We start from the raw sequence: 56897 nt of genomic DNA, 5'->3' as shown, positions 1-56897 counted from the left end.
TTCCAGATCGAAAGCCAGATCGAGACCGCCTTCCAGCGCGTGGTCGACCTGCCGTCCGGCGGTTCGATCGTGATCGACCCGACCGAAGCCCTGGTGTCCATCGACATCAACTCGGCGCGCGCCACCAAAGGCAGCGACATCGAAGAAACCGCCCTGCAGACCAACCTGGAAGCGGCCGAGGAAATCGCCCGCCAGCTGCGCCTGCGTGACATCGGCGGCCTGATCGTCATCGACTTCATCGACATGACCCCGGCGAAAAACCAGCGCGCCGTCGAAGAACGTGTTCGCGAGTGCCTGGAAGCCGACCGCGCCCGCGTTCAGGTCGGCCGCATCTCGCGCTTCGGCCTGCTGGAAATGTCCCGTCAGCGCCTGCGCCCTTCGCTGGGCGAAAGCAGCGGCATCGTCTGCCCACGCTGCTCCGGCACCGGCATCATCCGTGACGTCGAATCGCTGTCGCTGGCCATCCTGCGCCTGATCGAAGAAGAGGCCCTGAAGGACCGCACCGCCGAAGTTCGCGCCCAGGTGCCGATCCCGGTGGCTGCCTTCCTGCTCAACGAGAAACGCAACTCGATCACCAAGATCGAACTGCGTACCCGTGCGCGCATCATCATCCTGCCGAACGATCACCTGGAAACCCCGCACTTCGAAGTCCAGCGCCTGCGCGACGACAACCCGGAAGTGCTGAGCAACCAGTCCAGCTACGAGATCGCCGCCGCCGAAGCCGAAGAAGCGCCGCAGCCGACCGCCACTCGCACCCTGGTTCGCCAGGAAGCCGCGGTCAAGACCGCCCCGGCCCGCGCCAACGCGCCGGTACCGGCCACTGTGGAAGAGCCGCAGCCTGCCGCACCGGTCGCCCCAGCCCCGGTCGCCCCAGAGCCAAGCCTGTTCAAGGGCCTGGTGAAATCGCTGGTAAGCCTGTTCGCCGGCAAGGAAGAGCCTGCCGCAGCGCCGGTTGTCACTGCCGCCGAGAAGCCGGCAGCCGAGCGCAGCCCACGCAACGAAGAACGCCGCAACGGCCGCCAGCAGAGCCGCAACCGCAACGGCCGCCGCGACGAAGAGCGCAAGCCGCGTGAAGAGCGTGCCGAGCGTGCACCTCGTGAAGAACGTGCCCCGCGCGAAGAGCGTGCTCCACGTGAAGAACGCGCCCCACGCGAAGAGCGTGCACCGCGTGAAGAACGTGCTCCACGCGAAGAGCGTGCTCCACGCCAGCCGCGCGAAGACCGCCGCGGCAACCGTGGCGAAGAGCGCGTGCGCGAACTGCGTGAGCCACTGGACGCCACCCCTGCCGAGCGTGAGGAACGTCAGCCGCGCGAGGAACGTGTAGCCCGTGAAGAACGTGCCCCACGCGAAGAACGTGCCCCGCGTGAAGAGCGTGCACCTCGCGAGGAACGCGCCCCACGTGAGGAGCGTGCTCCACGTGAAGAACGCGCACCGCGTGAAGAACGCGCACCGCGTGAGGAGCGTGCTCCGCGTGAGGAGCGTGCTCCGCGTGAGGAGCGTGCTCCGCGTGAAGAACGTGCTCCGCGTGAAGAGCGCGCACCTCGTGAAGAACGTGCTCCACGCGAAGAACGTGCCCCTCGCCCACCACGCGAAGAGCGTCAGCCACGCGTAGCCGAAGAAGCCGCCGAGCAGGCTGCCGAGCTGGCCGAAGAGCAACTGCCGAACGAAGAGCTGCTGCAGGACGAACAGGAAGGCACCGATGGCGAGCGCCCGCGCCGCCGTTCCCGTGGCCAGCGTCGTCGCAGCAACCGTCGTGAGCGTCAGCGCAACGCCAACGGCGAGCTGATCGATGGCAGCGAGGAAGAAGGCAGCGAAGAGCAGCCACAACCGCACCAGGCCACCGAGCTGGGTGCCGAGCTGGCTGCCGGCCTGGCCGTGACTGCCGCTGTCGCCAGCAGCAACATCAGTGCCGACGCCGAAGCCCAGGCCAACCAGCAGGCCGAGCTTGCCACCACCGAAGTCGCCGCCGTAGCGGAAACCGACAACAGCGAAGTCGCCCAGCCGGTCGAGCAGGCCGAGAAGGTCGAAGCTGCTGCCGAGGCTGAAGAAGTGGCTGTGGCCCCGGTGGTCGACCAGCCGGTCAGCGAGCCTGTGGCCGTGGTCGAGGCAACTGCCGAGCCAGTGGTCGAAGTCGCTCCGCAGCCAGTGGTCGACGAAGCACCTGCTGCAGAACCGGTAGTGGTTGCCGAAGCACCGGTAGAAGCGCCTGCCGTCGAGGCCGGTGAAATCGAGCAGGCCCCGGCCGTGGTCGAAGCCGCTCCGGTTGTCGAAGCCCAGCCAGAAGTGGTGGCCGAGCCTGCCCCAGTGGCCGTCGAGCCTGCACCGGTCGAAGCCCCTGCGGCGGTGGAACCTGCCACTGTCATGCTGGCCAACGGCCGTGCGCCGAACGACCCGCGTGAAGTGCGTCGCCGCAAGCGTGAGGCCGAGGCTGCCGCCAAAGCCGCACAGGAAGCTGCTGCAGCCACCGAGGAGCCAGCCCTGGAAACCAGCGATGAGCAAAAGCCTCATCACGGTTGATAGCCAAGGCTGAATGAAAAAGCCCCGCCAGTGCGAACTGGCGGGGCTTTTTCATGGCTCGGAAAGCCTCCTTGATGCCCCGATACCTAGTAATTCTGCCAGTATGAGCCGTTCTCCGCCCGGTGATAGCGTTAAAGCGCACACTTCATCAAGCATTCACCGGAGACGTAAATGAAAAGTCAATCAGGCATCATGGCGTGCTTTTTCCGCTGCTGGCGCGACATCTCAGACGACCCGCTCAAAAACAAGGTATCCATGAGCGACTTACCGGAGGAAGTAGACATCGCATTACTCCGTACCAATGGCTCAGAGTCGGGTTTCTGGCCGGCACTCGAAGGAAAGATCATTCCCGCACTGCACAAGAAACAGATCAAGGTCGTCCGCTCACTGCCTATCAGTGAACTACTCAAACCTGATGCGACAGCAGAAGGTATCTTCGAAAAATTCTTCAGCTGGACCAAAGGCCTCGATGGCCTTTGTATTACTACCTTCAACCCCTTGCCAGAGCACGAACGCCAGCAGGCCGAAGCAATTTCAGCAAAGCTGAGAAACCTGCTTGGTAAAGACCGACTGTTCATCTACGACGCCAACGAGGAAGGCGATGTCGCCTTGATTCGCTCACAGGCGAAGAACATGGACTATCTGCTATTACATGCATACGGTCATCGTCCAGAGCGCACACAAGCAATATTCGACCGGGCGTTCGACGGATTTCTCCCTCCATCGAAATTTGTGCCTGGTTTCACGTTCTATGAGGAACACAGCGGCATGCCCAAGGGCGATGTGACGGAGCCGTTCGAAGGAAGTTTGGCCTACCAGAAGGCCAAGTGGCAACTAAACCAGGGAACCAAGGGAGGCATCTTTTCCTTTGCCGTTGACCGCGACGGCGTGAAGGAACGTGATGATAGGCTGCTACCAACCACCTTCGAGTGGACCAAGAAACTGAAAAGACTGCTCTAGGTAGCGCGCTGAGAATTGGCCGAAATGGCAACCATCCCCCCACAGGTACCGCGCGAACAACAAACCTGTGCGGTACCTGTGAGAGGGGCCTTAGCCGCGAAAGAACCCGCCCAGAGAATGATTCAGTAGAGATTAGGTTCCATCTCCAGTTCAACGCCGAACCGCTCGAGGATATCGGCCTGGATCCGCCGCGCCAGCGCATGCATCTGCGCCCCGCTCGCCTGGCCATGGTTGACCAACACCAACGACTGCAAACGATGCACCCCGGCATCCCCCTCGCGATGCCCCTTCCAGCCTGCCTGCTCGATCAGCCAGCCAGCCGCCAGCTTCATCTGGCCATCGGCCTGGGGATAAGCCACCACCCCTGGGTACTGCGCACGCATACCCTCGACCTGTTCCGCCGAGACAACCGGGTTCTTGAAGAAACTCCCGGCATTACCCAGCACGGCAGGGTCTGGCAGCTTCTCGCGGCGAATGCTGCAGATCGCCTCGCTGATCGCCTGCGCGGTCGGCTCGGTCACGCCCTGCTCTGCCAACCGCTGGCGCACCGGGCCGTAATCCAGGTGAGCCTGCAGCGTTCGGCTCAAGGCAAAGCGCACACGCAGGATCAACCAACGGCCGGGGTTGCGCTTGAACAGGCTGTCGCGATAACCGAAGGCACATTCCGCCAGGCCGAAGTCACGCAACTCCCCGGTCTCGCGATCCAGGGCGGTCAGACCGACGAACACATCCTTGATCTCCACGCCATAGGCACCGACGTTCTGCATCGGTGCGGCGCCCACGGTACCGGGGATCAGGCTGAGGTTCTCCAGCCCGCAATAGCCCTGCGCCAGTGCCCACTGCACGAACGGGTGCCACGGCTCCCCGGCTTCGGCCTCGACCACGATACGTTCGCCATCGTCGCTGAGCACGCGCCGGCCACGGCTGGCCATATGCAGCACCAGCGCATCGATATCGCGGGTCAGCAGCAGGTTGCTGCCACCGCCAATCACCAGCACCGGCACGCGGCCTCGCTGCGCCTGGGCCAGCGCCTGGCGCACCTCCTGGTCGTCATGTGCCTGGGTGAAATACCGCGCCTTCACGTCGATGCCAAAGGTGTTGTACGGCTTGAGCGATACCTGCTCCTGCCACTGCACTGTCATAGCCGCCCCTTGATTTCCAGGACCAGCGCCTGGCACGCCGCTTCAACCAGGTCGAGCACCTGCTCGAAGCCATCGGCGCCGCCGTAGTACGGGTCTGGCACTTCATCCAGTGCTGCGCCATAGCGGCGCAGGAACAGGTCGAGCTCCCCCACTGCCGTGTGCGGGCGCATCGCACGCAAATGGCCGAGGTTGCTCTCGTCCATGGCCAGGATCAGGTCATATTCGGCAAAGTGCGCCGCCTTGACCTGCTGGGCGCGTTGCTGCGAAAGGTCATAGCCACGCGCCAGCGCTGCCTTGCAGGTGCGGCTGTCAGGCGCCTTGCCGACGTGCCAGTCGCCGGTGCCGGCCGAGGCCACATGCACCCGGTCGGCAAGCCCGGCAGCCTGCAATTGATGGCGCAGCACGCCTTCGGCGGTGGGCGAGCGACAGATATTGCCGAGGCAGACGAACAGGACGCGCATCAGGCCTCCAGCAAGCGCCGTACGCGCTCCAGGTCTTCAGGGGTATCCACGCCCACGGCAGGCGCCTCGATGGCGTCTTCGACGTGGATGCGTACGCCATGCCACAGGGCACGCAGCTGCTCCAGCGCTTCGGTCTGCTCGAGCCAGCACGGGCCCCAGCTGACGAAGTCCTGCAGGAAGCCGACGCGGTAGGCGTACATGCCGATGTGGCGGCGATACGGCACGCCTTCCGGCAACAGGTTGCGGTCCTTGGCAAAAGTATCGCGGGCCCAGGGCAGCGGCGCACGGCTGAAGGTCAGGGCCAGGCCGTTCTTGTCGCTGATTACCTTGACCGCGTTGGGGTTGAACACGGTTTCCGGCTCATGGATCGGTTCGGCCAGGGTGGCGATGCCGGCTTCCGGATGCGCTGCCAGGTTGGCTGCCACCTGGTCGATGATCACCGGCGGGATCAGCGGCTCGTCGCCCTGCACGTTGACCACGATGGCATCGGCAGACAGGCCCAGGTGTACGGCCACTTCGGCCAGGCGGTCGGTGCCGGACTCATGGTCGGCACGGGTCAGCAGCACTTCGGCGCCGAAGGCCTGGCAGGCCTCTACGATGCTGGCGTCGTCGGTGGCGATGACCACGCGGCTGGCGCCGCTCTTGCGGGCCTGTTCCCACACATGCTGCACCATCGGCTTGCCGGCGATCGGCAGCAATGGCTTGCCCGGCAGGCGCGTGGAGCGCAGCCGGGCGGGGATCACCACGGTGAAATCCAGGCTCATTTGTCCAGACGCTCTTCATCAGTCAGGGTGCGCGCCTCGCTTTCCAGCATGACCGGGATGCCGTCGCGGATCGGGTAGGCCAGGCCAGCGCCCTTGCTGATCAGCTCGGTCTTGTCGGCACTGAGCTTGAGCGGGCCCTTGGTGATCGGGCAGGCCAGGATATCGAGCAGTTTGGTGTCCATTTGAGGCTTCCTTTAGGCCAGGTGGCCGGGAATTGAAAAAGGGCTCAGGGCTTGCGCAGCAAGCGTTGCAACTGGTTGTCGAACCAGGCGCTGAAAGCCTGCGTGGGCTGCGCCTCGACGGCCAGGTACCACCAGTCGTCAGCGGCGAAGGCCCGGCATTTCACCGCATCCTTTTCGGTCATGACCAGCGGCAGCGGCGGGCTGAAGGCCAGGCTCTGGGCGCTGAACTGCGCATGGTCGGCAAAGGGATGCGGCACCGGCTGCCAGTTTAGCCCCAGCAGGGTATTGAAGAAACGTTGCGGGTTGCCGATACCGGCCACCGCGTGCAGGCGTTGGCCTGCGGGGAAATGGTCGAGCGCGCGGCGCTCGCCGCTGCGCAGGTTGACCAGGGCGGACGGCTGCAGGCAGAAGCCGAAGCCATCGGCGCGGTCTGCGCTGGCACCGTTGAACAGCACCGCGTCAGCCTCGTGCAGGCGTTCGGCCGGCTCACGCAGCGGCCCCGCCGGCAGGCAGCGGGCATTGCCCAGGCCGCGGGCGGCATCGATCAGCACCAACTCCAGGTCGCGGGCCAGGCGGTAGTGCTGCATGCCGTCGTCACACAGGATCAGGTCGAGGGGTTCGCTGGCCAGCAGGGCCTGCACGGCGCGGGAGCGGTCGGGGTCGATCATCAGCGGCACGCCGGTGCGCTGCACGATCAGCAGCGGTTCATCGCCGGCCTGCTCGGCAGCCTGGTCGGCCTGCACGCGCCAGGGTAGCTGCGGCGGTTTGGCGCCATAGCCACGGCTGACCACGCCCACCTTCAGCCCCTGCTGGCGGCAGTGCTCGATCAGCCAGAGGATCATCGGCGTCTTGCCGGTACCGCCCACGGTGATGTTACCCACCACGATGACCGGCACCGGGGCCCGGTAGCTGGCACTTTCGCCACTGAGAAAACGCGCCCGCTTGCGCGTGACCACGCGGCGATACAGTGCCTCCAGCGGGCGCAGCAGCGCCAAGGCCGGGTGCCCGGCGTACCAGGCGGCGAGCAGGCGGTCGGCGAAGGCCATCAAGGCGTGCCCTGGGCCGCCTCGACGGTGGTCATGCGCAACTGGCTGAAACCGAGCTTGCCGGCGGCATCCATCGCGGTGACCACAGCCTGGTGCGGGGTCTTGCCGTCGGCGCTGATGGCCAGCGGCAGCTTGTTGTCGCCGCCCGACTCACGCTCGATCGCTTCGCTCAGGGTGGCCAGGTCGCTCTTGGGCAGCAGGTGGTTGTTCACCGAGTACACGCCTTCGGCGCTGATGGTGATTTCCACCAGCTTGCCCTGGTCGGGCGGCGCCTGCTCGGCGCTGGCGGCTTCGGGCAGCTCGACGCGCAGCTGGGTCTCGCGGGTGAAGGTGGTGGTGACCACGAAGAACAGCAGCAGGACGAACACCACGTCGATCAGCGACGCCAGGTTGATGTCGACGCTCTCCCGCTGGCGATTGCGCCGGAACTTCACGCCTTGCCTCCGGCCACTTCCACTTCACGGTCGCCCTGGATCACTTCCACCAGCTTGATCGCTTCCTGTTCCATGCCGACTACCAGCTCGTCGATGCGGCGCAGCAGGAAACGGTGGAAGAACACCGCCGGGATACCGACCATCAGGCCGGCCGCAGTGGTGACCAGGGCCTTGGAGATACCACCGGCCAGCACTGCGGCGTTGGCGGTCATCTGCGAGCCCATGAAGGCGCTGAAGATGTCGATCATGCCCAGCACGGTGCCCAGCAGGCCCAGCAGCGGGGCCATGGCGGCGATGGTGCCGAGGGTGCTGATGTAGCGTTCCAGTTCGTGGATGACGCGCGAGGCGGCCTCCTCGATGCATTCCTTCATGATTTCGCGGCCATGGCGCGAGTTGGCCAGGCCGGCGGCAAGGATCTCGCCCAGTGGCGAATCGGCGCGCAGGGCCTTGAGCTTGTCACTGGTCAGTTGCTTGTCCTTGATCCACATCCACACCTGGCCCAGCAGGTGCGGCGGGGTGACGCGGCTGGCGCGCAGGGTCCACAGGCGCTCGACGACGATAGCCATGGCAGCGATGGAGCTCAGAATGATCGGCAGCATCATCCAACCACCGGACTTGACCAATTCCCACACAGTAAACGCCCCTTCGGAAAAAGGCCGCCACTCTACCATAGGCGCGCCGGGGGCTCATCTGCCGGAGGTCAGGGAATTGCCCTACCCGGTTTCTACCTTGAGCTGTCGGGTGGCTGAACTGGCCCTTTCGCGGGTGAACCCGCTCCCACAGGTTCAGCGTCAACTCGAAGCCAGCGCAGTACCTGTGGGAGCGGGCGCGCCCGCGAAAAAGACGACGCGGTGGATGGCACCGGCTTTGCCGGTGTTCGCGGGCATGCCCGCTCCCACAGGTACCGCGTGATCTCAAGTGCGACGCCGTCCCTGTGTGGGTTTACCCGCGAAAAGACCAACTCAGCCACCGCCCGCATCCCTCCAGAAACGCCTCTGTCGGCGCACACTCTCGACCTCCCCCTGCCTCCCCAACACCAACCGCAACGCCCCCTGCTCCGCTGTGTCATGCATCACCACCCCATGCCGCCGATAACGTTCGACCACCTGCGCGTGCGGGTGCCCGAAGCTGTTGTTGCGCCCGCGCGAAATCAGTACCCCGCGCGGCGTCGTGGCGCGGATGAAGGCCTCGCTGGACGAACTGCGGCTGCCATGGTGCGGCGACTGCAGCCAGTCGATCCGCGGCGATTTTGTGGCCGCAAGCCAGGCCCGTTCGGCACCGGCTTCCATATCTCCCGCCAGCAACAACCGCTCACCCTGCGCCTCGACCAGCAACACACAGGAGCGGTCATTGCTGCTCTGTCCATCAGCCCAGCGCCACAGCGAAAAGCGCACGCCATCCCACGTCCACTGGTCGCCACTGACACAAGGCTGCAGTTGCATGTCATCCAGCACTTCGCCGCCGATCACCCGTTCGACCGGCAGGCCACGCATGATTGCGCCAGCACCACCGGCGTGGTCGGCATGGGCGTGGCTGACCATCATCAGGTCCAGGCTGCCCACCCCCAGCTTGCGCAAGGTCGGCAACACCACCCGCTCGCCCAGGTCGCTCTCCCCCCTGGCCGGCCCGGCGTCGTACAGCAGGTCGTGATGCCGGGTGCGCAACAGCACCGCCAGCCCCTGGCCGACGTCCAGCTGCCAGACCTCGACCTGGCCGAACGGCACCGTCTCCCGGGGTACCCACAGCGCCAGCAGCATCACGCCACCCAACCCGCGCAGCGGTACGCCACGAGGCATCAAAACCAGCAACGTACCCAGGCACACCAGCAACCAGGCCCACAACGGCAGAACTGCTGGCAGCCACGCCGACTGCTGTTGCGCCACCAACTCCAGCAGCCGGAAAAGCACATCGAGCAGACCACCCGCCAGCCACAACAGCACCTGCCCTACCCCGCCCAGCGGCAGCAGCAAGGTCCCCAGCAACGCCAACGGCAGTACCGCCAGGCTGACCCACGGCACCGCAACAAGGTTGGCCAGCGGCGCACTCAGGCTCACGGGCAAGCCCGTAGCCAGCAGCACCGGTAGCAAACCGATGGCAATCACCCATTGCGCCCGCGTCCAGGCCTGCCAGGGCCGCCAGCCGCCCAGGCGTGCACTGAAGCAATAGCCAAGCGTGGCCACGGCCGCGAACGACAGCCAGAACCCGGGCAGCAGCGCGGCCAACGGCTCCACCAGCAGCACGGCAACCAGCGCCAGCAGCAACGGCAAGGTCGCACCAAGGTGGCGAAAGCGCAGGCGCCAGAGCAACATCACGGCCAGCATCAGGCAGGCACGCTGCACCGGTACACCCCCACCAGCCAACCAACCGTAGGCCAGTGCCGCAGCCATGGCCAGGCCACACGCCCAGGGCAGCCAGGGCAGACGAGCGGGCCACAGCCCCCAACGCGCCAGCCCGGCAACCAGGCCATACAGCAAGCCGGCAACCAGGCCGATGTGCTGGCCAGAGATCACCAGCAGGTGCACCGTGCCGGTGGCCTGCAACGTTTGCCAGTCCTCCCGGGCCAGGCCCGCCCCGTCGCCAAGCACCAGCGCCACCAACGCTGCCTGCCGGCCATTGGCCTCGACTGCCAGCAGGCGCTGGCGCAGCGTGTCGCGCCAGCCGCCGGCAACCGGCACCAGCAACTGCCCGGCCTTGACCGTACCGGTCGCACCGACCCGCCGCGCCAGCAATTGCGCCTCACGGTCCGGCCCATGCGGGTTGAGCAGCCCGGCCGGGCGCTGCAAGGTCACCGCCAGCCGCCACTGCTCGCCCGCGCGCAGCGGCGGGCCGTCGAACCAGCTCAGTTGCAGGCGCTGCGGCAGTTCTGCCCGCCGCGAGCGGGCCGCGTCCAGCTCGAAGCGCACACCCTGCGCAGTCCGGGTCGGCAGGCCGACCACCTGGCCCTCAAGCCACAAGGTGCGGCCATCCAGCCCTGGGGCCAGGCGGTCATCCAGCGCCTGCTGCGCAGACCAGCAAGCCCAACACAGGCCCAACAGAAAACAGCCCAGCGGCCACAGACGGGTGAACAGGCCGAGGCCACCAACTACAGCCAGCAGCACCAGCCATCCGACCGATGGCAATGCGGGGAGAAAGCCCAGGCACAGCAGCCCGAGCGCGAGCGCAAACATCCCTGTGCGCATGAAGTAGAGCTCCAGAAGCGAAATCACCCTCTGAGGCATAGCCCAATTGCCGGCAGCGCTTGCTCAACAATTGTCACAAACTCTAAACGAGACTGAGCGGGAATCAGGGCATACTGCCCGGATCAACGCTCCGGGAGCCTACATGCCGCGCCGACTTTTCAAACGCTACATGCCGGACCCGACCAGTATTCGGGAACACAAGTCCTTACGCTTTTTCGGCAAGTTGCTGCATGACCCGAACCTCTGGCACCTGAACCGCCATTCGGTGGCGAGGGCCATGGGCGTTGGCCTGTTCGCGGCGCTGATTCCGATGCCGGCGCAGATGCTGCTGGCCGCCGCGCTGGCCATTCCGCTGCGCGGCAACCTGCCGATCGCGGTCAGCCTGGTATGGCTGACCAACCCGCTGACCATGCCACCGGTGTTCTTCGTCACCTACATGACCGGCGCCTGGCTGATGCAGGTACCGCCGCGCACCCTGCCCGACGAGCTGACTTTCCAGTGGATCACCGACCAGCTGTCGACGCTGTGGCAACCCTTCCTGCTCGGCTCGGTGGTGTGCGGTGTGGTGCTGGGCATCCTTGGCTACTTCACCACCATGCTCTACTGGCGCTGGTGGGTGGGCCGGCAGTGGCGTCTGCGCCAATGCCGGTGCAAGGCTTCAGGCACGCATGCCGCGGCCGCTGACCAGCAGGCGAACGCACACCAGGTAGAGCACCGCGGTGGCGACCAGCATGAAGGTAATCGCCGTGCCAATGCTGATATCCGACACCCCTAGGATGCCGTAGCGGAACGAGTTGACCATGTGCAGCACCGGGTTGGCCAACGACACGGTCTGCCAGAACGGCGGCAGCAAGTTGATCGAGTAGAACACCCCGCCCAGGTAGGTCAGCGGCGTAAGCACGAAGGTCGGGATGATCGAGATGTCGTCGAAGTTGCGCGCGAACACCGCGTTGACGAAGCCCAGCAGCGAGAAGATGGTGGCGGTCAGCAGCACCACGACCACAGTCACGCCCAGGTGGTGCACCTGCAAGTGGGTGAAGAACAGCGACAGGAAGGTCACGATCACGCCCACCGCCAGGCCACGCAGCACGCCACCCAGCACGTAACCGACGAGGATGGTGTGAGGCGATACCGGCGACACCATCAGCTCTTCGATGGAGCGCTGGAACTTGCTGCCGAAGAAGCTCGACACCACGTTGCCGTAGGAGTTGGTGATCACCGACATCATGATCAGCCCCGGCACGATGTACTCCATGTAGGTGAAGCCACCCATGTCGCCGATCTGCCGGCCGATCAGGTTACCGAAGATGACGAAGTACAGGACCATGGTGATCGCCGGCGGCAGCAGGGTCTGCGGCCAGATACGCAGGAAGCGCCGCACTTCGCGGTAGACGATGGTGTTCAGGGCGACCCAGTTGGTGCGCAGTTCCACACTCATACGGCCACCTTCGACAGGTTTTTTTCCACCAGGGACACGAACAGCTCCTCGAGTCGGTTGGTCTTGTTGCGCAGGCTCTGCACCTCGATGTTCTGCAGCGCCAGCTGGCCGAACAGCGCAGTGATGCCAATGTCCTTGTCCACCTGCACTTCCAGGGTGTGCGGGGTCAGCAGCCGGCACGGGTAGCCCTGCAGCACCGGTGCAGTGGCCAGGTCCTGCTTGATGTCGAGGACGAAGGTTTCGACATGCAGCTTGCCCAGCAACTGGCGCATGCTGGTGTTCTCGACGATGGTGCCGTGGTCGATGATGCCGATGTTACGGCACAGCTGCTCGGCCTCTTCCAGGTAGTGGGTGGTGAGGATGATGGTGATGCCCTTCTGGTTCAGCTCGGTGAGGAAGCTCCACATCGAACGGCGCAGTTCGATGTCCACACCGGCGGTGGGCTCGTCGAGAATCAGCAGGCGCGGCTCGTGGATCAGCGCGCGGGCAATCATCAGGCGGCGCTTCATGCCCCCCGACAGCGAACGCGACTGCACGTCACGCTTGTCCCACAGGCCGAGCTGGGTCAGGTACTGCTCGGCACGCTCCTTGGCCACCTTGGGCGGGATGCCGTAGTAACCGGCCTGGGTCACGACGATGTCGAAGGTTTTCTCGAACTGGTTGAAGTTGAACTCCTGCGGCACCACGCCCAGGCAACGCTTGAGCGCCGACGGCTCGCGGTCCAGGTCGTGGCCGAACACGTTGACCGTGCCGCTGGTCTTGTTGACCAGAGTGGAGAGGATGCCGATGGTGGTGGACTTGCCCGCGCCGTTGGGGCCGAGCAAGGCGAAGAAGTCGCCTTCGGCAACATCCAGATCGATGCCCTTGAGGGCCTGGAAGCCGTTGCCGTAGGTCTTGGTCAGCTGTCGGATGGACAGGGCGGAACTCATAGCGGGTCACTTACCGAGAAAAAGGTGCAGGACACGCCAGGTAAAGGCACTGGCGCAGTGAGTGCGGCCAATGGTGCTTGGCCTGGCCGCACAAGTACAGTCATGTGTATTGATAATGACTATCGAAGTAGCCGTGGTGTTCGATCAGGTCAGCGCAGTCATTACCGCTGCCTGGTACGCAGGGCGGGCCTTGAGGCGCTCGTACCAGGCCTCCAGGTGATGCATGGCCGGGCGCTCGATGGGCATTTCGAACCAGGCATAGATGAAGCTTCCCAATGGGATGTCGCCCATGCCGATCTGGTCACCGGAAAGGTACGGTTGTTTGGCCAGGGCTTCGTCGGCAATGGCCAGCAGCTGGGCGCATTGCTTGTGCGCAGCGTTGATCGCCACCCAGTCGCGCTGGTCTTCCGGGGTGCGCAACAGGCCCCAGAACAGTGGGCGGAACGGCGTGGCGAAGGACGAGGTGGTCCAGTCCATCCACTTGTCCGCCAGGGCGCGCTGACGCGGGTCGTCCAGGTACCAGCCCTGCTCCGCACCGTATTCGGCGCACAGGTAGCGGACGATGGTGTTGGACTCCCACAGGGTCAGGTCGCCGTCCTCCAGCATCGGCACCAGGCCGTTGGGGTTGCGCGCGCGGTAGTGCGGCTCGTTGACCACGCCGAAGGCGCCGCCGGCGTCGATCGACTCGAAATCCAGGCCCAGTTCGTGGGCGATCCACAGCGCCTTGCGCACATTGCTCGAATTCTTGCGGCCCCAGATCTTCAGCATGGCAACGTCCTTATGAATGCGGAGGTAGTGCAGTCTACTCCAGACTTTCGTCGCCTGTACCGGCCTCTTCGCGGGTAAACCCGCTCCCACAGGGTTCTGCGCCAGCCCTGAGAGGGATGCAGTACCTGTGGGAGCGGGTTCACCCGCGAAGAGGCCGGTACAGACAAGCAATGCCCTGAAACTCCCGCCGCCATACCCTGTCACTGTTCTGACCCGGCCGTTCGCAGCGTTGCGTCTAAGCTGTCTGGGACGGCTTACCCCCTGGTTCCAAGGAGGACCGATTATGTTGCTGTTGTGGTTGGTAGTGCTGGTGATCGGCGCGGCGTACCTCACGCACCGGCGCCTGGCGCCCTTGCAGATTCTCGGCATCATGGCGGCGTATGTGCTGCTGATGGGCATTTTCAGCAGCGCTCCCGGCTGGCTGCTGACCCTGATCTGGATAGTGCTGGCACTGAAAGTCGCCCTGGTGGCGCTGCCGGAATGGCGCCGCAAGGTATTCACCGGCCCCGTGTTCAAGTGGTTCCAGCGCACCCTGCCGCCGATGTCGCAAACCGAACGCGAGGCGATCGACGCCGGCACCGTATGGTGGGACGGCGAACTGTTCAGCGGCCGTCCAGATTGGCGCACCCTGCTCGCCTACCCGGCGCCGAAGCTGACCGACGAAGAACAGGCCTTCCTCGATGGCCCGACGGAACAGCTCTGCGCCATGGTCAGCGACTGGCAGATCGGCCAGGACATGGACCTGCCGCCCGAAGCCTGGGCACATATCAAGCAGCATGGCTTCTTCGCCCTGATCATCCCCAAGGAATACGGCGGCAAGGGCTTTTCAGCCTACGCCCACTCCCAGGTGGCGATGAAGCTGGCCACCCGCAGCGGCGACCTGGCTTCCACCGTGATGGTGCCCAACTCGCTCGGCCCGGCCGAACTGCTGTTGCATTACGGCACTGACGAACAACGCAACCACTACCTGCCACGCCTGGCGCGTGGCGATGAAATCCCCTGCTTCGCCCTCACCGGCCCGCTGGCCGGCTCCGACGCAGGCGCCATGCCTGACACCGGGGTGGTCTGCAAGGGGCAATGGAACGGCGAAGAGGTCATCGGCCTGCGCCTGAACTGGGAAAAGCGCTATATCACCCTCGGGCCCGTCGCCACCCTGCTGGGCCTGGCGTTCAAGGCCTACGACCCGGACCACCTGTTGGGCGAGCAGGAAGAACTGGGTATCAGCCTGGCGCTGATCCCTACCGACACGCCCGGCGTCGAAATCGGCAAACGCCACCTGCCACTGGGCGCCGCGTTCATGAACGGCCCCAACAGTGGCAAGGACGTATTCGTGCCGCTGGATTTCCTCATCGGTGGCCAGGCCATGCTCGGCAAGGGCTGGATGATGCTGATGAACTGCCTGTCGGTAGGCCGCTCCATCTCCCTGCCGGCCGTGGGCACTGGCGCTGCCAAATACACCAGTCTGGTCACCGGCCAGTACGCCAACATCCGCGAACAGTTCAATGTTCCGCTGGCTGCATTCGAAGGCATCCAGGAGTCGCTGGCACGCATCGGCGGCAATGCTTGGCTGATGGACAGCGCGCGGCTGCTGACCGCCAAGGCCGTGGACCTGGGCGAGAAGCCTTCGGTGCTGTCGGCGATCCTCAAGTACCACCTCACCGAGCGCGGCCGCGAATGCATCCAGCACGCCATGGACGTGCACGGCGGCAAGGCCATCATCATGGGACCGAACAACTACCTGGGCCGTAACTGGCAGGGTGCACCGATCTTCATCACCGTCGAGGGGGCGAACATTCTTTCGCGCAACCTGATGATCTTCGGCCAGGGCGCCATCCGCTGCCACCCGTTCGTGCTCAAGGAAATGGCCCTGGCCGGGCGCGAGGACCGCGATCAGGCATTGAGGGAATTCGACGACCTGTTGATGAAACACATCATGTTCGCCGCGAGCAACGCGGCCAGCACGCTAGTGTTGAACCTCGGCCTGGGCCGCCTGGAAAGCATACCGGGCGATGCCTTGAGCCAAAGCTATTTCCGCGCACTCAACCGCCAGGCCGCGGCCTTCGCCCTGCTCGCTGACCTGTCGATGATGCTGCTGGGCGGAGCGCTGAAACGCCGTGAAAGGCTGAGCGCAAGGCTGGGGGATGTGCTGAGTTACCTTTACCTGTCCAGCGCCGCGCTCAAGCGCTATCACGACCTGGGCTCACCGGAACACATGCAGCCCCTGCTGCGCTGGGCGATGGAAGAGAGCCTGGGCCAGGCAGAAAAGGCACTGGACCGGTTGCTCGACAACTTCCCCAACCGCTTTGTCGGCTGCGCACTGCGGGTACTGGTGTTTCCCTTCGGCCGCCGCCATACCGGGCCGAGCGATGAACTGGATGCCGAGGTGGCGGCATTGATCGGCCGCGGCAGGGGTGACCCGGCACTGGAAGAGCTGCTTGCTGGTTGCTTCAGGCCACAAGCCGACGGCGACCCGGTGGCGACGCTGCAACGGGCCTACGACTTGCTGGATGAAGCGGCGCCCCTGCACAAGGCGCTGCATCAGGCAATCAAGGAAGGCAAGGTGCGGCCGGCACCTGGGCAGTCGTTGATCGATGCAGCCGTTGATGCCGGTGTATTGCAGCCTGGCGAAGAGCAACGGCTGCATGCCGCGGAGCAAGCTCGTCGGGCAGTGATCGATGTGGATGCCTTCGACAAGGCGCAGTTGCTGCCAGAGCAAGGCAAGGTGCGCTGAACCAGGGGGCCGCTTTGCGGCCTCATCAGCAACGGACGTATACTCCGCGCCCGTTTCAACCACCCCGAGGACCGCCCCATGGCCACCCCCCAACTGGAATACCACCTGCAACTGCTGAGCCACCTGCGTACCATCCTGGTGGCCCTGGGTGAAGCCGAGCAGGTACCGGAGGAAAGCCACGCCCTGTTCCTCGAACGATTCGATGAACTGCTGACCTTGCTGCCGCAGGACCCGCTGGAAAGCCAGTACCTGGGCCAGGACCTGATCTGCCAGGTGATCCTGCGATATCCGCAAATCGCCCACCTGGTGCCGCGCGACCTGCTGTGGTTCTTCGCTGGCGATTGCCTGCACTACATGCCCGACGAAGAGCTGGAGCTTTACCAGCAACTGGAAGAGCGCCGCTACGAAGCAGAACAGAACGGTGAGCCATTCGATTGGCATCAGCAGAAGCAGCTGTTGAACACGCCGAAACAGGCACCGGGCCACTAATCCCGAGCAATAGCCGCACCTGAAGTGCGGCTATCTCTGTTTCCATATCCCGATAACGAAAAGTATTACAGCCCCGCATAACTCATATCCATAGCCTGTCGTGGTCACGAAAGCTCTCGGTTCACTGCCCTTTCGCTGACCTGTGGAGAGCCTCCGCAGCCAACACTTCAACTGTATGGATATACCAATGAAAAAGCTCACACTAGCTATTGCCCTGGCACTTTCAGCTGGCACGGCAATCGCTGCCCCCGAAGAAGGACAGATCGAGTTCACCGGTTTCATCAACCCGGGTGGTACTTGCCCGATCGACCTGGTCAACCCGGGCCTGGGCGATGTGCCATGGGTTTCGTTGGGCACCCCCAATGCCAACAAGTTTGAAAAAACAGGTGATACCAGCGAGGAAGTAGCATTTGCCCTGCGGGTTACCCCTGGCGCAGGCTGCGTGCTTCCGCCCAACCCTACAGCCACGGTCAAGTTCGAGCCTCTGCACGGGATCGTTGGCCCAGGCTCCGACCTCTACGGTATTCGCCAGGGTGGCAGCGCGGCCACCGGCGTTGGTATCGCCATCAAAGATGATACCGGCACCAAAATCACGCCAAATACCGACTCCAAACCTTACGACCTGTACCAGTCCTCGCCAACCGACATGCTGTTCTACGCGAACTACGAGTCGATTGTCGACGATGTCACACACGGCCTGGCCCAGACCTTTGTGAAATTCACCGTCGCCCTGCCTTGATCAAGTTGCCAGGTGCTTTCGCACCTGGTTCCTGTCGCCCGGATCTCACTCGGTCACTCCTCATGTCACTCTTCTCCCACACCTCGGTGCGCCTGGGCTGCCTGCTGGCGCTTGTCTGCACGCTTGGCAACGCCCATGCCGCCCTGACCATCAGCAGCACCCGTATCGTCTACAACAGCGACAAGCGCAGTGCGTCAGTGGTCATTGCCAACCCAGGCAAGCAACCCTATGCGGCCCAGGCCTGGGTCAACACCGCAGCCGATGACACCATTACCGCAGTACCCTTCGCCACTGCCCCGAACCTGTTCCGCCTGAACCCCGGCAAGGAACAGACCGTTCATATCAGCGGACTGCCCAACGACCTGCCACAGGACCGCGAATCGCTGTTCTTCTTCAACCTGCAGGAAATCCCCCAGGCGGTCGGCGATCAGGGCAACGCCCTGAACGTCGCCCTGCGCACACGCATCAAGCTGTTCTACCGACCAAGCCAGGTCAGCGGTGACCCCGTCCGCCGCCTGACCGACCTGCAAATCCACAGGACCATGCTTGACGGCGTTGCGCACCTGCGCATCCACAACCCCACCCCCTACCACTACACCTTCAACCGCCTGGAGGCGGTCAACGGCAAGCAGAACCGCCCGCTGGCCAACGCCGACATGCTTGCGCCCCTGAGCGAACAGCTGTTTGTCCTGCCCACGGCCGCCAAGCAGGTACTGGTCAGCATCATCAACGACTACGGCGGCACCAGCGAGCCCTTGATCCTGCCTGTTCACGACGCGCCCTGACACCGATCGGCACGCTCCAGGAGCACCCGTATGCCCAATTTCCCCCTTTGCCGCGGCCGTCAACGCTTACGCCGCGCTTGCCTGCTGCTGGCCGCCTTACCCGCTGCAGTGGCCTTCGCCGAGCCAGAAACACCCGGCGAAATCGACTTCCAGGCCGGCTTCATGTTCCAGCACCCAGACCAACCGGCCAACAGCGCGCAACTGGCCCTGCGCCTGCTGGCGAGCACGGTCGACCTTGCACCCGGTACCTACCGGGTCGAGCTGTCGGTCAATCTCGAATACGTGGGCCAGCGCGAAATCGCGTTCGAACTCGACAGCAGCGGCGACCGCTTGCAGCCCTGCCTCTCGCCTGCCTTGCTCGGTGAACTGGGCCTGCGCCTGGATGCCCTGCCAGACCCGGCACTGCTCGAACAACCCTGCCTCGACTTGCCAGCCGTGGTCCCTGGTGCCCGCGTGGACTTTGACGGCAGCCGGCTGCGGCTGGCGGTGTCGATCCCGCAGATTGCCCTGCGCCGTGACATCCGCGGGCAAGTCGACCCCGCGCTGTGGGACAGCGGTATCACCGCCGCTTTCGTCAACTACCAGGCCTCGACCTTGCAGGGCCAGAGCCGAGGGCAGGGGCGCTTCGACAGCCACGACCTGTACCTGCACAGTGGCGTGAACCTGGGCGACTGGCGCTTGCGCAGCAGCCAGACGTGGCGCCAGGACAGCCAGGGCCACAGCGAATGGACCCGGGCCTATACCTATGCACAAACCGACCTGCCCGGCACCTGGGGTAACCTGACCATCGGCGAAACCTTCACCGACAGCGATGTCTTTCGCGGCATACCGGTCACAGGCGTGCGCCTGGCTTCGGACTTCGACATGCTGCCCGACACCCATCGCAGCTACGCCCCGACCATTCGCGGCGTGGCCCAGACACGGTCCAGACTGGAGATCTGGCAAAACGGCTACCCGCTCTATTCCACCTACGTCAGCCCGGGTCCCTATGCCATCGATGATCTGGCAGTCGGCGGCACCGGCGAACTGGAAGTGGTACTGACCGAGGCCGATGGGCAGGTCCGCCGCTTCATCCAACCCTATGCCAATATCGGCAACCTGCTGCGCCCGGGCGTGGCGCGCTACAGCACCACTGCCGGGCGCTACAACCCCACTGGCGATCTGCTGACGCCGCCGTTGTGGCAAGGCACCGCAGCGCTCGGCACGGCCTGGAATACCACCCTGTATGGTGGCCTGATGGCCAGCGAAGGCTACCAGGCAGAAGCACTGGGTATCGCACGCGACCTGGGCAGCCTCGGCGCGGTGTCATTCGATGTGACCCACTCGACCAGTGAGTTCGCCGGCCTGCAAGGCAGCGACCTCGACGGCCTGAGCTATTCGTTCAAGTACAGCAAGACCTTCACTGCCGGCACCAACCTGCGCTTCGCCGGCTATCGCTATTCCACCGAAGGTTACCGCGACTTCGACCAGTGGGTACGCCAGCGCAGCCACGACCAGCAGTTTCGCGGCGGCCAACGCCGACGCCTGGAAGCCTCGCTGTACCAGACGTTTGGCGAGCGTAGCTCGGTGAGCCTGAACCTGACGCAACAGGACTACTGGCAACGTCAGGATGTCGAGCGCCAGTTCCAGGTTAACCTCAGCACATCGCACGGCGGTATCAGCTACCACCTGTATGCCTCGCAGTCACTGCAGGACAACGGCTACGGCAAGGACCGCCAGATCGGCCTGAGCCTGTCTTTTCCGCTGGCATTCGGCCGCCGCAGCAACATGAGCATGAACACCCAGCAAACGCGCAATGGCTCCCGGCAGCAGGCCAATCTGACCGGCAGCTACGACGAGCAGTTGAGCTACCACCTCAGCGCCAGCCGCAATGAACGCCAACAGCACGACTTCACGGTCGGCGCCGGCTACCAGACGGCACACGCCACCCTGGGTGCCGGGCTGAGCAAAGGCGAGGACTACCACAGCCTGTCACTGAGTGCCAACGGCGCCTTGCTGGTGCATGCGGACGGCATCGAGACAGGCCCATACCTGGGTGAAACCATCGCCCTGGTGCAAGTACCCGACATCGCCGACGTGGGTTTGCAGAACGCCGCAGCAGTGCGCACCAACGACAAGGGTTATGCGCTGCTCCCCTACCTGCGCCCCTACAAAAGCAACTCGCTGGTGCTGAACACCGACCGCCTGGGGCCAGATGTGGAGATTGACAACGGTACGGCCCAGGTAGTCCCCCGCCGTGGCGCTGTGGTGAAAGCCACGTTCCAGGCCCGTCGGGTAAACCGCATGGTGCTGACTACCGTGCTGCCCAACGGCCAGCCCCTGCCGCTCGGCGCCCAGCTGATGGACAGCGCTGGCGAAATGCTCGCCACGGTTGGCCAGGCCGGCCAGGCCATTCTGATCACCGGTCTTGAAGCCCAGCAGGTTACCGCTCACTGGGGCGAGGACGCTGCCACCCGCTGTAGCCTGCAACTGGACCCTGCCGCAGTGCCTGTCACCCAGGGTTACCGCATGCAAACCCTGACGTGCCTTTGACCCTCCCATCTCGCAATGCGCTACGTGGCGAATACGTTCGCTGCGTGGCACCAGGATCGCACACATGAAACTTCTTCGTCATGCCGCGTGCATTGGCCTGCTGGCTTCGCTCACCTTGCACGCTGCCCCCGCGCTGGCCCTAGCGGACCCGAACAATTATTGCATCTGGCGCGGGACAGGTAGCCCACCCATGGTGTTCACGCGCAACCTGAACACCGTTCACATTGCCAGAGATGCACCAAAGGGCAGCGTTATCGGTGAGGTCAAAGGCGGCTTCACGATTGTCGACGGGAGCTCCAGTCTGGACCTGCGCTGCGTCAGCCTCGACGGAAAGCCTGCAACCCCCATGCGCTACAGGTTCGTAGCTGAAAGCGTTCTCCTCGACCCCTTGCCACCGTTCGAGGATGGCCACGTGCTCAAAACCAACGTCGAAGGCATCGGTGCCAGGGTGGAGCTTTCAGTCCCATTCAACGGCACTGCAAAAAACTACTTCGACCCGGATCAGGGCCACACCGTGGTTCCCTTCAGCTCCAGCCTGAACCGGCCGAACGGCTTGGGGGTCGAGGTGGGCGGCGTGCTGTACAACGATATAACCCTGATAAAGACCGGCGACATCGCGCCAGGCGTGCACGCTGTCGATTCCTTGTTATTCCGCAGCTTTCAGGATTTCGATGGCATTGGCGAAGTGTTCCAGTACCGGGTTGCCGCCACCGTCGTTCAGGCACAGTGCCAGATCGTCGGCGACCCGGTAAAACCCAATCCGGTAGACTTGGGGTCATGGGAGCGCAGCGACTTCACCGGCCCGCCATTCACCACCCCTACCGCAGCCTTCGAGATTGCCCTGACCAGTTGTCAGACCGACCCGGCAGGCCTCACCCAGGTGTCCATCGAACTGGACCCGACCAATGGTTCACGCCCACTCGACCCCGACAACGGTGTAATGAGCCTGAGCAACGATGACACCGGCACCGCCGGTATCGCCATACAAGTGGTCAAAGATGGTAGCCCGATGCCTCTGAAGCGCGAGGTCAAGCTGCTGCCGATCAGCGCTGGCAACATGGCCCTGAGGTTTGGCGCCCATTTCATTCAAACCGGCGCACACGTCAAGGCCGGTAAAGCCGAAGGTGCGGTGAAGTTCACCTTGCGTTACCGATGAAATGCTCCCGGCACCTGTTGCAGGTGCCGGGAAAGCCCCGGGCATCAATCGCTGAGGGTACCGCTCAAAATGTCCTTGGCATCGTATATATAGTGCTGAACTTCATCGTCACGCTGCGCCTTGATCAGCTGGTTGAGTGCGTTGTAGGTCATCTTGAGACCCTGGCCATCATCGGTCATGTTGCCATAATCGTCATACTCCAGTTCGAATGCCTGAGGTGGAGCATCTGCAGGATCATGCGTATAACCTGTAAGTTGCGCCGGATCGTCAGCATTCTCGAATTGATACTTGGTCCTGTGCAGCTTCTTGTCGGTATCCCTCGTCGTCAGTGTTGTGATGTTGTTGACTGCGTCGAACCCGAATATCTGGTTGTAAATCTTGAATGGTGAACATGTCGCTGGAAAAGACTATATGGTGGATACCGGTGATGCATCTCCCATCGAAGTGGAAATTCCTTGGTCCGACATCGAAAAAGCAGGCAATGCCGCCGCCCTGCCCGTGCATTACGCAATCAGTGACAAGGACGGCCGTAACGCCCAAAACGCGCCTGCAACCGAGGTTAAAGTCGAGGCGGTAATCGTTGTTGCACCCAAGCCTGAGTTCTTGGGCTTGAACCAAGATAATGGCCGCTTGGTCTGCAAGTCGCTGAAAGACCCAGACAATCCGACAGCTCCTTCCGCCTTCCGCCTGCAAGTGCCAGACTTGAGCAAGTTCAATCTATCGGCAGGTGCAGAGATAACACTGATTTGGCGACTTTATTGGGGGAGACTGGTGATACCCCGCTCCCCCGGAACATGTGAAAGAAGAAATAGTAAAAATTGATGCTGACCACCCTGTTACCGGCTTTGTATGGCGCATCGAGCCTTACGAAAAACATATTCTACCGATCTACGAGGACGTAGATGGCCGACGCAGGGGCCGTGGAAGGGGGTTCTATTCATTCACTTACCAATCCACGAAAGTCAGCTCTGCACCGTTTGATACCGTGGTGAATATTGGTGGGGCTGGTGGAACATGTGAAATTTGAGGCGGCTTGAAATATCGGGTGCATAAAGTCTTGCACCCGATTTTCTCTACTCAGCCAAATCATTGATCAGACTTTTCCTACATAAAACACCGGGAATTCCGACTAAGGTGCCTGCAGATTCCATCTGCATCACTTAAGTTCGAGGAAGAGACCATGATGAACGCCTGCATCCATCCTGGGCGATATACGGCTATAGCCGTGGCCATAGCCTCTGCCAGCGCCATGTTGCTGTTCAGCAACACCGCCGAGGCCGCTATTCCCATTACCAAAGATACGGTGATCGATAGCGCTGCACCCCTCGACAGCTATCACGTGCATGGCGCCAAACTTACCGCCAACGGCGCTGTCACCAATGAGATCGACGGCGAAAAGGGCTCGACCCTGGAGTTGAACGGCACCACCGTGACCGGGGCCGGTGGTGCCAGTGGCATGACACTGGACGGCACCACCGCCACCCTTCGTGACAGTACGATAAGCGGGCCCAGAAACCAGGGCATCAGTGCCCGCGGTGGCTCACAGGTCACTGCTCTGACTAGCCGGATCAGTGGCGCGCTGCGGGGTGCCACCCTGAACGCAAGCAGCTTGACACTGGAAAACAGCGAACTGCGTGGTACCAACAGCACAGCCCAGGGCGCAGTGTTGATGGGCGGCACGCTGAATGCGCGCAACAGCATCATCAGCGGTGGCCAGGAAGGCATCAGCGTTACCAATGTCCGTGGCCAAGCCTCCGGGCCGAGCAGCATCGTGCTGGACGGTACTAGTGTTATCGGTGAGCGCGGTTCTGCCATCGTGGTCGGCGCTGGGGCTGGCAACCCGGTCAACGCCAGCATCGACATCCTCAATGGCTCGACCTTGAGCGCCGGCAGCGGCCCCCTGGTGTCGATTGCCGCTGACGGCAACGCCACGCTGAGGGTCAGCGCCAGCCACCTGGTGGGCGACATCGTTGCCGAACAGGGCGGGCGCGCCGATCTCACCCTGGAAAACGGCAGCACCCTCAAGGGCAACCTGGAAAACATCGAGAAACTGACCATCAACAGCCAGGCCGAGTGGACGCTGAGCCGTGACGCCAAACTCAACGACCTGGCCATGAACGGCGGGGCCATCCGGCTCGGTGCCGCAGCAGGCGACTTCAATACCCTGTCGGTAGCCAACCTTGAAGGCAGCGGCAAGTTCATCATGGATGTCAAATTCGACACTGGCGAAGCCGACCATCTGCAGGTTACCGGGCACGCCACCGGCAACCACCAGCTGCTGGTCAGCAGCAGCGGCAGCGACCCGCAGGCCGAAAGCAGCCTGCATCTGGTGCACACCGCCAGCGGCGATGCGCAGTTTTCGCTGGAAGGGGGGCCAGTAGACCTCGGCGCCTACTCCTACAGCCTGAAACAGAGTGCAGACGGCAACGACTGGTACCTCGACACCACCACCCGCACCGTCAGCCCCGGCACGCAAACCCTGCTGGGGTTGTTCAACAGTGCCCCGACCGTGTGGTACGGCGAACTCACGACCCTGCGCAGCCGCATGGGTGAAATCCGCCGCGACACCGGCAAGACCGGTGCGTGGATGCGCAGCTATGGCAACAAGTTCAACGTGTCCTCCAGCGCTGGCACAGGCTACCAGCAAACTCAGCAAGGCCTGTCGTTCGGTGCCGACACCCCGCTGCCGCTGGGCGATGGCAACTGGCTTGCCGGGGTAACTGCCGGCTACAGCAACTCTGACCTCAACCTGCCTCGCGGTGCCTCGGGCAAGGTCGACAGCTACCATGTCGGTGCCTATGCAACCTGGCTGCAACCGCAAAGCGGTTACTACCTGGACGCGGTGGCCAAGTTCAACCGCTACCAGAACCAGGCCGATGTACGCCTGAGCGATGGCAAACAGACCAAAGGGGACTACGACAGCAATGGGTTTGGCGCTTCGGTGGAATTCGGCCGCCACCTGCGCCTGGCCAATGACTACTTCATCGAACCCTACGGGCAGCTTTCGGCAATGGCCGTGCAAGGCCAGAGCATAACCCTGGACAACGGCATGCGTGGCCATGGCGACAGTGCCCGCTCGCTGCAGGCGAAACTGGGCTCGGTAGCTGGCCGTGACTTTGATCTGGGCCGGGGCCGCAGCGTGCAACCTTACCTGAAGGCGGCGTTGGCCCACGAGTTTGCTCAGAACAACGACGTCAAGGTCAACGGCAATACGTTCAAGAACGACCTGTCCGGCTCGCGCGCAGAGTTTGGCGCTGGTGTATCCGTGGCCTGGGCCGGGCAGTGGCAGGCGCATGCCGAGTTCGACTACAGCCACGGCGAAAAGATAGAACAACCTTGGGGCGTAAGTGCCGGGCTGCGTTACAGCTGGTAATACACGAATACGGGGAGGCATTTGCCTCCCCTTTTTATTGAGGAGTTACCCCATGACAGCTTCAAGATCCCCCTCCTCCCCTCCTGAAGCCGACATTGCCAGGCACTCTGGCAACCAGGCCCCATCACTTCCGCTTCCGAGAATTCTGCAGTTGCTTCCCGATATCCCTGACGGCCAGCCCAACCTGCTGCCGATGGCAGCTACGCTGGAACCGTTACGGGTAGAGTTCGAAATGTGGATGAACTCCGAGCCAGCACCAGGGGCGCCCGAAACGCTCACTCTGTATTGGGATGGCACCGAGGTGGGAAGCAGAACATGGGACAGCGAGGTTCTGCCTGAAGAGCTGTTCATCCTGGTACCGGTCGAGCGTATGGGCAACGGCCAGCACACCCTGTACTACAGCGTAGTCCTGGGCGATGGTAACAAGGCTACCTCCCACGAGCTGACCGTTACCGTGGACACAGTGCCACCCATATTGCCGGATATGAGCTTTATCACTTTCCCGCCAGAAGTCATCTCGGCCGGCGTCACCGACAAGTACCTCAAGGCCAACGGCGATGAACTCAAAGGTACCACCACTGCCTACGAAGGGGGCAACGCTGGAGACAAGTTGAGCTGGTACTGGAACGAAATATCAGGCGAAAATAATGAGGTAGGCAGCAAGACCCTGAACAAGGCGGAGGCCGGACAGGCATTGGAGATCAGCATCCCGGGCGCGGCCATACGGCTTGCCAAGGACGGGACGCGGCTCGCCTATTTCAGCATTCAGGACCGCGCCGGGACTCCCGTTCAGAGGGGTAGCAACCGCCCCTTGCAAAGCAAGGCCACACCTGCGCCACGCACCTTGCCCCCGCCTACGATCAGGGAGGCCGACGGTGGCAGCAACGGCAGCACGCTGATACCCAACCGGGCCATCTCCGGTGCTACCTTGCTAGTCACTGAAAACGAGGAAACCATCGAGCCCGGCGAACTCATCAGAGTGTACTGGGGAACGCCCGGTTCGCGTGGCGCCTTTACCATCGATACACCGATCGAGCCTGGCAAGCGGGCCTACTTCATACCTGCCAGAAAAGTGGCCGAGCAATCGGGCTACTCCCTTTCCTTGAATTATGAAGTTTTGCAAAGTGATGGTACATGGGCCCCATCCAGTACTCATACCTTGAAAGTCGATAAAGTATCCAACATGCCGACACCATTCAGCGATGCAGTCGACGGCGGGCAGCTCAGCATCAAACGTCTGGGAGAGCGCACAGCTACGGTCAGCTCAGAAGCATGGCCGTTCGTATTCAAAGGGCAGCATGTGAAGCTGGAATTATATGGGCGTGACCGCAGCACGGGTAGCAAGCTGAAACGGCAGATCGGTACCACTGCGGTCACCAGTGACAGCGGCAAAGTGCAAATCGGTACCTTCACCAAAACAGACCTTGAGTACTTTACCTTGAATGAACACCTGGAGATCCTGGCTTACGCCACTTTCGACGACTCACTCACCTGGCAACCCTTCGATCTGCTGTCGCCGATGTTGATCGAATGAAATCAAAGAGGCGTGCCGGGTTGACCGGCACGCACGCCTGTGGCTCGCAGATCAGTTCATAGGACGTATTTGACGAAGGATTTCGCCGGTTGACGACGAGACCTCCACCGTACCGGGCAGGGCGCGATCGATCTCGGACAGAGGAAGCGGAAGAATCAAGTAACCTTCAAAATAGAAGTCGCCAAACTCTGTTGGAATAGTCGCTAGCGAATGGATCAATACAAAGCGCTGATCTGCAGTGAGGTCGACCTTGTACAAGCCATTATCTTCACCTATTTCACCGGGACCATCCAGCATAACCTTCCACTTCGCTTCAACCGATCTATTATTGACTGTCGCCTGACATTGCACGCCTAGCGTACTGGCTCCGTTCTCTCCTTCGATCTGGACCACTTCATACTGGACCACATTGGTTGGATCGCTCTTGCGATTGACAATATAAGAAGTAGCCGTATTGATACCATCGGTCACCGTGATCTCATCGACTAGAAGAATGCTATCCTCATTGAATTCTCTCGACGGCGTATACTTCACCGTGCTACCGGTGTATTTGTCCAGACTACCTGGCTTGGCTGCCTTTTTTTCCTGACCATCTAGCGGGGCGGCGAGCTTGATACTCCAACTTAACTTCTCACCCTCGATTCCTACAGACGCGGCCTTCAAGGTGCGCTCCATCCCTGATGTCGAGTCGATCAACGGATTTACGCTGATCGACTCTTTCAGCACCGTAATCAAGGCCGCCGAAGTATAGTTTGTGGACTTGTGTTTAGCCACGACGCGCACATGCTTGAACAGGCCGTCAAACAGGTCGACATCGGGAGCTGTATATAGCCCATCATCTGTTATGTCACCTAAATTGTTACTGCGCTGCGGGTCCTCCAGTGTCCATTTGATCTCACCACTTTCAGCCTCAGGAATGACACCGAACTTGTACTCGCCACCGGCTGGAAGGGTTACCATCAATGGATCGACGCTAAAAGCAGTTAGCTCTGGACGGATATCACCTTTTACATCACCATCCATGACAAGTTGAACGTCCTTGATGTCGATGATTTTTCCGAAATTGAACTTGACCAAGTCGGACAGCAACTCCAGATCTTTAACCAAGAACAACTGATCTTGCAACTTTTGCTTTACTCTATCCAAAAGGGGTTCTTTGTATTTACCTTTATCAATGTGAGAACTCCAACTTTCTTTAAGTTGCGCAGGCAATACATTATATCGATAATCATTCCAATTCGGGTACTTAAGATGTGCTGCAGATTCTTCGCCCTCGCCACCCTCCTTATGCACTTGCGGTTTCCCAAGCGTTTTTATATCAACGAGTGGAGGATGCATCATATTTTCATAGGTAACATTACAAATCATTTCAGGCGAGTAGATTGGAAATTGCTTACTTGCCCAGTCATTCAAGAACAACACTATATTATAACTAACCAAATCAATAAAATCCTTGGCCCCAGAAATCCCTCTATAATTCATAGGAACAGGATCCCCGAAATCAAAACCAAACGTCAAGGAATTCTTGATATCAAACAATAATGACTCACCTTTAAGTTCAACATCCTGCAAATCGATACCATAATATACTAAATAGGATCGATTATCCCACTCGGTAACGAACTCACCATCTATCGTCATCCCTCTTAGTGCAACGGACCAATTTTTTATTTCAGCTTTTGATACAAATCCTTTCTCATCGCGCAGCAATGAAACGGCGCTAGCATTAAATGCGCTTTTCAGGCCCTTTTCGATTAGCGGCAACAACACGCATTTCCGATTGAATAGAACCCTGGCAGAGTAATCATCATTCAACATATAGCCCATTTCATCTTTAACGGGCAAATAACCTTGTGATAAACCGTCGATCTGTACGAATACCAGTACAGCACCATCGGTACTATCTGGTTTTTTCTGGGTTCGCAGCACAGCCGCCTTGGGTTTAAACCACGGGACATCACCTAATTCAACATTACCGACCGGGTACACTCGCTGAGCAGGGTCAAGCTTCTCGAATAGAAGCTTGAAGAAATCCCCCCCTAGCTGGTTGTCTAGAGCGATGTCGGTATAGGTCAGTTCAAAATCACTACTGCGACTCAAGTCCATGGACAAGCTACCATCTTTGCCCACCTGGACAGGCGTATCCGGCAAATCAAGGTTAAATAATAGCTCTGGACCTAATGACGGACTGATGTAATGTATCGATTGAGCATGCCAACGACCGTTGATGTATTTTTGCGATATCTGGTTACCTCCCAGCACCTGCATTTTCATATTGGCCCGTGAGTCGTTCAAACCGGTTGATTCAAAGTACAACCGTGGCTCACTCAATAGAAAACTTTCGATCGCATAGCGGTATTCATTGGCAGACCCCTCAATTACGCCGCTGACAGGCGGAAGAAAACTGGATGTATTGAAGCGGCTGATGTAAACCTGACTGAGTAACTGATTGGTACTGCTTCTATCCAATGCAGCTATCATAGGCCAATCCATAAGATCTATTTCATTCTGACCATCAGTAGACATGATTTACAACCCTCGGGGTGAGTATGGATATGGCACACTCGAAAGCCAAGTGCCCCTCCGGCCATTCTTAAACCACGCACAAGAGCATGCCTACTGGCAGAATTATCAGGTGCCGTTATTCTGCCCGTCGCGTAGCATGGGCCATGGATATGCCAAAGCTGTACTGAGGGCACGGGGCATCGGAATGCCGTGATAGCGATAACCAGGCATTCGGCCGATGGGCTGTTGAGCCACAGAAATGAAAGGCAAAAAAAAGCCACTCTCGAAAGAGTGGCTTTTTTAAATTGGAGCGGGAAACGAGACTCGAACTCGCGACCCCGACCTTGGCAAGGTCGTGCTCTACCAACTGAGCTATTCCCGCATTGTGAAGCTTTACCGCTATCGGCGTGAAGCGCCTTGAAGACCTTCACCACCACTGCACCGCATAGACGCCACAGTATTTAAACTGGAGCGGGAAACGAGACTCGAACTCGCGACCCCGACCTTGGCAAGGTCGTGCTCTACCAACTGAGCTATTCCCGCAAATGGCGTCCCCTAGGGGACTCGAACCCCTGTTACCGCCGTGAAAGGGCGGTGTCCTAGGCCACTAGACGAAGGGGACACACAACACTTTTCAGTGCACCAGATTTGAACCTCACGATTCAGCCTGGATTTTCTTTTCCTGCCCCGCCCTTAGGCGCTGCCGGAGAAACTGGAGCGGGAAACGAGACTCGAACTCGCGACCCCGACCTTGGCAAGGTCGTGCTCTACCAACTGAGCTATTCCCGCAATTTGGCGTCCCCTAGGGGACTCGAACCCCTGTTACCGCCGTGAAAGGGCGGTGTCCTAGGCCACTAGACGAAGGGGACACGCTGCTGGCATTACTGCCTGCTTTCACTCCCTGCCGCGTTTCGCTGTGTGCTTTACGCTGCAAGTGGCGCGCATTCTATGGATGGTTCGGACAGGCGTCAACCCCTTTGTAGAAATTTATTTAAATCAATGACTTCCGGGTGAGTTGGGGTGCAGATGCGGGATGGGTTGCCGATATAGAGAGAAGCAATCCTGTGCCGGCCCTTTCGCGGGCTTGCCCGCTCCCACAGGGTTGTCGCCAACCCCCAGGCCTGTGTTGCACCTGTGGGAGCGGGCAAGCCCGCGAAGAGGCCGGCACAGGGATTTAGCAGCTGTTCGTCCCACACCGAACTCACTACACTCAAGCTGTAATTCTTCTTCAATGAGGCATTAACGGTGACACCACTTCTGATCACCCTGCTCATCGTGGCGGGTATCGCGTTGCTGATCGTGATCGGCTACCTAAACAATGTGGTCGAGAACGGCAAGCTCGAGCGCGCCCGGATGAAGGTCGAGCTGGCCGACCGCCTGCGCCGCTGTGGCGAAATCACCGAGACCTTCCCCGGCCAGTTCATGACCCCGGCGCTGAAGTTGCTGCTGACCCGCCTGGAGCTCAACCTCAACCAGCGTCAATTGGCGATGGACAAGCACAATGCCGAGATCAAGGCGCGCATCGCCGAACTGGAGAGGCTGATTGCCCAGGGTGCGCAGATCCCGGTGAACAACCCGCCCAACCCGATCCAGACCGAGATCAAGGCCAAGGATGTGCGCTTCCTGCTGGAGGCGTTGCACAACCAGGTGACCCGCGCCGCCCAGGAGGGCTTCCTGCCCACGCCCGAGGCCAAGCAATGGATCAAGGAAATCCGCCATATCCTGGTGCTGCTGCATATCGAGTTCTTCAACAACCTCGGCCAGCAGGCCCTGCAACAGAACCAGCCAGGCCAGGCGCGCCTGGCCTTCGAGCGCGGCGTGCAATACCTGCGCAAGCAGCCGGAACCGAAGGTATATGAAGAGCAGCTGACGTACCTGGAGAAGCTGCTGGCCCGGGCCAACGCCCAGGTGCTGGACCGCATGGCCCCGGCGGAGGACGAGCAAAATGAACTGACCCAGGGGCTCAAGACCGATGAGGAAGAGACCTGGAAGAAGAAGGTGATGTACGACTGATGCTTTAACCTGTACTGGCCTCTTCGCGGCTAAAGCCGCTCCCACAGGGACCGCACTGCCTTCAGGCTTGATGCCATCCTTGTGGGAGCGGCTTTAGCCGCGAAGAGGCCGGTACAGGCAACGACCATCAGCAGTCGGTCAGCTCCAGAAAAATCGCCGCCAACCGCTCCAGCCCCACCTGATCCGCCTCACTGAAGCGCCCAAGCTTCGGGCTGTCCAGGTCCAGCACACCAATCAACCTGCCCTCCTTCACCAGCGGAATCACCAGCTCGCTGTTGGACGCGCTGTCACAGGCAATGTGCCCCGGGAACGCATGCACGTCCTCTACCCGCTGTGTCTGCCGGGTGGCCGCTGCCGCCCCGCACACGCCCTTGCTGAACGGGATGCGCACGCACGCCACCTGGCCCTGGAACGGGCCCAGCACCAGTTCTTCGTTGCGGTTGAGGTAGAACCCCGCCCAGTTCAGGTCGTCCACCTGGTTATAGAGGAATGCCGAAAACTGCGCGGCATTGGCGATGAAGTCACGCTCGTCGGCAAACAGCGCCTGCACTTGCGCCGCCAGCAGGTTGTAGCCGTCGAGGCCGGCGCCACTGGCATTGAGGTCGATCATTTACTTTTGCTCCAGCAATTGCAGCCCGACCCAGTAGCGGGCGAACTGATAGGCACAACGGCCATTACGGTTACCGCGGCCGGTGGCCCAGCGCACGGCGAGGATGTCGAGTTCTTCGCTGCGCTGCCAGGCCAGGCCGGCAGACTGCGCGAGTTGGCCGATCCAGTGCTCGACCACGTTCAGGAAGTGTTCCTGGGTGAAGGGGTAGAACGACAGCCACAGGCCAAAACGGTCGGACAGGGCAATCTTGTCTTCCACCGCTTCACTGGGGTGCAGCTCGCCGTCCACGCGCTTCCAGTTCTCGTTGTCGCTCTCCTTCTCCGGCACCAGGTGGCGGCGGTTGGAGGTGGCGTACAGCAGCACGTTGTCGGGGGCCTGCTCGAGCGAGCCGTCGAGCACGCTCTTGAGCACCCGGTAGTCGCCCTCCCCGGCTTCGAACGACAGGTCATCGCAGAACAGGATGAAGCGCTGCGGCAACTTCTGCAGCTGCTCGACCACCCGTGGCAGGTCGGCCAGGTGGTCGCGTTCGATTTCGATCAGGCGCAGGCCGGCACCGGCGTGCTCGGCCAGCAGGGCACGTACCAGCGACGACTTGCCGGTGCCGCGCGAGCCCCACAGCAGTGCATGGTTGGCCGGCATGCCGTTGATGAACTGATGGGTGTTGCGGCCCAGCTGGTCACGCTGCTGGTCGACGCCGATCAGGTCGCTGAGGCGGATGTCCAGGCTGACTTCCAGCGGCAACAGGTAGCCGCTGCGGCCATCGCGCTGCCAGCGCGCGGCCAGGGTGGTGGCCCAGTCGATGTTCGGGCGCTGGGCCGGCAACAGGGGTTCGAGGCGGGCCAGTACCGATTCGGCGCGGTCCAGGAAAGCAATCAAGCGAGCGTCCATGACGACTCCTACGAATTTCAGTTTTTTGGGGCCGCTGCGCGCCCCTTCGCGGGCTTGCCCGCTCCCACAGGTACACTGCAAATCTCGAGGGCAGTGATATACCTGTGGGAGCGGGCAAGCCCGCGAAGGGGCGCAAAGCGGCCCCCGCTTGGCGATCAACTGAAATGAACAGACAGACCCACCAGCAGCCGGGGCTATTCGGCTATGCTTGCGCAGCGCAAGGGACGTGAAACCGGCTCGGGACACATGGATATCAAGTTCACCAATCGCCTGTCATACAAGCAAGCCCGGTTGACAGTCCTGGTCGGCTTCATCCTGGGAACATTGCTCAGTCTCATCCAGATCGGCATCGATTATGCCAGCGAAGACGCGTCCATCAACCGTGAAGTGCGCGCCTTGCTGCAAATCAGCCACAACCCGGCCTCGCGCATCGCCTACAACATCGACTCGGAACTGGCCCTGGAGCTGACCCGCGGCCTGCTGCAATCGCCGGCGATCATCCGTGCGCGGCTGATCGACAACAACGAAACAGTACTGGCCGACGTCGAACGGCCGCGCCTGCAGGACCGCTACCGGCCGCTCAGCGACTTCCTGTTCGGCGACCAGCGCCAGTTCAAGGAACGCCTGTACCTGACCCACATGCCCGAGGAATACCTCGGCACCTTGTACCTGGAGGTGGACACCTACGCCTTCGGCAGCCGCTTTCTCGACCGTGCCGGCATCACCCTGCTCAACGGTTTCGCCCGCAGCCTGGTGCTGACCGGCATCCTCCTGGCGCTGTTCTACATGATGCTGACCAAGCCGCTGGTGACGGTGATCGGCGCGCTCAGCGGCAGCGACCCGCGCAAGCCCCGGCAAACCCGCGTGGCCTGCCCGCACGGCCACGAACACGACGAGATCGGCGTACTGGTGAAGGTCGCCAACCAGCAGTTCGTCAGCATGGCCACCGAGATCGAGCAGCGGCGCACCGCGGAAAACCGCCTGACCCAGTACCTCAACGAGCTGGAAGATATCGTCTCGGCACGCACCAACGAGCTGAAGGCCAGCAACAGCAGCCTGAGCCTGTCCAACCAGGAGCTGGAAGAAGCCCGCCGCCGGGCGCTGGACATGGCCCAGGCGCGCGCCGCCTTCCTCGCCAACATGAGCCACGAAATCCGTACCCCGCTCAACGGCATGCTCGGCATGATCGCCCTTGCCCTGGACAGCCCGCTGCCCAGCGAGCAACGCCAGCAGCTGGCGATAGCCCATGACTCGGGCAAGGTGCTGGTGGAGTTGCTCAACGATATTCTCGACCTGTCCAAGTTCGATGCCGGCCAGCTGGAGCTGGAGCGCATTCCGTTCGACATGGGCTCGATGGTTGAGGACACTGCCAACCTGCTGTCGCAGAACACCGCGCAAAGCGTGGAGCTGACCTGCCTGATCGCCCGCGACTTCCCCAGCAGCGTGCTTGGCGACCCCACGCGGGTACGGCAGATCGTCAGCAACCTGCTGTCCAACGCCCTCAAGTTCACCCGCTTCGGTCGCGTGGATGTGCGCCTGGCGACCATCGTCGGCGGTGTGCGCCTGGAAGTGCGCGACACCGGCATCGGCATCCCCGAAGAAGCCCAGGCGCGGATCTTCCAGCCGTTCACCCAGGCCGGCGCCGGCATCACCCGCCAGTACGGCGGCACCGGCCTGGGCCTGGCGCTGACACGCAACCTGTGCAAGGCCATGCAGGGCCACCTGCATATCAAGTCCGACCCGGGCTTCGGCAGCCGCTTCACCGCCGAGCTGCCGCTGGCCGTGCACACCGAAGCCATCCCGCCGGCACCGTTGCACGGGCGCGTGGCTGCGCTGAGCGCGGCCGGCAGCGGGCTCGATGAACTGTTGCAGGACCTTTTGCCCGCCTGGGGCCTTGCCTATCAGCACCATGACAGCAGCGCGGGGCTGGACGCCACGGCCATTGACCTGCTGATCACCGACAGCCTGGACCAGCTGTTCGAACTGCGCCCGGCACTGAAGACACCGATCCTGCTGGTGACCGCCTACGGCAACTTCCTGCCCAGCGAACAGTCGGTCACCCTCGCCCCCCTGCACCAGCTGGCCCGGCCGCTGGCGCGCAACGCCCTGTACCAGACCTTGCGCCGCACCTTGCAGGGCCACGAGCCCGAACACCCGCTGGCCACCCCGGCCATCACCCTGGAACAAGGCCGCGCGCGCATCCTGCTGGTGGAGGACAACCCGGTGAACCAGCTGGTGGCCAAGGGCATGCTGGCCAAGCTCGGTTGCCAGGTACAGCTGGCCACCCAGGGCGCCGAGGCCCTGGAGCTACTGGAACAGGACGAATTCGACCTGGTACTGATGGACTGCAACATGCCGGTGATGGACGGCTACGAGGCCAGCCGGCGCATCCGCCAGAGCGGCCGCTGGCCCGACCTGCCGATCGTCGCCCTCACGGCCAACGCCATGCCCGAGGAGCGCGAGCGCTGCCGGGCAGCGGGCATGAACGACTACCTGGCCAAGCCGTTCCGCCGTGAAGAGCTGCTGGCGCTGGTCGACCACTGGGTGCCGGTCAACGGCTGAGCAGGCGCTCGATGTCCGCTTCCAGGGCCTGCGGCTTGGTGGTGGGGGCGTAGCGCGTTACCTGGCCAGAGGCCGGGTCGACCAGGAACTTGGTGAAGTTCCACTTGATCTTCTGGCTGCCCAGAATGCCCGGGGCGCGCTGCTTGAGTTCGACGAACAGCGGGTGGCTGCCGGGGCCGTTGACCTCGACCTTGCGGAACAGCGGGAAGCTCACGCCGAAATTGCGCTCGCAGAACTGGGCAATTTCCCGTGCATCGCCCGGCTCCTGCTTGCCGAACTGGTTGCAGGGGAAGCCCAGCACCACCAGGCCGCGTGCGCGGTAGGCCTGCCACAGTTGCTCCAGGCCCTTGTACTGCGGGGTAAAGCCGCACTGGCTGGCGGTATTGACCACCAGCAGCGCCTTGCCGGGGAAGTCGCCGAGCTTCTTGTGCTCGCCGCCCAGGGTCACACAGGGGATGTCCAGTATCGATCCAGCCATGGTCGGGCTCCGGTCAGTCGCGCGGGCGCAGGTCGATGCACACCGAGTTGATGCAGTAGCGCAGGCCGGTCGGTGGCGGGCCATCGGGGAATACGTGGCCCAGGTGCGCATCGCAGCGGGCACAGGTGACTTCGGTGCGGATCATGCCGTGGGAGGTGTCGCGGATCTCGATCATCGCGCTTTCCTCGATGGGCGCGTAGAAGCTCGGCCAGCCGCAGCCGGAATCGAACTTGGTCTGCGCATCGAACAGTGCCAGGCCACAGCAGATGCAATGGTAGATGCCGTCGCGGCGCTCGCTGTTGTACTTGCCGCTGAACGGCCGCTCGGTGCCCTTGAGGCGGCACACCTGGTACTGCTCGGGGTCGAGCATCGACCGCCATTGTTCCAGGGTTTTCTCGATCTTTTGCATGTAGGGACCTCGGCAGGCTGAATTTCACTGCGCACCGTCTTTTCCGGGGCGCGGGTGGCACGTATATTAGTTGGCTTCGTGTGCCAGGCGTTCAGTCTGGCACCCGCTTCCTGCCCTTTCAAACCTTTCGGCGGGGCGTAGCGCGTTTTCTCAATCGGGATCCCATCATGCAGTTCAGCAAATCGAACAAGCTCGCCAATGTCTGCTACGACATTCGCGGCCCAGTGCTCAAGCACGCCAAGCGCCTGGAAGAGGAAGGCCACCGCATCCTCAAGCTGAACATCGGCAACCCGGCGCCGTTTGGCTTCGAGGCGCCTGACGAAATCCTCCAGGATGTGATCCGCAACCTGCCCACCGCGCAGGGCTACAGCGACTCCAAGGGCCTGTTCAGCGCGCGCAAGGCGGTGATGCAGTACTGCCAGCAGAAGCAGATCGAAGGCGTCGGTATCGAGGACATCTACCTGGGTAATGGTGTGTCCGAGCTGATCGTGATGTCGATGCAGGCGCTGCTCAACAACGGCGACGAAGTGCTGATCCCGGCCCCCGACTACCCGCTGTGGACCGCCGCCGTGAGCCTGGCCGGCGGCAAGCCGGTGCACTACCTGTGCGACGAGCAGGCCGACTGGTTCCCCGACCTTGAGGACATCAAGGCCAAGATCACCCCGAACACCAAGGCCCTGGTGATCATCAACCCGAACAACCCGACCGGCGCGGTGTACTCCAAAGAGCTGCTGCTGGGCATGCTGGAACTGGCCCGCCAGCACAACCTGGTGGTGTTCTCCGACGAGATCTACGACAAGATCCTGTACGACGAAGCCGTGCACATCAGCACCGCCTCGCTGGCCCCCGACCTGCTGTGCCTGACCTTCAACGGCCTGTCCAAGTCGTACCGGGTGGCGGGCTTCCGTTCCGGCTGGCTGATCATCTCCGGGCCCAAGCACCACGCGCAAAGCTACATCGAAGGCATCGACATGCTGGCCAACATGCGCCTGTGCGCCAACGTGCCGGCCCAGCATGCCATCCAGACCGCGCTGGGCGGCTACCAGAGCATCAACGACCTGGTGCTGCCGCCGGGCCGCCTGCTGGAGCAGCGCAACCGCACCTACGAGCTGCTGAACGACATCCCGGGCGTGAGCTGCGTCAAGCCGATGGGTGCGCTGTATGCATTCCCGAAGATCGACCCGAAGGTTTGCCCGATTCACAACGACGAGAAGTTCGTGCTCGACCTGCTGCTGTCGGAGAAGCTGCTGATCGTTCAGGGTACGGCGTTCAACTGGCCGTGGCCGGACCACTTCCGCGTGGTGACCTTGCCGCGGGTGGATGACCTGGAGGCGGCGATTGGCCGGATCGGGAATTTCCTGAAGGGTTATTCGCAGTAAGTGATGGCCCTGGGGGCGCTTTGCGCCCCTTTCGCGACACAAGGCCGCTCCTACAGGATTACGCGATCAGTTGTAGGAGCGGCCTTGTGTCGCGATGGGCTGCAAAGCAGCCCCAAAACCCCACAGGACGTTTCTTACATCCTGCAACGCTCTATCCCACAGCCCCCGCGCCATCCTCTGCCATACTCCGCCGTACACAGTTTGAAATAGTCGCCCGATTGAATCGGCACGGCCGGCCCCTTATATACCCCGCAGTAAGCGACAACTCATCCGTCAGGAGAACGTAACAACCATGATGCGCATTCTGTTGTTTGTAGCCACCAACCTCGCGGTGGTGCTGGTTGCAAGCATTACCCTGAGCCTGTTCGGTTTCAACGGGTTCATGGCCGCCAACGGGGTCGACCTGAACCTCAGCAGCCTGCTGGTGTTCTGCGCCGTGTTCGGCTTTGCCGGCTCCCTCGTCTCGCTGTTCATCTCCAAGTGGATGGCGAAGATGACCACCGGCACCCAGATCATCAGCCAGCCGCGCACCCGCCACGAACAGTGGCTGCTGCAAACGGTCGAAGAGCTGTCCCGTGAAGCGGGCATCAAGATGCCCGAGGTGGGTATCTTCCCGGCGTACGAGGCCAACGCCTTCGCCACCGGCTGGAACCGCAACGACGCGCTGGTAGCCGTGTCCCAGGGCCTGCTGGAGCGTTTCTCGCCCGATGAAGTGCGCGCAGTGCTTGCCCACGAGATCGGCCACGTGGCCAACGGCGACATGGTCACCCTGGCGCTGGTGCAAGGCGTGGTGAACACCTTCGTGATGTTCTTCGCACGCATCATCGGCAACTTCGTCGACAAGGTGATCTTCAAGAACGAAGAAGGCCAGGGCATTGCCTACTACGTGGCGACCATCGTTGCCGAGCTGATCCTGGGCATTCTGGCCAGCATGATCGTGATGTGGTTCTCGCGCCGCCGCGAATACCGCGCCGACGAAGCCGGTGCACAGCTGGCCGGTACCGCGGCGATGATCGGCGCCCTGCAGCGCCTGCGCGTGGAGCAAGGCCTGCCGGTGCACATGCCCGACACCATGAAGGCCTTCGGCATCAATGGTGGCCTGAAGCACGGCCTGGCCGGGCTGCTGATGAGCCACCCGCCGCTGGAAGACCGTATCGAGGCCCTGCGCCGTCGCGGTTGATCCAACCGGTAAAAACAAAGGGCGACTTCGGTCGCCCTTTTTTGTACACCTGTGCCGGCCTCTTCGCGGGCTCGCCCGCTCCCACAGGTTCACCACATACCTTGAGGATTGTGCAGTACCTGTGGGAGCGGGTTCACCCGCGAAAGGGCCGGTGCAGGCTACACACCTGTCATCGGCTGACCCGGTAAACCCGCTCCAACAAACTGGAAGCTCCGGCCTGCAGGAACTTCGGGCTTTCCTCAATCACCTCCACAGCCCCCAGCTCATCCACCTGCCACCCGGCAAATCCTTGCCGCAGCTCCTCATCCTCCACCGAAAACGGCGGCCCGCCCAGCAAAGCCTGGTCATAATCCAGAGTCACCACCACCCCCTGACAACTCGTCGGCAGCAAGCCCGACAACAGCTGCATGTAAGCCACACGCATCTGCGGCGGCAGTGCAATCACCGCCGCCCGGTCATACAGCCCCGCGCAGTCGCCGATATCCCCTGCCTGCAACGCAAAGAAATCCCCACACCAGAGCTCCACGTCACCACTGCGCCAAACCTCGAAAGCCCCGCGCTGTTGCACCTCGGCTTCAAGCCCATGCTCGCAAAAGAATGCCTCCACCGCGCGCCGCGACAGCTCTATGCCCAACACGCGGTGCCCCTGCCCGGCCAGCCAGGCCAGGTCCAGGCTCTTGCCGCACAACGGCACCAGCACGCGGCTGCCCGGCGCCAGGCCAAGCGTTGGCCAATACTTCTGCAGATAGGGGTTCACCTGCGCCTGGTGAAAGCCGATCTGGTTGTCGGCCCACCGCTGCTGCCAGAACGCTGGCTCCATGATCACTCCCGATTTTTAGATGGTTTGTCGGTAAAAGTTGGTTTGGATTTCGATCTGTAGTTGATCGAAGATGAGTGCATCTTAACCGTCAGGACCCCGCCATGCTGCCCAGCCTGTTCATTTCCCATGGTTCCCCCATGCTTGCCCTGCAACCCGGCGCCAGCGGGCCGGCGCTGGCCGGGCTGGCCAACGCCCTGCCCCGGCCGAAATCGATCGTGGTGGTGTCGGCGCACTGGGAAAGCCGCGAACTGCTGGTTACCGGTAGCGCACGACCAGAGACCTGGCATGACTTCTACGGTTTCCCACCGGCGCTGTATGCGGTGCAGTACCCGGCGCCGGGCGACCCCACCCTTGCCGGGCAGGTCAGTGAACTGCTGCAGGCTGCCGGGCTGCCTGCCCGGCTGGACGCGCAGCGGCCGTTCGACCACGGCGCCTGGGTACCGCTGTCGCTGATGTACCCGGATGCGAATATTCCGGTGGTGCAGGTTTCACTGCCCAGCCACATGGGGCCGGCGCTGCAGGTCAAGGTAGGCCAGGCGTTGGCGGGTTTGCGCGACCAGGGCGTGCTGCTGATCGGCTCGGGCAGCATTACCCACAACCTGGGCGAACTGGACTGGCATGCCGGGCCGGATGTGATCGAGCCTTGGGCACTGGCGTTCAGGGATTGGGTGGTGGAAAAGCTGCGGACGGATGATCAGGAAGCGCTGCTGGGTTATCGGCAGCAGGCGCCGTTTGCGGTGCGTAACCATCCCAGTGATGAGCATTTCCTGCCGCTGTTCTTTGCCCTGGGGGCTGGGGGCAAGTTCGGGGTGGTGCACCAAGGGTTTACCTTGGGGGCGTTGGGGATGGACATTTATCGGTTCGACTGAAGATAGCCGGGGGCGCTTTGCGCCCCTTTCGCGACACAAGGCCGCTCCTACAGGCGTTACGCGTCACCATGGAGTACGCGATCCCTTGTAGGAGCGGCCTTGTGTCGCGATGGGCTGCAAAGCAGCCCCAAAATGGCACAGGCAAAAAAAATCCCCGACCTGAGCCGGGGATTTTTTCATTGCGCCAGGATCAATCCTCGCGGTAGCGACGCAGCTTCAGCTGCTTGCCGGCCACGCGGGTGTCCTTGAGCTTGGACAGCAGCTTCTCCAGGCCATCTTCCGGCAGCTCGACCAGGCTGAAGCTGTCGCGCACCTGGATGCGGCCAATGGCGTCACGGGCCAGGCCACCTTCGTTGAGGATCGCACCCAGCAGGTTCTTGGCAGCGATGCCGTCACGGGCACCCAGGGCAGTACGGCAACGCACACGGCCTTCGGCCAGCGGCATCGGCGCACGGCGCTCGCGGTCACCACGCTCCGAGCGCTCGCCACGCTCACCACGCTCGGTACGCTCACCACGCGGGGCGAAGCTCGGCACCAGCGGCTGCTCACGCTCTACCGCAGCCAGGTCCAGCGCCTGACCATTGGTGGCCTTGCGCAGCAGGGCAGCAGCCAGGGCACGCGCGCTGCAACCCAGGTCGGCGGTCAGGCGGTCGAACAGCTCGCCGTGGGTGGCTTCCGCTTCGGCAACCAGCGGCGCCAGGCTCGAAGTCAGCTTCTTGATGCGGGCGTCCAGCACGGCCTGGGCATTCGGCAGGCGGGCTTCGGCAACTTTCTGCCCGGTTACGCGCTCGATCACCTGCAGCATGCGGCGCTCACGCGGGGTGACCAGCAGCAGTGCACGGCCATCGCGACCAGCACGGCCGGTACGGCCGATACGGTGTACGTAGGACTCCGGGTCGTACGGCATGTCGACGTTGAACACGTGAGTGATGCGCGGTACGTCCAGGCCACGGGCAGCGACGTCGGTAGCGACAACGATGTCCAGGCGGCCATCCTTGAGCGAGTCGATCACGCGCTCACGCTGGTTCTGGGCGATGTCGCCGTTCAGCGCGGCAGCCTTGTAGCCCTTGGCTTCCAGCGCGGAGGCCAGGTCCAGGGTGGCTTGCTTGGTACGCACGAAGGCGATCAGCGCGTCGAACTCTTCCACTTCCAGCAGACGCAGCACAGCCGGGATCTTCTGGTCGGCGTGGACCATCAGGTGGGCCTGCTCGATCGCGGTAACGGTCTGGGTCTTGCTCTGGATCTTGACGTGCTTGGGCTCGCGCAGGTGGCGTTCGGCGATCGAACGGATCGACGACGGCAGGGTGGCGGAGAACAGCACGGTCTGGCGGCTGGCCGGGATGGCATCGAAGATCACTTCGAGGTCGTCCATGAAGCCCAGCTTGAGCATCTCGTCGGCTTCGTCCAGTACCAGGTACTGCACGGTCGACAGGACTTTTTCGTCACGACGCAGGTGGTCGCACAGACGGCCCGGGGTGGCCACGACGATTTGCGCGCCGTTGCGGATCGCTCGCAGCTGTGGGCCCATCGGGGCACCACCGTAGACGGCGACCACGTTCACGCCCGGCATCTGCTTGGCGTAGGTTTCGAAAGCGGTAGCAACTTGCAGCGCCAACTCACGGGTTGGCGCCAGGATCAGGGCTTGCGGTTCGCGCTTGCTCACATCGATCTTGTTGAGGATCGGCAGGGCGAAGGCAGCGGTCTTGCCGGTGCCAGTCTGCGCCTGGCCGATCATGTCGTGACCGGCGAGGATGATCGGGATCGATTGTTGCTGAATGGCGGACGGCTCTTCGTAGCCGGTCGCCAGAACGGCAGCAACAATATTCGGATTGAGATCGAGAGCGGCGAAGCCGCCGGTTTCCTGGGTCATGGGTCTGCCTCTAGGTGCATCCGCAAAGACCCATGCTCCAAAGCTGCACAAGCCATGAAAGACCGACAGGTCACCCAGGCAGCTTTGGCGGCGGGGATTTGCGAAAACGATTGAAAAAGAAAACGTGGGAAAGTCCGCCTAGCGGACGTGCAGCCGAAGCTGGACTCGGAGGGTTTGCACCACCTGATTTTGCGGTCCGCTAAAAGACCGGCGCGTACTATACCCGAAATCGTGCGCAGACGTGAGGAATATTTTCAGGGTGCCTGGCCAGTGTCGGGCCATCAATCACCTGGAGCTGAATCGATAATTCTTTATTGCCTGTATCGGCCTCATCGCCGGCAAGCCAGCTCCCACAGGGACAGCGCATGGCTTGAGGCCAACGCGGTCGGTGTGGGAGCTGGCTTGCCGGCGATAGGGCCAGCAGCCTCGCCACAGATTCATCAGGTAGCCGGCCGAATCTCGCGGATCAGCCCCTCGAGGCTGTACCCCAGGCGCGGCGCCAGCGCCTCGGCCCGGGCTTTCAGCCCATCCAGGTCCAGCGTCTGCTCCAGGTCCGCCGGCACCAGCAGGATCACATTGCCCTCCTTCACCGGCAACTCCCAGTAATGCCGGTGGTACAACCCGCGCAGCAACGCCGCGCCCAGCGGCTTGCCATCGTCGGTGGCCCACTGGTTGATCACCAGCCAACCACCCGGGTTCAGCTGCTGCTGGCAGTTCTCCAGGAAGTTCCACGCCAGGTGGCCCACCCCCGGCCCATGGTCGGTGTACAGGTCGACGAACAGCAGGTCGGCCTTCTCCGCCGTGGGCAACAGCTCCAGGGCATCGCCGATACGTACATACAGCCGCGGGTCGTCGTCCAGGCCCAGATACTCCATGGCCAGGCGCGGTACGTCCGGGCGCAGTTCGATGGCCTCGATGTCGTCCAGCGGCAGGAACTTCATACAGGCCTGGGTCAGCGTGCCGGCACCCAGGCCGAGAAACAGCGCGCTCTCCGGCTGCTCGTGGCACAGCGCCCCCACCAGCATGGCGCGGGTATAGTCGTACTCCAGCCAGCTGGGGTCGGCCGTGAACACGCAGCTCTGCTCGATTGCATCGCCGAATTCCAGAAAGCGGTAGTCGTCGACTTCATACACGCTGATGACGCCAAAGGCATCCTCCACCCGTGCCAGTAGCCGCTCTTCCCGTTCCGCCGCCATGCTCACCACCCACCCGCGCAAAAACGCGCATTGTCCGTCAACACCCTCGATGCAACAAGCGCAGCGCCAACTGTTACCATGGCCCATAGCCTACAACCGACAAGACCGAGCCCGAGATGAACCAACCGTGGAGCCCCGACAGCTGGCGCGCCCTGCCGATCCAGCAGCAACCGACCTACCCCGATGCCGCGCACCTGCTGAAGGTCGAACAGACCCTGGCCAGCTACCCGCCGCTGGTGTTCGCGGGCGAGGCGCGCGAGCTGCGCCGGCAGTTTGCCGAGGTCACCGAAGGCCGCGCCTTCCTGCTGCAGGGTGGCGACTGCGCCGAGAGCTTCGCCGAGTTCTCGGCGGCGAAAATCCGCGACACCTTCAAGGTGCTGCTGCAGATGGCCATCGTCATGACCTTCGCCGCCGGCTGCCCGGTGGTCAAGGTCGGGCGCATGGCCGGGCAGTTCGCCAAGCCGCGCTCATCGGGCGATGAAACCATCGGCGACATCACCCTGCCCGCCTACCGTGGCGACATCGTCAACGGCATCGGCTTCGACGCGAAAAGCCGCATCCCCGACCCGGAGCGCCTGCTGCAGGCCTACCACCAGGCCACTGCCAGCCTCAACCTGCTGCGCGCCTTCGCTCAGGGCGGGTTTGCCGACCTGCACCAGGTGCACAAGTGGAACCTGGACTTCATCGCCAACTCGGCGCTGGCCGACAAGTACCACCAGCTGGCCAACCGCATCGACGAAACCCTGGCATTCATGCGCGCCTGCGGCCTGGACAGCGCGCCGCAGCTGCGCGAAACCAGCTTCTTCACCGCCCACGAAGCACTGCTGCTGAACTATGAAGAAGCCTTCGTGCGCCAGGACAGCCTGACCGGCGACTACTACGACTGCTCGGCGCACATGCTGTGGATCGGCGACCGCACCCGCCAGCTGGACGGTGCCCATGTGGAGTTCCTGCGCGGCGTGCACAACCCGATCGGGGTCAAGGTTGGCCCGAGCATGAACCCCGAAGAACTGATCCGCCTGATCGACACGCTGAACCCGGCCAACGACCCCGGGCGCCTGAACCTGATCGTGCGCATGGGCGCCGGCAAGGTCGGCGACCACCTGCCGGGGCTGATCCGCACGGTCGAGCGCGAAGGGCGCAAGGTGCTGTGGAGCTCCGACCCGATGCATGGCAATACCATCAAGGCCAGCAGCGGCTACAAGACCCGCGACTTTGCGCAGATCCTGGATGAGGTGAAACAGTTCTTCCAGGTGCACCAGGCCGAGGGCAGCCATGCCGGCGGCATCCACATCGAGATGACCGGGCAGAACGTCACCGAATGCATCGGCGGTGCCCGGCCGATCACCGAGGATGCGCTGTCCGACCGCTATCACACCCACTGCGACCCGCGGATGAATGCCGACCAGTCCCTGGAGCTGGCGTTCCTGATCGCCGAAACCCTCAAGCAGGTGCGGCGCTGAGTGCTTTTCGCTTTTCGCTTTTGATCTTGCTTCTAGGCGCGCGATAGTTCAGGCGCCGCCGATTGCGACTTCAGGAGGCCGAGCGAAGGGCTTGCGGAGGGAGGTGACGGGCATGGATGCCCGTCAAGCGCTGAGGCCCCATGGATGGGGCCTGCAGCGCGTACTCCCGGGAGCGAGCCCGTAGCGAGGGAACCCCGAAGCGCAGCGTAGGGGCCGGATGATGGGAGCGAACGGTTTTTGGTTCCTTTTTGCCACGACAAAAAGGGACCCGCCGTAAGGGCGGAAGGGTGAGCCAGCGTCGCCATCGCAAATGGACTGTTCGCCCTATCAAAACCGGCGCTTAAGCTTTTGGCTTTTGGCTTTTGGCTTTTGGCTTTTGGCTTTTGGCTTTTGGCTTTTGGCTTTTGGCTTTTGGCTTTTGGCTTTTAGGATGGGGGCATCCAAACCAAGCAGACATTCATTCGCGATGGTGGCGCAAAATCACCTTTCCGCCCTTACGGCGGGTCCCTTTTTGTCGTGGCAAAAAGGAACCAAAAACCGTCGGCTCCCATCATCCGGCCCCTCCGCTTCGCTCCGGGGTCCCCTCGCTACGGGCCTGCTCCCGGGAGGACGCGCTGCAGGCCCCATCCATGGGGCCTCAGCGCTTGACGGGCATCCATGCCCGTCACCTCCCTCCGCAGCCCCTCCGCTCGGCCTCCTGAAGTCGCAATCGGCGGCGCCTGAACTGTCGCGCGCTTAGAAGCAAAAGCAAAAGCCGAAACGAGCAAGAGCAAGAGCTGCTGCCACGCTTGGCATCACTTACTCAGCGGGTCATCCCAAAAATGCCGCTCGGCCTCCTGCTGGATATCCGCCCGGCTCAACCCCAGGTCGTGCAGGGTCGCATCACTCAGGCTGGCCAGTTCCTGGCGCTGGCGGTACAGCTGCAGCCAGCGCGCCGGGCGCTGCAGGGCGGTATGCCACAGGTGGTTCAGGGAAAAGGCAGGTTGCTGGATGCTGCTGACATGACCTTTCATCGTGAAGCCCTCCGTGTTGATGGCTCCAGTCTCCTGCCAGGCATAAGATCAATCCAACGAATGTTTCTGATGCCATGCATCTCGGAGATTGATGCAATGTCCCAGTACCAGAGCCTCGATGCGGACGTATTGCGCACCTTCGTGGCCATCGCCGAGCAGGGCGGCTTCACCCGCGCCGGCGAGGTGGTCAACCGCACCCAGTCGGCGGTGAGCATGCAGATGAAACGCCTGGAAGAAGACATTCTGCAGCGCCAGCTGTTCGAGCGCGACGGCCGCCAGGTGCGCCTGACCGCCGAAGGCCAGGTGCTGCTCGGCTATGCGCGGCGCATCCTCAAGTTGCATGGGGAAGTGTTCAACACCCTGCGCATGCCGCACATGGTCGGGGTCGTACGCATCGGTACGCCGGACGACTATGCCATGCGTTTCCTGCCGACCATCCTGTCGAGCTTTGCCCAAGCCTACCCGCTGGTGCAGGTGGAGGTGCATTGCGACTCCTCCAAACAACTGATGCTGCGCCAGGACCTGGACCTGACCATCGTCACCCGTGAGCCGGGCAACGAGATTGGCCAGCTGCTGCGCCAGGAACGCCTGGTCTGGGCCGCCGCGGAAGGCTTCTGCCCGCAGGAGCAACGCCCCATGCCGGTAGCCTTGTTCAACACCGACTGCTTCTGCCGGGCCTGGACCTGCAATGCCCTGGAGGCCCAGGGCATCGACTACCGCATCGCCTATACCAGCCCGAGCCTGGCAGCGATCTTCGCCATTGTCACCGCTGGGTTGGCGGTGACCGCACAGTTGCAAAGCCTGATTGGCGGGAATATCCGCATTCTGGGCGAGAGCGAAGGGTTGCCGCAGTTGCCGGTGGCCAATGTGATGCTGGTGCGCAGTACCCAGAACCCTTCGCCGATTACCGATTGCATGGCCGACTACATTGTCGAAGGGTTCAAGTAACTTGGGGCTGCTGCGCAGCCGCTCCTACAAGGGCACGCGATCCCCTGTAGGAGCGGCCTTGTGTCGCGATGGGCCGCAAAGCGGCCCCAAAATCTCAAAGCTCGAACCCGAGCATCACCGCACACCCCACCAAAAACACACAGAACATCGCCCGCAACACCTTCTCCGGCAACGCATGGGCCAATTTCACCCCCCAGCTGATACTCAGCAGGCCGCCCACCGCCAATGGCACCCCCACCCCCCAGTCAACACTGTGGTGCACCCCGTAGGTCACCAGGGTTACCAAGGTACTCGGCGCCGCCAGCGCCAGCGACAGCCCCTGCGCCACCACCTGGGTGGTACCGAACACACTGGTCAGGATCGGCGTGGCCACCACGGCCCCACCCACCCCGAACAAGCCGCCCATGGTGCCGGCAAAGCTGCCCAGTACACCCAGCCACGGCCAGGCATAGCGCAACTCGGCGCTGGGCGGCGTCACCTTCATGAACATCCGCGCCACGTTCCACACCGCCAGGGCCACCAGGAAGCCGACAAAGCCCAGGCGCATGGATTGCGCATCCAGCCCCACCGCCCAGATCGACCCCAACCAGGCGAACACGAAACTGCACAGCGACAACGGCACCGCATGGCGCAGCTCGATGCGGTTACGCTGGTGATAACGCCACAGCGCCAGCAGCACATTGGGCACTACCATCACCAGCGCCGTGCCTTGCGCCAGTTGCTGGTCCAGGCCGAACAGCACGCCCAGCGCCGGAATCGCGATCAGCCCGCCGCCAATGCCGAACAGGCCACCCATGGTCCCCAGGGCTGCGCCCAGCACGATATACAACAACCACTCGATCATCAGGGGCCTCATCCGCCTTTACACATAATGCGAGCATGCTAACGATTGCGGGCTGGCGGGGAAACGCACAGCAGCGCACAATGGCTGTGCGTTTTTCGCAAAAGCAAGGCAGCCATGAGCCCCGATACCCTGACCGACCAGCTAAGCCTGTTCCTCGATGTGCTGGAAACCGGCAGTTTTTCTGCCGCCGCCCGCCGCCACCCGCTGACCCCGTCCGCCGTGGCCCGGCGCATCGACAACCTGGAAAGCGCCGTGGGCAGCCGCCTGTTCACCCGCAGCACCCACGCCGTGCGCGCCACACCTGCAGGCAACGCCTTTGCCGAACGGGCCAGGCGCATCATCGAGGAGCTGCGCCTGGCCCGCGCCGAAGCGGTGTCGCTGAGCAATGCCCCCGAAGGCCTGATCCGCATCGACGCCCCCGCCGCATTCGGCCGCCGCCACCTGGCCCCGGCCATCGCCGATTTCCTGGTCGCCTACCCGGGCCTTGATGTGCAACTGCGCCTGATCGACAGCTTCGTCGACCTGCATGGCAGCCACCTGGGCGAGGTCGACCTGGTGCTGCGCGCCGGCCCCCTGGCCGACACCCGGCTGGTCGCCACGCCATTGGCCTACATGGTGCGCATCGCCTGCGCCAGCCCGGCCTACCTGGCCAGCCGCGGCATGCCCACCTGCCCCAGCGAACTGCCCGGGCACGACGGCCTGGACTGGGACGGCCTGGCGCCGCCATTCGCCTGGCGTTTCAACGTGGCCGGGCAAACCCGCCTGTACCGCCCCTCACGCATGCGCATGGCCGCCAACAACGCCGAAACCCTGCTGTTCGGTGCCCTCGCCGGTTTAGGCATAGCCCACCTGCCCACTTGGCTGATCAGTGAATACCTGCTGCGTGGCGAGCTGATACCTTTGTTTTGCGACGGTGGCTTGCCCCAAGCGGAAACCAGCGGTATCTACGCGCTTCGCCTGGAACATGAAACGAACTCTCGCAGTCGTTTGCTGCTCGAATTTCTCAAGAGCCGCTTCAGCCCGATTCCACCCTGGGACCTGGCCTTGCGCAGTGAACTGCGCGAATAAAGCGCGCACTAACGATCCGCGTGCCAGACTTTCCCATTGATTACCTTCAAGGACCTGCATGAACGCCAACACCCAAGCCTCCTGTGACGAGCTGCTGCTGGACAACCAGGTCTGTTTCGCCCTGCACTCCACCTCGTTGCTGATGACCAAGGTCTACAAACCGCTGCTGCAGGCCCTGGGCCTGACCTACCCGCAGTACCTGGCCATGCTCGTGCTATGGGAGCACGACGGCCTGACCGTAGGCGAGATCAGCCAGCACCTGCTCACCGACCCCGGCTCGCTGACCCCCCTGCTCAAGCGCCTGGAAAGCGAAGGCCTGCTGCAGCGCAACCGCAGCCGCGAGGACGAACGGGTGGTACTGGTGCAGCTGACCGACAAGGGCCGCGCCTTGCAGCAGCAGGCCAAAGAAGTGCCGCAGTGCATCCTCAAGGCCAGCGGACGCAGCCTGGAACAGTTGCAACAGCTGCAGGCCGACCTGCTGGCGCTGCGCGAGAACCTGCAGAAAACCCTCTGACAGCTATGCTGTGCAATGGCCGTTCGGATGAGCGGTGACGATTTATCTTGCGCGCTAACTAATTGCGCGCTAATTTAAATCCCACACCAACCCGCGCCTTCCTCCAGACGGGGAGCGCACAGCACATTAGCGAGGCTCAAGATGCAAAAGGTCACTCCGCTGTACATCGCAGAAGCTACCTCCACCGGTGGGCGCGACGGCAAGTCCCGTTCCAGCGACGGCAAGCTGGTGGTCAGCCTGAGCACCCCCAAGGAACTGGGCGGCGCAGGCGGTGACGGCACCAACCCCGAGCAGATGTTCGCCGCCGGTTACTCGGCGTGCTTCATCGGTGCCCTGAAGTTCGTGGCCGGGCAGGAGAAAAAAGCCCTGCCGGCGGACGCCTCGATCACCGCGAAGGTGGGCATCGGCCAGATTCCAGGTGGTTTCGGCCTGGATATCGACCTGCACATCAACCTGCCGGGCCTGGCCCAGGCCGATGCTGAAGCGCTGGTGGAAAAGGCGCACAAGGTGTGCCCGTACTCCAACGCCACCCGCGGCAATGTGGATGTGCGCCTGCACGTGACCGTGTAAGGCTGTGGGAGCGGCCTTGCGTCGCGATGGGGCGCGAAGCGGCCCCGGAATCTCGGGGACACCTTGAGATCGCCGGGGCCGCTTTGCGGCCCTTTCGCGACACAAGGCCGCTCCCACAAAAGTAAGAGCGAGAGCAAGAGCAAGCATCGAGAACTGCAAAAATGCAGGCATGAAAAAACCCGGCCAAGGCCGGGTTTTTTGCGTTTCACAAGAAGGATTACTTCTTGGAACGGCCTTTGAAGCTGTTGTCGCGAGTGTCGATATCGATCCACTCGTCGATCTGGATGAAGTCGGCAACCGAGATCTCGGTACCGTTCTTCAGCTTGGCAGGCTTCATGACCTTGCCCGAGGTGTCGCCGCGTGCAGCGTTCTCGGTGTAGACAACCTGGCGGCTGATGGTGGTCGGCAGTTCAACCGATACCAGGCGGCCTTCGAAGAACACGGCTTCGCAGACGTCTTCCATGCCTTCTTCGATGTACGGCAGAACGGCTTCGATGTCCTCGGCGTTCAGTTCGTACATGGTGTAGTCGGTGGTGTCCATGAAGGTGTATTCGTCACCGTTGATGAACGACAGGGTCGCTTCTTTGCGATCCAGGATCACGTCGTCCAGCTTGTCGTCTGCACCGTAGACAGTTTCGGTCTTGTAGCCGGTCAGCAGGTTCTTCAGCTTGGTCTTCATGATCGCGCTGTTACGGCCCGACTTGGTGAACTCAGCTTTTTGAACCAGCCACGGGTCGTTGTCGATCCGCAGGACGGTACCGGGTTTCAGTTCTTTACCAGTTTTCATTACGAAGTATCCGAATCTGGATGGATTTATAAAAATCGAGGCCGCGTATCATAGCGAATTTCGGTAAAAGTGTACTAGCGCTGTGGCAAGGTCCGGCTGAGCGGCCTGTCGCGCGGCCCAAAGCCGGGCATGCTGCTGCAGTTCCGGCCAGTGCTGGCGTGCCGCCTGCCAGGCCTGGCCCATGTCGCGGTCCATGTTCCAGGCACGCCACAAGCCAAGCAGGGCGGCATCGGCATCGCCTGACAACCCGTGTCGATAATGCGCCAGAAACGCTTCGAGCTTTTCCCAATGGGCATTCTCGTCCTGCACGTAGATGTGCCAAAGCATCGGCTGCCCGGCCCACTGCGCGCGCACGAACGAGTCTTCGCCGCGCACGGCATTGAAATCACAGCTCCACAGCAACCGGTCGTAGTCGTCCTGGCTGACGAAAGGTAGCACCTGCACGGTCAGCGCCCCTCGCTTGCGCACGCTGCCCACTTGCAGGGCCGCCTCGCCAAGCCACTGGCCGAGCCCCGCGACAACGCGCCCTTGCGGCACCAGCAGGTGGCAAGGTTGCTCGCCTGAGGCCAGGGCATCAAGCCAGTTGCCCAGTTGCGGGTTTTCGTAGGCGAACAGGGAAATCAGCAATGTCCCCGCTTCAGGGTTTACGCCAAGCCCCTGCAAGAAGGCCTGCCGTGCGCCTTGCTGGAACGCATCACGCCGCGCCAGCAGCGAGCCCTCGCGCAGCAGGCCACCGGTCTTTTCGGTAAAGCCGGGAAAGAAAAATACCTTGCGCAAGCCATTGGGCTGCGGCGAAGGCAAGCCATGGCAGCCCTCCACCCAGTCCTCGGCACTGAGGTATTCGAGGTTCAACCACAGCGGCGGCTTGGCGCGAGCACGCATTGCCTCTACGTAAGCTGCTGGCAACTGGCAGGCGAAGGCACCGATTACCACATCAGCCGGCGCCACCGGCAACCAGGTCACCGGCCACTGGCGCACTTCCACACCGTGTTGCCACTGCTGTGGGACGGTGGCATTGGCCCCGGGGCACATGGGCGTGAACGCATTGAGGTCATCCACCCACAGGCGCACTGCCAGGCCGTGCTCGGCCACCAGCTGCCGTGCCAGGCGCCAGGTCACGCCTATATCGCCGTAGTTGTCGACGACGCTGCAGAAGATGTCCCAGGTGGCTTTCATGTGCCCTGCCCTCGCCCAGCGGAAAAACCGCGCATTCTGCGCATAAATTGTCGCTGACAAAAGCACCTGCACGGAAAAATGCCCAGGCGCATGCGACAATGCACCCCGAACACCCTGCCAGGAGGCTGCCATGCCGCGCCACCGTGAACTGAAGATCACCCTCAAGCCGCTGCCGTTGATCGCGTGCGTTGCCTTTGGCCTGTGGCTGGGCGCCGTGGCGATCGCCGCCAGCCTGTGGCTGGCCCTGCAACTGTGGCCACAGCAGGTACAGCCACTGGCCCAGGCCGTGGCCCCCGCCGCGTACCGGCCTGCCGCGCCGCCAGCGCCAGCCCCTGCGGCGGATGCCCAGGCGGAAATGTTCGAACGCTACAAGGACATCCTGCACAAGCAGGAGCTGCAACAGGCCGCCGAGGCCGCCCAGGGCAACCCGCGCAACCTCAACAGCCCCAAGTGCCAGTTCTGGCTGCAGCAGAACCGCACCGCGCCCACCGACAAAAGCCAGGCCAACGTGCTGGAGTTCTGTTACTGACCATGGACAAGCCCAGCCTGCTGGCGCAGATCGTCGCCACCCTCGAGCATGACCTGGATGTGCTGACCCGCGCGGCGCAAACGGCGTACGAAGCCGCCACTGCCGAAGAGAACATCGCCGAGAACAAGTACGACACCCTGGGCCTGGAAGCCTCGTACCTGGCTACCGGCCAAGCCCGCCGCAGCGCCGAGATCCGCAAGGCGCTGGTGACCTACCAGCAACTGCTGCTGCGCGATTACGACCCGGCACGCGGGGTGCAGGTGAGCAACCTGGTAACGCTGGAGGATGAAGATGGCGGGCAGCGCCGACTGTTCCTCGGGCCTGAGGCGGCGGGGTTGAAGATTGGCGAGGGGGATGGGCTGGTGACGGTGATTACCCCGCGCTCGCCGCTGGGGCAGCAGTTGATCGGCAGGAAGGTTGATGATGAGGTGAGCCTGGGGGCACAGGCATTGTTCATAGTCGATGTTGTCTGAACCGGCCCTATCGCCGGCAAGCCGGCTCCCACGGGTGCAGCGTTGATCTCGGGGTTGTCGCTGTACCTGTGGGAGCTGGCTTGCCGGCGATAGGGCCGCTACAGGCAATACACATCTAAAGGATTTGCAAGGCATCGAACCGCCGCGCCAACCCCTGCTCTTCGAACTGTTCCACCACAAAATCGATAAACGCCCGGGTCTTGCCCGGCAACAGCTTGTGCTCGGCGAAATACAGGCTGATATGCCCATCGTCCACGTACCAGTCCGGCAGCACCCGCTGCAGCCGCCCGCCTTCCAGGTACGGCACTGCAAACGGCAGGCTCACCAAGGCAATCCCCAAGCCCTGCTCGGCCACCGCGCAAGCCGCATCCGAATCGCTCATGGTCATCGTCTGGCGCAACTGCAATGGCTGCTGCACCTGCCAACGGCTGGTCAACGGCCATGAACGCACCCGCCCGGTCTGCGGCGAGCGGATCAGGATACCGTCATGCCGTTGCAATACCTGCGGGTCGTCAATCGGCGCGTGCCGGCCCAGGTACGCCGGCGCCGCCACCAGCACCCGGTGCGCCGGGGTCAGCTTGCGCGCCACCACCCCTGGCGGCAGATCGAAGCCACCACCAATCGCCGCATCGAAGCCCTGGCCGATCAGGTCGACCTGGCGGTTGTCGAAATGCCAGTCCGGGGTAATGGCCGGGTAGCGACGCAGGAACTCGGCCAGCAATGGCAACACATACAAGCGCCCGAACACCGTACCCATGCTCACCCGCAACAACCCGGCCGGCTGGCCTTCGCTGCTGGCCAGGTTGGCCACGGCGTACTGGATGGTGCGGAAGCTGTCACTGACCTCCCCCAGAAATCGCTGCCCGGCCTCGGTCAGGGTCAGCTTGCGGGTACTACGCTGGAACAACCGCACCCCCAGGCGCGCTTCCAGCTGGGCAACATGCTTGCCCACGGCAGCCGGGGTAATGCTGAGGCGCCTGGCGGCCTCGGCAAAGCTGCCGACTTCGGCACTGCGGATGAAGCATTCCAACGCGTTGAACGATTCCATGGCCATGATTGGCAACCAAAGGTTTACTCTGCTGATAGTGATTGCCATCTTATCAGCAGGTAATCAAGCGCCGATACTGCGCCCATCCAAGGCATTCCGGCCTGGCTTCCAGCAGGAGATCAGCATGTCCAAGCAACACACCCTCGAAGGCAAAGTAGCCCTGGTACAGGGCGGTTCCCGCGGCATTGGTGCAGCCATCGTGCGACGCCTGGCCCGCGAAGGCGCACAGGTGGCCTTCACCTATGTCAGCTCCGCCGGCCCGGCGCAGGCGCTGGCTGAGGAAATTACCGAAAACGGCGGCAAGGCCCTGGCCCTGCGGGCCGACAGCGCCGACGCGGCGGCCGTGCAACTGGCCGTGGATGACACTGTGAAGGCCTTCGGCCGGCTGGATATCCTGGTCAACAACGCCGGTGTGCTGGCGGTAGCGCCGGTGACCGAATTCGACCTGGCCGACTTCGACCACATGCTGGCGGTGAACGTGCGCAGCGTATTCGTCGCCAGCCAGGCCGCGGCACGCTACATGGGCCAAGGTGGGCGCATCATCAACATTGGCAGCACCAATGCCGAACGCATGCCGTTTGCCGGCGGCGCCCCCTATGCCATGAGCAAATCGGCGCTGGTCGGCCTGACCCGCGGCATGGCCCGTGACCTGGGGCCGAAAGGCATTACCGTGAACAACGTGCAGCCAGGGCCGGTGGACACCGACATGAACCCGGCCAGCGGCGAGTTCGCTGACAGCCTGATCCCGCTGATGGCGATCGGGCGCTATGGCGAGGCGGATGAGATTGCCAGCTTCGTGGCTTACCTGGTGGGGCCTGAGGCGGGGTATGTCACTGGGGCCAGCCTGACGGTCGATGGCGGGTTTGCTGCCTGATTGAAGGGTTGCCTGTTCCGGCCTCTTCGCGGGCGCGCCCGCTCCCACAGGGATATCACAGGCCGCGAGCCCAGTGGTGTACCTGTGGGAGCGGGTTTACCCGCGAAGAGGCCAGCACAGGCTCAACCGATCCCCAACCTCCAGCCCCCCTCCCCCTGCCCTGCTCTGCCACACAATGCATTGATGTAGTGCCCGACACTTTCCGATAATCCCCCCTTTACTCCTGCCCGCCACGAGAACTGCATGAACGCCCCCACTCTCAGCCGCGCCCTGATCCTGCTGATGGCCACCGCCACCGGCCTGGCCGTGGCCAGCAACTACTATGCGCAACCACTGCTGCACAGCATCGCCCAGCAGTTCGGCCTGAGCACCGCCAGTGCCGGCAGCATCGTCATTGCCGCGCAACTGAGCTATGGCGCCGGCCTGTTGCTGCTGGCGCCGCTGGGCGACCTGTTCGAGCAGCGCCGGCTGATCACCGTGATGACCGCCATTTCCACCCTGGGCCTGATCATCAGCGCCTGCGCACCGAGCCTGCCCTGGCTGATCCTTGGTACGGCGCTGACCGGGCTGTTCTCGGTGGTGGCGCAGATCCTCGTGCCCATGGCCGCGACCCTCAGCGAGCCACACCAGCGCGGGCGCGCGGTCGGCACGTTGATGAGCGGGTTGCTGCTGGGCATCCTGCTGGCACGTACCGCCGCCGGGTTCATGGCCGAACTGGGTGGCTGGCGCAGCATCTACGTGCTGGCTGCAGTGCTGATGGCCATCACCGCCGTGGCGCTGTACCGCAGCCTGCCGCAACACCACAGCCATGCCGGGCTGAAATACCCGGCGCTGATCGGCTCGGTGTTCCGCCTGTTCGTCGAAGAACCGGTGCTGCGCCTGCGCTCGCTGCTCGGCCTGCTGGCATTCAGCCTGTTCGCCCTGTTCTGGACGCCACTGGCGTTCCTGCTGGCGAAAGGCCCGTACCACTATTCGGACGCGGTGATAGGCCTGTTCGGCCTGGCCGGAGCAGCGGGTGCGCTGTCGGCCAACTGGGCCGGGCGCCTGGCCGACCGTGGCAAGGGTTCGCTGGGCACCACCGTGGGCCTGGTGGTATTGCTGCTGTCGTGGGTGCCGCTGGGCTTTGCCGAGCAATCGTTGCTGGCCTTGCTGCTGGGCGTGCTGATGCTCGACCTGGCAGTGCAACTGGTGCACGTGAGCAACCAGAACGCGGTGATTGCCCTGCGGCCCGAGGCGCGCACGCGGCTGAATGCCGGGTATATCACCTGCTACTTCATTGGCGGGGCATTGGGGTCGTTGCTGGGCACGCAGTTGTTCCAGCGCCAGGGCTGGATGGGGATTGTGGTGGCCGGGTTGGTGATTGGCGGGCTGGCGTTGCTGGCGTGGGGTTTGGCCGAGCGCAAGCGCAGGAACGCTTTGCAAGCGGCCTGAAAAATCTTTGTTGGATTCTTCGCGGGCACGCCCGCTCCCACACGTTTGTCACTGGCATGAAGCATGTGATGTACCTGTGGGAGCGGGCGTGCCCGCGAAGAGGCCATCAGCCATGGCGACAATGCACCGCACGACCCTCCGTCGCATGGCCGTTGACTTGCCTGCCCGGGCAGCGCTCAGTAGGCGCTGGTCAATGCCCTTTCCCTGACAGGACGACGTTA

The 56897-nt window shown here is 62.6% G+C and carries 50 protein-coding genes, 5 tRNA genes and 2 pseudogenes (2 of these 57 cut by a window edge); 27 read left to right on the top strand and 30 right to left on the bottom strand.

Translation table 11 applies throughout. From position 1 onward, the window contains the following. A protein-coding gene (gene rne / locus CAG34_RS11815; protein WP_085590135.1) for a ribonuclease E crosses the window boundary here: on the top strand, positions 1-2517 show its 3' portion. The gene continues 795 nt to the left of window position 1, outside the view; the window shows 2517 of its 3312 coding nt (coding positions 796-3312); its start codon lies off the left edge, out of view; its stop codon occupies positions 2515-2517. Between the two features lie 171 nt (positions 2518-2688). Then, complete coding sequence (locus CAG34_RS11810; RefSeq protein ID WP_085590133.1) at positions 2689-3477, top strand: hypothetical protein; 789 nt, start codon at positions 2689-2691, stop codon at positions 3475-3477. A 122-nt stretch (positions 3478-3599) separates the two neighbouring features. On the opposite strand, the gene murB is transcribed toward CAG34_RS11810, so the two are convergent. From murB to CAG34_RS11770, 8 genes are all read right to left on the bottom strand, one after another. Next, a complete protein-coding gene (murB, locus tag CAG34_RS11805; protein WP_085590131.1) occupies positions 3600-4619 on the bottom strand; it encodes a UDP-N-acetylmuramate dehydrogenase in 1020 nt (339 codons plus the stop codon). Next, positions 4616-5080 carry a low molecular weight protein-tyrosine-phosphatase gene (locus CAG34_RS11800; protein WP_003259973.1) on the bottom strand — a complete coding sequence of 155 codons (465 nt, stop codon included), beginning with the start codon at positions 5078-5080 and terminating at the stop codon, positions 4616-4618. Before CAG34_RS11800 ends, murB begins: the two co-directional genes overlap by 4 nt. Beyond that, on the bottom strand, positions 5080-5844 hold the full coding sequence (gene kdsB / locus CAG34_RS11795; RefSeq protein ID WP_085590129.1) for a 3-deoxy-manno-octulosonate cytidylyltransferase: 765 nt from the start codon (positions 5842-5844) through the stop codon (positions 5080-5082). Before kdsB ends, CAG34_RS11800 begins: the two co-directional genes overlap by 1 nt. After that, positions 5841-6026 (bottom strand): Trm112 family protein, encoded by a 186-nt coding sequence (locus CAG34_RS11790; protein WP_011532874.1) that lies wholly within the window; start codon positions 6024-6026, stop codon positions 5841-5843. Before CAG34_RS11790 ends, kdsB begins: the two co-directional genes overlap by 4 nt. 44 nt (positions 6027-6070) lie before the next feature. Next, a complete protein-coding gene (gene lpxK, locus CAG34_RS11785) occupies positions 6071-7072 on the bottom strand; it encodes a tetraacyldisaccharide 4'-kinase (RefSeq protein WP_085590127.1) in 1002 nt (333 codons plus the stop codon). Continuing rightward, positions 7072-7506: a biopolymer transporter ExbD gene (locus tag CAG34_RS11780; protein WP_025338207.1), complete on the bottom strand. Its 435-nt coding sequence runs from the start codon at positions 7504-7506 to the stop codon at positions 7072-7074. The genes lpxK and CAG34_RS11780 overlap by 1 nt, the downstream gene beginning before the upstream one ends. After that, complete coding sequence (locus CAG34_RS11775; protein ID WP_016391244.1) at positions 7503-8138, bottom strand: MotA/TolQ/ExbB proton channel family protein; 636 nt, start codon at positions 8136-8138, stop codon at positions 7503-7505. The genes CAG34_RS11780 and CAG34_RS11775 overlap by 4 nt, the downstream gene beginning before the upstream one ends. A gap of 330 nt (positions 8139-8468) precedes the next feature. Then, the gene (locus CAG34_RS11770) at positions 8469-10685 is read right to left on the bottom strand and encodes a DNA internalization-related competence protein ComEC/Rec2 (RefSeq protein ID WP_085590125.1); all 2217 of its coding nucleotides are present in this window, start codon (positions 10683-10685) and stop codon (positions 8469-8471) included. A gap of 142 nt (positions 10686-10827) precedes the next feature. Between CAG34_RS11770 and CAG34_RS11765 the strand changes: the two are divergent. After that, positions 10828-11334, top strand: a pseudogene (locus CAG34_RS11765) (DUF2062 domain-containing protein); the annotation flags it as partial. A 9-nt stretch (positions 11335-11343) separates the two neighbouring features. On the opposite strand, the gene CAG34_RS11760 reads toward CAG34_RS11765, so the two are convergent. From CAG34_RS11760 to CAG34_RS11750, 3 genes are all read right to left on the bottom strand, one after another. Then, positions 11344-12123, bottom strand: a complete 780-nt coding sequence (locus CAG34_RS11760) for an ABC transporter permease (RefSeq protein WP_003260104.1) — start codon at positions 12121-12123, stop codon at positions 11344-11346. Next, positions 12120-13052, bottom strand: coding sequence for an ABC transporter ATP-binding protein (locus CAG34_RS11755; protein WP_046617069.1), 933 nt, complete (start codon positions 13050-13052; stop codon positions 12120-12122). Before CAG34_RS11755 ends, CAG34_RS11760 begins: the two co-directional genes overlap by 4 nt. 144 nt (positions 13053-13196) lie before the next feature. Next, positions 13197-13820: a glutathione S-transferase gene (locus tag CAG34_RS11750; RefSeq protein ID WP_013971559.1), complete on the bottom strand. Its 624-nt coding sequence runs from the start codon at positions 13818-13820 to the stop codon at positions 13197-13199. A gap of 283 nt (positions 13821-14103) precedes the next feature. Between CAG34_RS11750 and CAG34_RS11745 the strand changes: the two genes are divergently transcribed. From CAG34_RS11745 to CAG34_RS11720, 6 genes are all read left to right on the top strand, one after another. Next, positions 14104-16551, top strand: a complete 2448-nt coding sequence (locus tag CAG34_RS11745) for an acyl-CoA dehydrogenase (protein WP_085590123.1) — start codon at positions 14104-14106, stop codon at positions 16549-16551. A 78-nt stretch (positions 16552-16629) separates the two neighbouring features. Continuing rightward, on the top strand, positions 16630-17040 hold the full coding sequence (locus CAG34_RS11740) for a PA2817 family protein (RefSeq protein ID WP_085590121.1): 411 nt from the start codon (positions 16630-16632) through the stop codon (positions 17038-17040). Positions 17041-17227: 187 nt separating this feature from the next. Then, positions 17228-17779: a fimbrial protein gene (locus tag CAG34_RS11735; RefSeq protein WP_085590119.1), complete on the top strand. Its 552-nt coding sequence runs from the start codon at positions 17228-17230 to the stop codon at positions 17777-17779. Positions 17780-17841: 62 nt separating this feature from the next. Beyond that, positions 17842-18564, top strand: a complete 723-nt coding sequence (locus CAG34_RS11730; protein WP_085590117.1) for a molecular chaperone — start codon at positions 17842-17844, stop codon at positions 18562-18564. Positions 18565-18594: 30 nt separating this feature from the next. Next, a complete protein-coding gene (locus tag CAG34_RS11725; RefSeq protein ID WP_085590115.1) occupies positions 18595-21096 on the top strand; it encodes a fimbria/pilus outer membrane usher protein in 2502 nt (833 codons plus the stop codon). Between the two features lie 64 nt (positions 21097-21160). Further along, positions 21161-22252, top strand: a complete 1092-nt coding sequence (locus CAG34_RS11720) for a fimbrial protein (protein ID WP_143516467.1) — start codon at positions 21161-21163, stop codon at positions 22250-22252. Positions 22253-22296: 44 nt separating this feature from the next. Here the strand turns inward: CAG34_RS11720 and CAG34_RS29195 are convergent, their stop codons facing one another. Then, positions 22297-22431, bottom strand: coding sequence for a hypothetical protein (locus tag CAG34_RS29195; RefSeq protein WP_256573549.1), 135 nt, complete (start codon positions 22429-22431; stop codon positions 22297-22299). Positions 22432-22630: 199 nt separating this feature from the next. Here CAG34_RS29195 and CAG34_RS27950 point away from each other — a divergent pair, with 199 nt between their 5' ends. From CAG34_RS27950 to CAG34_RS11710, 3 genes are all read left to right on the top strand, one after another. Beyond that, positions 22631-23074 (top strand): hypothetical protein, encoded by a 444-nt coding sequence (locus tag CAG34_RS27950; protein WP_143516465.1) that lies wholly within the window; start codon positions 22631-22633, stop codon positions 23072-23074. A 361-nt stretch (positions 23075-23435) separates the two neighbouring features. Then, the gene (locus tag CAG34_RS11715) at positions 23436-25625 is read left to right on the top strand and encodes an autotransporter outer membrane beta-barrel domain-containing protein (RefSeq protein WP_143516469.1); all 2190 of its coding nucleotides are present in this window, start codon (positions 23436-23438) and stop codon (positions 25623-25625) included. Positions 25626-25677: 52 nt separating this feature from the next. Further along, the gene (locus CAG34_RS11710) at positions 25678-27159 is read left to right on the top strand and encodes a hypothetical protein (protein WP_085590109.1); all 1482 of its coding nucleotides are present in this window, start codon (positions 25678-25680) and stop codon (positions 27157-27159) included. Between the two features lie 51 nt (positions 27160-27210). On the opposite strand, the gene CAG34_RS11705 is transcribed toward CAG34_RS11710, so the two are convergent. The 6 genes from CAG34_RS11705 to CAG34_RS11680 all read right to left on the bottom strand — a co-directional run bounded on the left by CAG34_RS11705 (position 27211) and on the right by CAG34_RS11680 (position 30533). After that, entirely contained in the window at positions 27211-29685 is a 2475-nt protein-coding gene (locus tag CAG34_RS11705) for a hypothetical protein (RefSeq protein WP_143516463.1), read from the bottom strand. Positions 29686-29970: 285 nt separating this feature from the next. Next, positions 29971-30046 (bottom strand) — tRNA-Gly (locus CAG34_RS11700). A gap of 85 nt (positions 30047-30131) precedes the next feature. Next, positions 30132-30207: transfer RNA gene (locus CAG34_RS11695), tRNA-Gly, on the bottom strand. A 3-nt stretch (positions 30208-30210) separates the two neighbouring features. Then, positions 30211-30286: transfer RNA gene (locus CAG34_RS11690), tRNA-Glu, on the bottom strand. A 91-nt stretch (positions 30287-30377) separates the two neighbouring features. After that, a tRNA-Gly gene (locus CAG34_RS11685) sits at positions 30378-30453 on the bottom strand. A gap of 4 nt (positions 30454-30457) precedes the next feature. Beyond that, positions 30458-30533 (bottom strand) — tRNA-Glu (locus CAG34_RS11680). A 376-nt stretch (positions 30534-30909) separates the two neighbouring features. On the opposite strand from CAG34_RS11680, the gene CAG34_RS11675 reads away from it, so the two are divergent. Next, positions 30910-31677 carry a hypothetical protein gene (locus CAG34_RS11675; protein WP_085590105.1) on the top strand — a complete coding sequence of 256 codons (768 nt, stop codon included), beginning with the start codon at positions 30910-30912 and terminating at the stop codon, positions 31675-31677. Positions 31678-31804: 127 nt separating this feature from the next. Here CAG34_RS11675 and CAG34_RS11670 read toward each other — a convergent pair whose 3' ends face one another. Beyond that, the gene (locus tag CAG34_RS11670) at positions 31805-32287 is read right to left on the bottom strand and encodes a GAF domain-containing protein (RefSeq protein ID WP_003260813.1); all 483 of its coding nucleotides are present in this window, start codon (positions 32285-32287) and stop codon (positions 31805-31807) included. Beyond that, positions 32288-33175 carry an ATP-binding protein gene (locus CAG34_RS11665; protein WP_075044109.1) on the bottom strand — a complete coding sequence of 296 codons (888 nt, stop codon included), beginning with the start codon at positions 33173-33175 and terminating at the stop codon, positions 32288-32290. It abuts the gene before it with no gap. Positions 33176-33379: 204 nt separating this feature from the next. Here CAG34_RS11665 and CAG34_RS11660 point away from each other — a divergent pair, with 204 nt between their 5' ends. Beyond that, a complete protein-coding gene (locus CAG34_RS11660) occupies positions 33380-35737 on the top strand; it encodes a response regulator (RefSeq protein ID WP_085590103.1) in 2358 nt (785 codons plus the stop codon). Here the strand turns inward: CAG34_RS11660 and CAG34_RS11655 are convergent. Together CAG34_RS11655 and msrB are read right to left on the bottom strand one after the other, a co-directional pair. After that, on the bottom strand, positions 35727-36215 hold the full coding sequence (locus CAG34_RS11655) for a glutathione peroxidase (RefSeq protein ID WP_015269382.1): 489 nt from the start codon (positions 36213-36215) through the stop codon (positions 35727-35729). The two genes, CAG34_RS11660 and CAG34_RS11655, sit on opposite strands and share 11 nt — an antisense overlap. A gap of 13 nt (positions 36216-36228) precedes the next feature. Then, entirely contained in the window at positions 36229-36624 is a 396-nt protein-coding gene (msrB, locus tag CAG34_RS11650; RefSeq protein ID WP_085590101.1) for a peptide-methionine (R)-S-oxide reductase MsrB, read from the bottom strand. A 167-nt stretch (positions 36625-36791) separates the two neighbouring features. Here msrB and CAG34_RS11645 point away from each other — a divergent pair, with 167 nt between their 5' ends. Further along, positions 36792-38003 (top strand): pyridoxal phosphate-dependent aminotransferase, encoded by a 1212-nt coding sequence (locus CAG34_RS11645; RefSeq protein ID WP_013971543.1) that lies wholly within the window; start codon positions 36792-36794, stop codon positions 38001-38003. 292 nt (positions 38004-38295) lie between these two features. Further along, positions 38296-39183, top strand: coding sequence for a protease HtpX (gene htpX / locus CAG34_RS11640; protein ID WP_003259721.1), 888 nt, complete (start codon positions 38296-38298; stop codon positions 39181-39183). A gap of 169 nt (positions 39184-39352) precedes the next feature. Here htpX and CAG34_RS11635 read toward each other — a convergent pair whose 3' ends face one another. Continuing rightward, the gene (locus CAG34_RS11635) at positions 39353-40003 is read right to left on the bottom strand and encodes a thiopurine S-methyltransferase (protein ID WP_085590099.1); all 651 of its coding nucleotides are present in this window, start codon (positions 40001-40003) and stop codon (positions 39353-39355) included. A gap of 101 nt (positions 40004-40104) precedes the next feature. Between CAG34_RS11635 and CAG34_RS11630 the strand changes: the two genes are divergently transcribed. After that, the gene (locus CAG34_RS11630) at positions 40105-40872 is read left to right on the top strand and encodes a class III extradiol ring-cleavage dioxygenase (protein WP_085590097.1); all 768 of its coding nucleotides are present in this window, start codon (positions 40105-40107) and stop codon (positions 40870-40872) included. A 190-nt stretch (positions 40873-41062) separates the two neighbouring features. On the opposite strand, the pseudogene CAG34_RS11625 reads toward CAG34_RS11630, so the two are convergent. Next, a pseudogene (locus CAG34_RS11625) lies at positions 41063-42776 on the bottom strand (DEAD/DEAH box helicase). 406 nt (positions 42777-43182) lie between these two features. Further along, entirely contained in the window at positions 43183-43938 is a 756-nt protein-coding gene (locus CAG34_RS11620; RefSeq protein WP_025338183.1) for a spermidine synthase, read from the bottom strand. Positions 43939-44054: 116 nt separating this feature from the next. Between CAG34_RS11620 and CAG34_RS11615 the strand changes: the two genes are divergently transcribed. Then, complete coding sequence (locus tag CAG34_RS11615; RefSeq protein WP_003247094.1) at positions 44055-45401, top strand: class II 3-deoxy-7-phosphoheptulonate synthase; 1347 nt, start codon at positions 44055-44057, stop codon at positions 45399-45401. A 794-nt stretch (positions 45402-46195) separates the two neighbouring features. Here CAG34_RS11615 and CAG34_RS11600 read toward each other — a convergent pair. Continuing rightward, positions 46196-46414: a DUF1127 domain-containing protein gene (locus CAG34_RS11600; protein WP_085590093.1), complete on the bottom strand. Its 219-nt coding sequence runs from the start codon at positions 46412-46414 to the stop codon at positions 46196-46198. Positions 46415-46510: 96 nt separating this feature from the next. On the opposite strand from CAG34_RS11600, the gene CAG34_RS11595 reads away from it, so the two are divergent. Further along, positions 46511-47362, top strand: coding sequence for a LysR substrate-binding domain-containing protein (locus CAG34_RS11595; RefSeq protein ID WP_061552405.1), 852 nt, complete (start codon positions 46511-46513; stop codon positions 47360-47362). A 94-nt stretch (positions 47363-47456) separates the two neighbouring features. On the opposite strand, the gene CAG34_RS11590 is transcribed toward CAG34_RS11595, so the two are convergent. After that, a complete protein-coding gene (locus CAG34_RS11590; protein WP_025338180.1) occupies positions 47457-48206 on the bottom strand; it encodes a sulfite exporter TauE/SafE family protein in 750 nt (249 codons plus the stop codon). A gap of 114 nt (positions 48207-48320) precedes the next feature. Between CAG34_RS11590 and CAG34_RS11585 the strand changes: the two genes are divergently transcribed. The 3 genes from CAG34_RS11585 (at position 48321) to CAG34_RS11575 (ending at position 50358) form a co-directional block, all read left to right on the top strand. Further along, positions 48321-49274 carry a LysR family transcriptional regulator gene (locus tag CAG34_RS11585; RefSeq protein WP_025338179.1) on the top strand — a complete coding sequence of 318 codons (954 nt, stop codon included), beginning with the start codon at positions 48321-48323 and terminating at the stop codon, positions 49272-49274. Positions 49275-49332: 58 nt separating this feature from the next. Next, entirely contained in the window at positions 49333-49788 is a 456-nt protein-coding gene (locus tag CAG34_RS11580; RefSeq protein ID WP_025338178.1) for a MarR family winged helix-turn-helix transcriptional regulator, read from the top strand. 141 nt (positions 49789-49929) lie between these two features. Then, positions 49930-50358 (top strand): organic hydroperoxide resistance protein, encoded by a 429-nt coding sequence (locus CAG34_RS11575; RefSeq protein WP_085590091.1) that lies wholly within the window; start codon positions 49930-49932, stop codon positions 50356-50358. Positions 50359-50575: 217 nt separating this feature from the next. Here CAG34_RS11575 and efp read toward each other — a convergent pair whose 3' ends face one another. Then, positions 50576-51145: an elongation factor P gene (gene efp, locus CAG34_RS11570; RefSeq protein ID WP_013971530.1), complete on the bottom strand. Its 570-nt coding sequence runs from the start codon at positions 51143-51145 to the stop codon at positions 50576-50578. Positions 51146-51193: 48 nt separating this feature from the next. Next, positions 51194-52321 carry an elongation factor P maturation arginine rhamnosyltransferase EarP gene (gene earP / locus CAG34_RS11565; RefSeq protein ID WP_085590089.1) on the bottom strand — a complete coding sequence of 376 codons (1128 nt, stop codon included), beginning with the start codon at positions 52319-52321 and terminating at the stop codon, positions 51194-51196. A 130-nt stretch (positions 52322-52451) separates the two neighbouring features. Between earP and CAG34_RS11560 the strand changes: the two genes are divergently transcribed. Further along, complete coding sequence (locus tag CAG34_RS11560) at positions 52452-52850, top strand: hypothetical protein (protein WP_085590087.1); 399 nt, start codon at positions 52452-52454, stop codon at positions 52848-52850. A 2-nt stretch (positions 52851-52852) separates the two neighbouring features. After that, the gene (locus CAG34_RS11555; protein WP_085590085.1) at positions 52853-53323 is read left to right on the top strand and encodes a GreA/GreB family elongation factor; all 471 of its coding nucleotides are present in this window, start codon (positions 52853-52855) and stop codon (positions 53321-53323) included. Positions 53324-53438: 115 nt separating this feature from the next. On the opposite strand, the gene CAG34_RS11550 is transcribed toward CAG34_RS11555, so the two are convergent. Beyond that, positions 53439-54377, bottom strand: coding sequence for a LysR family transcriptional regulator (locus CAG34_RS11550; protein ID WP_085590083.1), 939 nt, complete (start codon positions 54375-54377; stop codon positions 53439-53441). Between the two features lie 118 nt (positions 54378-54495). On the opposite strand from CAG34_RS11550, the gene CAG34_RS11545 reads away from it, so the two are divergent. From CAG34_RS11545 to CAG34_RS11535, 3 genes are all read left to right on the top strand, one after another. Beyond that, the gene (locus tag CAG34_RS11545; protein WP_085590080.1) at positions 54496-55245 is read left to right on the top strand and encodes a 3-oxoacyl-ACP reductase family protein; all 750 of its coding nucleotides are present in this window, start codon (positions 54496-54498) and stop codon (positions 55243-55245) included. A gap of 243 nt (positions 55246-55488) precedes the next feature. Then, a complete protein-coding gene (locus tag CAG34_RS11540) occupies positions 55489-56676 on the top strand; it encodes an MFS transporter (RefSeq protein ID WP_085590078.1) in 1188 nt (395 codons plus the stop codon). A gap of 220 nt (positions 56677-56896) precedes the next feature. Next, on the top strand, position 56897 holds a 1-nt sliver of the coding sequence (locus tag CAG34_RS11535) for a hypothetical protein (protein ID WP_085590076.1). 380 nt of this gene lie beyond the right edge of the window; a 1-nt sliver of its 381-nt coding sequence is all that appears in the window; its start codon straddles the right edge of the window (only 1 of its three bases is visible, at position 56897); its stop codon lies off the right edge, out of view.

It is taken from the genome of Pseudomonas sp. B14(2017), from assembly GCF_002113255.1.
Classification (GTDB): Bacteria; Pseudomonadota; Gammaproteobacteria; order Pseudomonadales; family Pseudomonadaceae; genus Aquipseudomonas; species Aquipseudomonas putida_Z.
Note: the sequence above shows the minus strand (reverse complement) of the source record. Positions and strands in the feature narration are given on the sequence as shown.

Bases quoted from the DNA above. Each gene is read 5' to 3' on its own strand.
- earP (WP_085590089.1), bottom strand. From the start codon at position 52,321: ATGAAAGCCACCTGGGACATCTTCTGCAGCGTCGTCGACAACTACGGC.
- CAG34_RS11560 (WP_085590087.1), top strand. From the start codon at position 52,452: ATGCCGCGCCACCGTGAACTGAAGATCACCCTCAAGCCGCTGCCGTTG.
- CAG34_RS11635 (WP_085590099.1), bottom strand. From the start codon at position 40,003: ATGGAGCCAGCGTTCTGGCAGCAGCGGTGGGCCGACAACCAGATCGGC.
- CAG34_RS11740 (WP_085590121.1), top strand. From the start codon at position 16,630: ATGGCCACCCCCCAACTGGAATACCACCTGCAACTGCTGAGCCACCTG.
- CAG34_RS11540 (WP_085590078.1), top strand. From the start codon at position 55,489: ATGAACGCCCCCACTCTCAGCCGCGCCCTGATCCTGCTGATGGCCACC.
- CAG34_RS11600 (WP_085590093.1), bottom strand. From the start codon at position 46,414: ATGAAAGGTCATGTCAGCAGCATCCAGCAACCTGCCTTTTCCCTGAAC.
- CAG34_RS11750 (WP_013971559.1), bottom strand. From the start codon at position 13,820: ATGCTGAAGATCTGGGGCCGCAAGAATTCGAGCAATGTGCGCAAGGCG.
- CAG34_RS11770 (WP_085590125.1), bottom strand. From the start codon at position 10,685: ATGCGCACAGGGATGTTTGCGCTCGCGCTCGGGCTGCTGTGCCTGGGC.
- CAG34_RS11630 (WP_085590097.1), top strand. From the start codon at position 40,105: ATGCTGCCCAGCCTGTTCATTTCCCATGGTTCCCCCATGCTTGCCCTG.
- lpxK (WP_085590127.1), bottom strand. From the start codon at position 7,072: ATGGCCTTCGCCGACCGCCTGCTCGCCGCCTGGTACGCCGGGCACCCG.
- CAG34_RS11655 (WP_015269382.1), bottom strand. From the start codon at position 36,215: ATGGCTGGATCGATACTGGACATCCCCTGTGTGACCCTGGGCGGCGAG.
- CAG34_RS11725 (WP_085590115.1), top strand. From the start codon at position 18,595: ATGCCCAATTTCCCCCTTTGCCGCGGCCGTCAACGCTTACGCCGCGCT.
- CAG34_RS11545 (WP_085590080.1), top strand. From the start codon at position 54,496: ATGTCCAAGCAACACACCCTCGAAGGCAAAGTAGCCCTGGTACAGGGC.
- CAG34_RS11550 (WP_085590083.1), bottom strand. From the start codon at position 54,377: ATGGCCATGGAATCGTTCAACGCGTTGGAATGCTTCATCCGCAGTGCC.
- CAG34_RS11705 (WP_143516463.1), bottom strand. From the start codon at position 29,685: ATGTCTACTGATGGTCAGAATGAAATAGATCTTATGGATTGGCCTATG.
- CAG34_RS11590 (WP_025338180.1), bottom strand. From the start codon at position 48,206: ATGATCGAGTGGTTGTTGTATATCGTGCTGGGCGCAGCCCTGGGGACC.
- CAG34_RS11645 (WP_013971543.1), top strand. From the start codon at position 36,792: ATGCAGTTCAGCAAATCGAACAAGCTCGCCAATGTCTGCTACGACATT.
- CAG34_RS11720 (WP_143516467.1), top strand. From the start codon at position 21,161: ATGAAACTTCTTCGTCATGCCGCGTGCATTGGCCTGCTGGCTTCGCTC.
- CAG34_RS11760 (WP_003260104.1), bottom strand. From the start codon at position 12,123: ATGAGTGTGGAACTGCGCACCAACTGGGTCGCCCTGAACACCATCGTC.
- CAG34_RS11615 (WP_003247094.1), top strand. From the start codon at position 44,055: ATGAACCAACCGTGGAGCCCCGACAGCTGGCGCGCCCTGCCGATCCAG.
- efp (WP_013971530.1), bottom strand. From the start codon at position 51,145: ATGAAAACTGGTAAAGAACTGAAACCCGGTACCGTCCTGCGGATCGAC.
- murB (WP_085590131.1), bottom strand. From the start codon at position 4,619: ATGACAGTGCAGTGGCAGGAGCAGGTATCGCTCAAGCCGTACAACACC.
- CAG34_RS11790 (WP_011532874.1), bottom strand. From the start codon at position 6,026: ATGGACACCAAACTGCTCGATATCCTGGCCTGCCCGATCACCAAGGGC.
- CAG34_RS11665 (WP_075044109.1), bottom strand. From the start codon at position 33,175: ATGGACGCTCGCTTGATTGCTTTCCTGGACCGCGCCGAATCGGTACTG.
- CAG34_RS29195 (WP_256573549.1), bottom strand. From the start codon at position 22,431: ATGACCGATGATGGCCAGGGTCTCAAGATGACCTACAACGCACTCAAC.
- CAG34_RS11755 (WP_046617069.1), bottom strand. From the start codon at position 13,052: ATGAGTTCCGCCCTGTCCATCCGACAGCTGACCAAGACCTACGGCAAC.
- CAG34_RS11660 (WP_085590103.1), top strand. From the start codon at position 33,380: ATGCTTGCGCAGCGCAAGGGACGTGAAACCGGCTCGGGACACATGGAT.
- CAG34_RS11810 (WP_085590133.1), top strand. From the start codon at position 2,689: ATGAAAAGTCAATCAGGCATCATGGCGTGCTTTTTCCGCTGCTGGCGC.
- CAG34_RS11555 (WP_085590085.1), top strand. From the start codon at position 52,853: ATGGACAAGCCCAGCCTGCTGGCGCAGATCGTCGCCACCCTCGAGCAT.
- msrB (WP_085590101.1), bottom strand. From the start codon at position 36,624: ATGCAAAAGATCGAGAAAACCCTGGAACAATGGCGGTCGATGCTCGAC.
- CAG34_RS11735 (WP_085590119.1), top strand. From the start codon at position 17,228: ATGAAAAAGCTCACACTAGCTATTGCCCTGGCACTTTCAGCTGGCACG.
- CAG34_RS11715 (WP_143516469.1), top strand. From the start codon at position 23,436: ATGAACGCCTGCATCCATCCTGGGCGATATACGGCTATAGCCGTGGCC.
- htpX (WP_003259721.1), top strand. From the start codon at position 38,296: ATGATGCGCATTCTGTTGTTTGTAGCCACCAACCTCGCGGTGGTGCTG.
- CAG34_RS11745 (WP_085590123.1), top strand. From the start codon at position 14,104: ATGTTGCTGTTGTGGTTGGTAGTGCTGGTGATCGGCGCGGCGTACCTC.
- CAG34_RS11800 (WP_003259973.1), bottom strand. From the start codon at position 5,080: ATGCGCGTCCTGTTCGTCTGCCTCGGCAATATCTGTCGCTCGCCCACC.
- CAG34_RS11580 (WP_025338178.1), top strand. From the start codon at position 49,333: ATGAACGCCAACACCCAAGCCTCCTGTGACGAGCTGCTGCTGGACAAC.
- CAG34_RS11585 (WP_025338179.1), top strand. From the start codon at position 48,321: ATGAGCCCCGATACCCTGACCGACCAGCTAAGCCTGTTCCTCGATGTG.
- CAG34_RS11595 (WP_061552405.1), top strand. From the start codon at position 46,511: ATGTCCCAGTACCAGAGCCTCGATGCGGACGTATTGCGCACCTTCGTG.
- CAG34_RS11620 (WP_025338183.1), bottom strand. From the start codon at position 43,938: ATGGCGGCGGAACGGGAAGAGCGGCTACTGGCACGGGTGGAGGATGCC.
- CAG34_RS11730 (WP_085590117.1), top strand. From the start codon at position 17,842: ATGTCACTCTTCTCCCACACCTCGGTGCGCCTGGGCTGCCTGCTGGCG.
- CAG34_RS11575 (WP_085590091.1), top strand. From the start codon at position 49,930: ATGCAAAAGGTCACTCCGCTGTACATCGCAGAAGCTACCTCCACCGGT.
- kdsB (WP_085590129.1), bottom strand. From the start codon at position 5,844: ATGAGCCTGGATTTCACCGTGGTGATCCCCGCCCGGCTGCGCTCCACG.
- CAG34_RS11710 (WP_085590109.1), top strand. From the start codon at position 25,678: ATGACAGCTTCAAGATCCCCCTCCTCCCCTCCTGAAGCCGACATTGCC.
- CAG34_RS11670 (WP_003260813.1), bottom strand. From the start codon at position 32,287: ATGATCGACCTCAATGCCAGTGGCGCCGGCCTCGACGGCTACAACCTG.